This is a genomic window from Ideonella sp. P3_A4 (genome assembly GCF_056403075.1).
In genome coordinates, this window is record NZ_JBFUGE010000007.1 from 1 (window position 1) to 55,404 (window position 55,404).

The following is a 55,404-nucleotide window of genomic DNA, read 5'->3' on the forward strand; positions in this document are numbered from 1 at the left end:
CGCTCCTCGACCATCGCGTTGGCGGTCATCGCGATGATCGGGATGCGCGAGACGCCGCTGGGCAGCGAGCGGATCGCACGCGTGGCGGCCTCGCCGTCCATGCCGGGCATCTGGATGTCCATCAGCACCAGGTCGTAGGTGGCGGCCTGGACCTGGCGCACCGCTTCGAAGCCATCGGCGACGATGTCGCTGAAATGGCCCAGGTGGTCGAGCATTGCCTTGATCAGGATCTGGTTGACGCCGTTGTCTTCGGCCACCAGGATGCGCCGCGCCGGCTGGGCGGCCGATGCGGCTCCAGCGGGCGCCGCATCGGCCGGCGCTGCCGCCGGCCCGCTGCTGGCGGTGATCGTTGGTGGCACCACCTCCAACGGCAGGCCGATGCTGAAGGTGCTGCCCTGGCCCGGCGCGCTTTGCACGTCGATGCGGCCATGCATCAGCTCGACGATCTCCTGGCTGATCGCCAGCCCGAGGCCGCTGCCGCCGTGGCGCCGCGCGGTGCTCGAGTCGCCCTGGCTGAAATGGCGGAACAAGCGCGGCAGCGTCTCGGTATCGATGCCGATGCCGGTGTCGCGCACGGAGATCATCAGCTCGACACGCCGGCCCGGCAGCGGCCGGTGCGTCACGTCGACGTCGACCCGGCCCTCGGGCGTGAACTTCAGCGCGTTGCCGATCAGGTTGAACAGCACCTGGCGCAGCCGGCTCGGGTCACCGCGCAGCCGCGTCGGCAGGCCCGGCGCCGAAGTCATCGCCAGCGCCAGGCCCTTGGCCTCGGCGCGCACCGCCAGCAGCGAGACGACCTCGTTGACGGTGGCCACCGGGTCGAACTCGACGATCTCGAGCTCCATCCGGCCGGCCTCGACCTTGGACAGGTCGAGGATGTCGTTGATCAGCGCCAGCAGGGTCTGGCCCGAGCTGCGGATCAGCTCGGCATAACGCCGTTGTTCGGGTGTCAACGGCGTGTTCAGCATCAGCCCGTTCATGCCCAGCACCGCGTTCAGCGGCGTGCGGATCTCGTGGCTCATCGAGGCCAGGAAGCGTGACTTGGCCTTGTTGGCGGCCTCGGCGTCGGCCTTGGCCCGCTCCAGCGCGCGCTCGGCCGAGGTGACGTCGTGGTAGACCGTGATCACGCCACCATCTGGCGTGTGGCGCTCGACGGCGTGGATGACGCGGCCGCTGGGCAGGATCTGCTCGTGCTGGCCGTCTTCGGTGCGGTGGATCGCCAGCCGGCGCTGGACCCAGCCCTGCTGATCTTCCGGTGCGGCGTCCGGCATCATCGCGTTGACGCCGACCAGCGCCAGCCGCTCGAACGGCACACCGGGCGCGACGACATCGGCCAGCCAGGGGTAGATCTCGAGGAAGCGCGGGTTCCAGACCACCACCCGGTCGTTGCCGTCGCACAGCAGCATGCCGTCGGCCATCGACGCCAGCGCCTCGTCCAGCATGTTCTTGCTGCGATTCAGCGCGGCGCGGGCTTGCGCCAGCCGGCCCAGGTGCCAGTGGGCAAATGCGCCAGCGCCCAGCACCATCAGCAAGAACAGCAAGGTCGCCGCGAGCACGAAGCGGCGCTGCTCGTGGGCATCGGCCAAGGCGGCTTCGATCGGGATCGACGCGGCCACCAGCAACGGCCGGTACAACACCGGCCGCACGGCCACCAGTGCCGGTGCTCCGCCGATGCGCGCCGGGGCGGGCTCGGCGTGCCCGGTGGGCATGGCTTCGCCCAGCGGCTGCGGCAGGCGCTGGCCGACGAGGGTGTCGTGCGGCGGCACGCTGACCAGCAACTGGCCGTCGTCGCGCTCCAGCGTGGCGACCAGGCCGTCGATGTCGGCGGCTTGCGACAACAGGCTGGCGATCAGCGAGGCCGGCACCTCGGCCACTGCCAGCACCCGCACGCCGGCGCCCATGTCGACCGGGCGGGCGAAATAGATCATCCGCTCGGTGGTGACGAAGTTGACCAGCGGCGGGCTGATCACCAGCTGCGGCGACGGCAGGGCCATCGCGTCGGCGACGAAGCCGGGTGGCAGCGGCAGCCCCAGCCGCGCGCTGTCGGGCTGGGCGGCGGCCAGCACGGTGCCGTCGGGCTGCAGCAGCACCAGGTCGCGCACCAGCAGGTTCTGGCTGATGGTGGTGCGCAGCTGCGACTGGGTGCCGGTGACGTCGTAGGTGCCATTGGCCAGGCGGTGCGGGCGCAGCAGCGTCTCGCTGCCGGCCAGCATCACGTCGACGCCCAGCAGCGTGCGGTTCAGCGAGGCTTCGGCGCCGGCGATGAAGCGCTCGGCACGCTGGCGCGCCTCTTCCAGCGCGTCGCGCTCTTCGCTGTTGACCAGCGCCGCGGCGGCCGCCAGCACAGTGCCGATGAACACCGCCACGAAGCCGGCGATGGCCCACTGCACGCGAAGAGGCGGATTCATTGAGGACTGGAACCTGGCCTTGCCTCGACCCCGCTGATCGGCCCGATCGTCTCGTTCCAGGCTTCGGCGCAAGCGGAGCCGCAGCGCTGGATCCAGCGGGCAATCACGGTGCCGGCCAGCACCTTGCGGCGGCGCTGGTCGTCGGCGGGGGTCGGGGCCTGGGCCTGCAGGCGGCCGGGTTGGCCACCGCAGTCTTGTTCGCCGGTGAGGCAACGCACGCCTTCGCCGGTTTCACGCTCGGAATCGGCCCAGATCACCTGCTCGAGCCGCATCAGCTCCTGCTTCAGGATCGAGCGCTGGTCGGGCGGCAGCGCGGTCCAGGCGCCGCTGTTGGCGCCGAAGATCGCCATGCCCCAGCTGACCGGCATCGTGAACAGGTGCTGGGTGTGCTGCTGCAGCCCGATCGTGTAGCCCGACATGCTGCCGGTCACTGCGCATTCGACGTTGCCGCTGCGCAGGTTCTGCGTCATCTCGGCGAACGAGGTGTTGACCGGCTTGGCGCCCAGCGCCTCGACCCAGTCGGCCTGGGTGGCACTGGCGGTGCGCACGCGCCGGCCCGCCAGTTCGGCCAGGCTCTTCAGCGGCCGCTGGCAGAACAGCATCTGCGCCGGGTAGACATAGATCGCCAGCAGCTCGATGCCGTGTTTTTCGCGCAGCGTCTTTTCGAGGTACGGCCGGTAGGCCGAGACATGCCGGCRCAGGCTGGCCATGTCGGGGTTCAGCCCGGCCAGGTCGGCAGCGCCGAGCAGCGGCTCGGTGGCGCTGGACAAGGACACCAGCGCGGTGCCGAAGGGCACGACGCCCAGCTGCATCAGGCGCAGCATGTCCTGCCCGCGGATGCCGGCGCGGTCGAACGGGACGATGCTCGCGCGCAGCTTGCCGTTGGTCAGGCGCGGCAGCTCCTGGGTCCAGAACGGCTCTTCCTGGCGGGTGTACTGGTTGACGTTGGCCAGGCCGCCGACGACACGCAGCGACATGCTGGCGGACGGTGCGGAAGCTGGCCCCGCCGGCGCTTCGGCCGCCGTGCTGATGGCCAGCAGCATGAAAGTTAGCCCGACAGCCGCGCAGGCGGTGCGGACGGTGGCGGCACGCGAAGAAGGTCGGCCCCGGTCAGCGGGGCGGTCGAGTGTCTGGGCTGCTGACATGCCGATTCGTCGTGCGTCGTCCGTCCGTTTCACCTCCTCCGCCGGGAAGCGCAAACGAGTATGGCAGGAAGCCGCGGCTCTGTCACAAACTGTGCCAAACCGTTCAAACCGCGCGTGGATCGCCTTGCAGGAACAGGCCGAAGACCGCTCGGAAAGCCTCCGAGCTGCGCGGCCCGAGCTGGCCGTCTTCGCGCAGGAAGATGGCGGGGAACTGGTTCAGGAATCGCTGCAGCGCGATGCCGTCCGGCGCGACCACATCGGGGTCGTAGTGCAGCCGGGCGGCGAGGACGAGCGGTGGTGCGGCGATCGGCGCGGCCGCGATGGTGACCGGGCGGACGGGGGCTGGCGGCGCGACCACGGGGTCGACCAGCGCGCCCCTTTCAGCCAGGCGCCGCAGCAGCGCCGCGGCACCGACCTGCTTGCTGACCGCGCTGTCCGAGAAGGTGCCGTCGGCCACGTATTTGCCGCGCAGGTAGTGGTTGGTGTAGCTCCACAGGTAGGGGCTTTTGACTTCGGGGTGGGCGTTGCGGTAGCCCCAGCCGTTGTAGCTTTCCCACTTGTACAAGATGCCGGGCACGCTCCAGTCGTTCCAGCGGTCGTAGCGGGCCAGCTGCAGCGCGTCGGTGGCGCTGGTCTCCCAAGCGAATGGCGGCGGGCCGGGCGGCCGGCCCGAGGGCACGTGCACCGTGCGGGCCACGAGCGGGTCACCGTTGTGCAGGTGGGTGTCGAAGCGGGCACTGGCTTCCAGGCTGTGGATGACCGCCAGCACATACCAGGGCATGCCCAGCGGCCGGGCGACGCTGTCGTAGCGGGCTTGCTGGACGAGGGCACGCTCGGCGCAGGCGTCGACCTCGGCTTGTCGCTCGGGGCGGATCTGGCAACCGTCGAACAGCTGCTGGTACTCGGCGCGCAACGCGCTGGTCAGGCTGGGCATCGCAGTCTCCTGGCGGCCCGGGCTTTCCCCGTGGAACTGCGAAGCCTGCGTCAAACGCTGCCGCTTGTCATCCTTCAGCTGCAGGAGACAAGGGACGGAGGATCCCCCCAGCTTGCATGCCTGTGCGCCGCAGCGGCCTGCCGCCACAATGCGCGCGTTGATCGACACGGGAGCGATGTGAGATGACTGCCTTGGTGCTGGGCCTGCTGCTGTTTCTCGGCGTGCATTCGGTGCGCATCGTGGCGCCTGCCTGGCGCGAAGCGCAGATCGCGCGCATCGGCCGGACCGCCTGGCGTGGTGTGTACTCGCTGGCGTCGCTGGCTGGCTTCGCGCTGCTGGTCTGGGGTTATGGCCAGGCGCGTCAGCAGCCGGTGGTGCTGTGGACGACCCCGGCGGGCTTGCGCCACCTGGCGGCGCCGCTGGTGCTGGTCGCCTTCATCCTGATCGCCGCATCGCAGGTCGGCGGCAATCTGATCCAGGCCAAGCTGCAGCACCCGATGCTGCTGGGCACCAAGCTGTGGGCCTTCGCTCACCTGTTGGCCAACAACACGCTGGCCGACGTGCTGCTGTTCGGCGGCTTCCTCGTCTGGGCGGTGCTGGCGTTTCGCAGCGCGCGCCGGCGTGGGCCGGTGGCGGTGGACTTGAAGCCAGGGCGCACCGCGATTGCGGTGGTCGCGGGCGTAGCGCTGTGGGCCTTCTTTGCCTTCTGGGCCCACGCGGCGTGGATTGGCGTCAGGCCGTTTTGAGACCCCCACGCCCCCTTCCGGGGGCTGCCCCCCGAGGGGGCTCGCGCAGCGGACTGGCGGAGCCAGATCCGCGCACGCCACTTGAAGTGCGGCGGCTCCTGCGGAGCGCCGCCGGGGGCAACTCAGCTCGTTCCGAAGAGCTTTTCGAACAGGCGGCTGCCGATCAGCTCGCGCACCTGAAGGCCGTTGAGCGATTCCTCGAAGATGCTGCCGCGGTCAGCCTCGAACAGCGCGCCCACCTCGGTCGCGAGGTTCAGGGGCTCGGTGTCCTTCCAGCCCGGGCTTTCCGGGGCCTTGGTGATGCAAAGCGGCGGCAACGCGTCTAGCGGCGCCGGCCAGGTCAGCGGCGGCAGCTCGGGACGCAGTTCGGGGCGGTAAGTGCGCTGGTAGGCGGGTTTCATCGTGTTCCTCCGGCCCGGCGTTGGGCTCGTGACAGCATGTTCGTAAGACTACGCGGGTTTCCACCAGGGTTAGCCTCGGAACAACGGGGTGAGCGCCGGCCAGTTCTGTTACCTCGCCGTCATCAACGGGTCTTGCCCGCGTCACGCCGCGTGACTAAGGTCGCAGGCCTTTGATGTCCCGGAGGCTTCGATGAACCAGACCAAGAAATCCGCCCGGCGCCAAGGCGCGCGGCTCGCCGGCGTTGCACTGGCCGCCTTGACCGCCCTCGGCAGCGCACCGGCCCAGGCGGCACTGCCGCAGCTGTCCGGCCCGCCGATCGTGATCGGCCACCGCGGTGCCGCCGGCCACCTGCCCGACCACACGCTGGAAGGCTATGCGCTGGCGATCGAGCTGGGCGCCGACTTTGTCGAGCCCGACCTGGTGGCGACCAAGGACGGCGTGCTGATCGCGCGCCATGAGCCGAACCTGATCGCGACGACCAACGTGTCGAGCATCCCGAAGTTCGCGTCGCGCAAGCGGGTGGCGGTCATCGACGGTGCGGCCGAAGAGGGCTTCTTCGCCAGCGACTTCACCCTGGCCGAGATCAAGGAGCTGCGCGCGGTGCAGCCGATGGGTCAGCGCGACCACGGCTTCGATGGCCAGTACAAGATCCCGACGCTGCGCGAGGTGATCGCGCTRGTCAAGCGCAAGACGCTGGAAAAGGATCGCACGATCGGCATCTACCCCGAGACCAAGCACCCGACCTACCACAAGAGCCTGGGCTTGCCGTTGGAAGACCGCTTGCTCGACGAGCTGACGCTGGCCGGCTGGAACTACCGCAACGCGCCGGTGTTCATCCAGAGCTTCGAGACCGCCAACCTGCGTGAGCTGCGAGCCAAGACCAAGGTGCACCTGGTGCAGCTGGTCGACGCCGACGGCTTGAACCCCGACGGTTCACTGAGCTTCGTGCCGCCCTACGACAAGCCCTACGACTGGGTCGTCTCGGGCCGCCAGGGGCTGTTCAGCGACCTGGTGACGCCGGCCGGCCTGGCCGAGGTGGCCACCTACGCCGACGGCATCGGGCCCTGGAAGTACTACCTGCAGTCGACGGCCTGCAAGGTGGTCGTCAATGGCGCCTGCCAGGACGCCAACGGCGACGGCCTGGTCAACGAAGCCGACCGCACCGTGCTGCCGGCCACTGCGGTGGTGACGAACGCCCATGCGAACGGGCTGGTGGTGCACCCGTACACCTTCCGCAGCGAAGACTCACGGCTGCCACTGGAAGACATCGGCACGCCGACCAACGAGTACCAGCGCTTCTTCACGCTCGGTGTCGACGGTGTGTTCTCGGACTTCACCGAAAGCGCGGTCGTCGGCCGTTCGATGTTCCTGCTGAAGAACGCGCCTGGGTATCGCGACTGCTTGGTGAAGGGTACTTGCAAGCATTGATGCCGGCTCCCACGGAGCGCGCGAAGCGTCGCTCCCTCCCGGTGGCGTGCGCGGATCCGGCTTGGCCGGTCCGCTGCGCGGGCCCCCTTGGGGGGCAGCCCCCGGAAGGGGGCGTGGGGGCTCAAGGTGCGCGTTTGTGGATCAGGAAGCGATCGACCACCCGCCAGCCGGGTGGCAGTGGCTCCGTCGCCGAGCGGCGGCGGGGCACCCGGTCGATGCCGAGCAGGAAGACTTCGAGCCCGGCCGGCGTCAGCTTGAAGCGCAGGAAGCCTTTGTGGTCGGCGCAGCCGAGTGAGCCGAAGGCCTGGTTCGGCAGCTGGTTGAACAGCGCGCTGGCCAGTGCCAGGTAGGCGCCGAAAACCAAGCCGCCTGCCAGCAACCCGGCGATGCCGACGGCGTACCAGGTGACCAGTGCGAGCAGCGTGTCGCGCAAGGGTGGCGGCCAGCCGGCCAAGGTGGGAAAGTGCGGCGTCAGCGTGTGGCACGCCAGCCAGTACAGCGCAAAGATCAGCCACGCGTGTAGCAGGCCGTGTGCCAGGCCGCTGGCAATGCACAGCGGCTTCGGTGCTGGCCCTTCCCACGCGGTCTGCACGCAGCCGGCCAGCATGAACAGGTTGACGAAGGCGGCGAACGGGCTGAACACCATTGCCTTCAGCCACAACCAGTGCGCAGCGACGAAGCCCAGCTCGCCCATCGGTGCGAAGCCATCGGGCCGGTAGCTGGCGGAGAACACGCCCGAGTTGACGTAGGCATTGAAGCCGTACAGCAGGCCCAGGCACAGCGCGAAGCCAAGGTTGGATTGCCAGGCTTCGGCCAGTGTTGCCAGCAACCCCAGTTCGCGCGGTGAGCGCGAGAAGCGCACCTGCAGCAACGCCAGCAGGTTGGCCCAGGCCAGCGTGCGCGTGCGCGCCGGCGGCGGGAAGTCCATGGTCGCCGATTCGTGCCGGAACTGGGTGTGGGTCGCGCTGTCGTCGCCGCGTTCGGCGATGCCGACCCGCACGCGCACGCCGAGGTCGAGGCTGGCAGCGTTGGGCTCAGGGCTGCGGTCCAGCACCTTGAGTGCTTGCACTTCCTGGCTGTGTGTCGGGTGCAGGAAGGCACCGCCGGTGCCGCAGATCACGAGGTGGCTGGACAGCCCGGTCAGCGGATCCGCCTCCAGCGTCTGCCGGCTGTACAGGTGCAAGTCGCCGGCGATGCGGACGCGGATGCGCGCGCCGCGCGCCTCGATCAGTGCTTCGAGCCGTTGGTAGCGGCGCGGGTAGCCGGGTGCGGCGTGGTCACCCAGCGGCCGCGTCCAGTAGGGCTCGGGGTAGATCAGCAGCACATCGTCGCCGGGCGCGATGCCGCAGGTGCTCTGCGCCGACAGCAAGGCAGCGAAGGATTCGAACTGCAGCCGGTCGATGTCACCGACCAGCGCGAAATCGAGCCCGAGCAGCCAGAAGCCTTGCGGCAACTTGGTCGCGAAATAGGTCTGGCGCTGCGGCGTGCGGGCGCCGATCACCGCGCCCTGGTCGTAGTTGACGAAGTAGCGGCAGAAGGTCGACGCCGAGTCGAACCAGTCGTGGTTCTGCGGGATCGCGACGATGAACTTGCGCGGGGCGGCTTGGCCCGGGCCACCGTGGTCGGTGGTGCCGAAGCGGCTGTCGGGTGATTGCGCGGCGGCCAGCATCTCGATGAAGCGGTACTGGTACTCGAGCGCACTGGCGCCGGGGTAGGCGAGGTCACCGCCGAGCACCAGCAGCTGGCCTTCGGGCAGGCGGTGGTGTTGGCCGTCGGCGTCGTCGAGCTCCAAGACCGGCGCGAGCAGCGCCTGCGCGACGGTGAAGGTCGCGTCGCCGCCATCCCCGGTGTCGGACATGAAGTCGAACCAGAAGGGCTGCGCGTCACTCACCGGTTGCGCGCTGAAGTCGATCGGCGCGAGGCCGGGCGTGAACATTTCACGCCGATCGAGGTTTCGTTGGAAGCTGGCCGACTGCAGCCACTCGCGCCCGGCTTGCCACAGCACGCCCGGCGCGAACCAGGCCGTGGGGCGTCTCTCGCACGGGGGCACCGCTGAGCCGAGCTGGCGTTTCATGACGGCTGTCCTGTCTGCTGATGAGGCCTTCGGATCCTAACCGCGCATCTTGATGGCGTTGATCAACACCCAAGCTAGGGATGGCCCGGGCGTGGGGCTGCGCCTTGAATGCGCGCTCCGACCACTGACGCGAGGGACGCATGTTGAACCGCTCGAACGCCGAACGCCACCACCAGCCGGGTGCTGGTTTCGATGACCGGACCGAAGAGGCCTGGTGGGAGCTCAGTCCCGGCAAGGTGATCACCGGCACGCCGGACAACGACACGCTGCGCGGCAGCAACGGCGACGACTCGATCGACGGCGCGGCGGGAGCCGACCGGATGATCGGCCGCGGCGGCAATGACCTCTATTACGTCGACAACGCGGGCGACAAGGTGCACGAGCTGGCCGGCGAAGGCAACGACACCGTGATTGCCCATGTCAGCTGGACGCTGGGCGCGAATGTCGAGCCTGGACCTGGATGGCGATCTCTCCGGCCTGAGTGGCACCGGCAACGCGCTGGACAACGTCATCACCGGCGATATGGGCAGCAATGTTCTGAAGGGCCTGGAAGGCAATGACACGATCGACGGCGGCAACATCGTGTCGCCGAGCCACGCCGACACGCTGTGGGGCGGCAGTGGTGACGACACCTTGACCGCCGGCCAGCGCAACTACTCGCATGACGTGCTGCATGGCGGGACGGGCAACGACAAGCTCAGTGTCCAGGCGGGGATGAGCCGGCTCTACGGCGACGAGGGCAACGACCTGCTGGTCGCCGGCAGCGGCGACATCGACGGCAATGCGGACTTCCTGTATGGCGGCGTCGGCCGCGACACGCTGCAAGGGGGTTATGTGCAGGACGGTGGCGACGGCAACGACGTCATGAAGCTCTACAACACCAACACTGCGTATGGGGGCGAAGGCAACGACACGATGACGGGCACGGCAGGTGGCGGCTGGAGCAGCGGCTTCGTCGAGGGCGGCAACGGCAACGACAAGATCGACCTGTGGGGGATGAACTACCTGTCGATCGAGGGCGACGACGGCAACGACGTGCTGGCCGGGGAGTGCATCGGGAAGCTGGAGATGGATGGCGGCGCCGGCGATGACCAAGTGTCGGGCCACCAGCCGGGCGGCTCGCGCGACATGGCGCTGCTGGGCGGCGAGGGCAACGACACGGTCACCGGCAGCAGCGTCTATGGCGGCTACAGCCTGGGCGGCGGCGAGGGCGATGACCGGTTGATCGCCTCCTTCGGCGGCAGTGGCGACGCGGACATTCAGATGTCTGGCGACGCCGGCAATGACACGCTGTCGGCCAGCCACGGCGTGGCGACGATGACTGGCGGCGCCGGCGACGACACGTTCCTGTTGAGCGCCAAGGAAATCCTCTACCAGGACATGGTCTACACGGCCGATTTCGAAAGCGGCCACGACCACCTCGGCGTCAGCCAGTCGACGCTGAAGGTGGGCGATGGCGACCTGCAGGTCGAGGGCGCGGTGACGACCAACGGACCGGGCGGTTTCGACACGAGCGCCGAGCTGGTGATCGTCGCGGCCGACATCTTCGGCGACCTGACACTGGACAAGGCTGCCGCCGCCATCGGCAGTGGCGACCACAACTATGCCAAGGGCCAGTCGGTGGTCTTCATGGTCGACAACGGCGTCGACTCCTGGGCGCTGTACTTCACCTCGTCCGGCACCGACGCCGTCGTCAGCGCGTCGGAGCTGAGCGTCATCGGGCGCCTGACCGGCACCGCATCGACCGGTGCAGAAGACGTGGTCTGGGGCACCTGACCTTGTGCACACCGGGTCGGCGTGGCGCCTTCTCGGTGTGACAGACTGCACGCCCCGTGCGCGGGCCACCACGAATGAAGGATGGCTGCCCGCAGCGCTTGATCATGGAATGGCGCTCGGCACATAACTTGTCAGGAGGATGCACTTGAACCGTTGGAACGCAGGCCACTTGGTGAAGACCGGCCAGACTTGGGACGATGACCAGGGGAACGCCCGTGGCGATGTCGCCTGGTGGCGCGTGTCACCTGAATCCGTCATCAACGGCACGCCTGGTGACGACACGCTGATTGGCACCAGTGGCGCCGACACGATCGACGGCGGTGCCGGTGCCGACGAGATGCGGGGCCTGAAGGGCGCCGACACCTACCTCGTCGACAACGTCGGCGATCGCGTCGTCGAAGCCGCGGGCGGCGGCAAGGACACCGTCAAGGCCAGCGTCAGTTACACGCTGGCCAACAACGTCGAGAACCTGGTGCTGACCGGCACGGCAGGCCTGTCGGGCACCGGCAACGCGCTGGCCAACAAGCTGACCGGCAACGCCGGCAACAACCTGCTCGACGGCCTGGGCGGCGCCGACACGATGGTCGGCGGCAAGGGCGACGACAGCTACCGTGTCGACAACGCCGGCGACGTGGTCACCGAGAAGGCGGGCCAGGGCACCGACACGGTCGTGACGTCGGTCGACTACACGCTGGGCGCGGGGGTCGAGAACCTGGGGATGTCGTCGAACGGCACAGCCGGCATCAAGGGCTACGGCAACGAACTGGCCAACTCGATGTCCGACTGGATCGGCTCGGACCTGCTGTCGGGCCTGGACGGCAACGACACCCTCAACGGCGGCACCGTGCTGTCGCCCGGGGCGAGCGACACGCTGGATGGCGGCAACGGCGATGACGTGCTGAATGCCGGTCGCTACAGCTACTCGAGTGACGTGCTCTACGGCGGCGAAGGCAACGACAAGCTGACGGTGCAGGCCGGCGCGAATTCGCTGTACGGCGGTGGCGGCGACGACCTGCTGCTGGCCGGCAATGGCGGCATGTACCACGGCCCGAGCGACTATCTTGACGGCGGCGCGGGCAACGACACGCTGCAAGGCGGTGGCAGTCTTTCTGGCGGCGACGGCGACGACTTGATGACGACCAACGTCTTCACCGGCTACGCCCAAGGTGGCCAGGGCAACGACACCATCACCGGCAGCGGTGGTTCGGGCTACAGCAACCTGTCGGTCGAGGGGGGTGCGGGCGACGACTGGATCGACTCGTATGCCCTCAACAACCACCTGAACGCCTACGGCGGCGACGGCAATGACACCATCGACGGCGGCGCACAGATGAACGTCAGGATCGAAGGCGGCATCGGCGACGACCTGGTGACCGGCCATCGCGAGACCGGCGGCCCGGGCGTGATTTCGCTGCTCGGCGGCGACGGCAACGACGTGGTCAGCGCCGCGAACAGCAATGGCGACTGCACGGTGGAAGGCGGCAGCGGCGACGATGTGCTGAGCGGCCGGACGGCTCAGGGCATGGTCACCATCGACGGTGGTGACGGCAACGACACCTTGATGTCGCCGCACGGCATGGCCGCGCTGACCGGTGGCGAAGGCAGCGACCTGTTCGTGCTGAGCGCCAAGCAGGTGCTCCACACCGACGAGGTCTGGACGACCGATTTCACGAGCGGCACCGACCATCTCGGGATCAGCCAAGCGACGCTGGCGGTGGGCAACGGTGACCTCTTCGCCGACGGAGCGGTGACCGTCGACGGCCCGGGTGGCTTCGACAACAGCGCCGAGCTGGTCATCGTCGCGGCGGACATCTTTGGCGACGTGACGCTGGACAGCGCCGCGGCGGCGATCGGCAGCGCGAACGAGGCCTACGAGGCCGGCCAGACGGTGCTGTTCGTGGTCGACAACGGCGTCGACTCGACGGTGCTGTACTTCACCTCATCGGGCAATGACGCGCAGGTCACCGCCGACGAACTGAGCATCGTCGGCACGCTGACATCGACCGCGTCGACCAGCGCCGAAGACATTGTCTGGAGCGTCTGAACGCGAGCGCTCGGCGAAGCCGCCGTGGGGGGCCTCGCTGAGCAAACCTGGGATGGGACCCGGTCGGCGTCGGTGCCATGCAAGGCGCGGCTGGCCACCACATGAAGAGAGGGCACCATGTCGAAGCGATGGAATGCAGGGCACGAGGTCAAGCCGGGCCTGAGGCTCGAAGACGACAACGGGTGGGAGCCGGCCGCGTCGCCCTGGTGGGCGGCCGAGCCGCAGAAGGTGATCGTCGGCACACCGGCCGACGACACGCTGCGCGGCAGCCATGGCGATGACACCATCGACGGCGCCGAAGGGGCCGACCGCATGGTGGGCCGCGAGGGTAACGACACCTACCTCGTCGACAACCTGGGTGATGTCGTGCGCGAGCGGGCGCACGAAGGCATCGACACGGTCGTGGCGTCGGTCGACTGGACGCTGGGCAAGCATGTCGAGAATCTGACGCTGTCGGGCAGCGCTTCGCTGCAGGCCACCGGCAACGGGTTAAACAACCTGATCACCGACAACGCCGGCAGCAACGTGCTCAACGGCCTGGACGGCAACGATACGCTCAGCGGCGGCCACGTCATTTCGCCGAGCAATGTGGACAAGCTGATCGGCGGCGATGGCGACGACACCGTGACCGCCGGCCTGCAGGAGTACTCCCACGATTTGCTGTACGGTGGGAACGGCAACGACACGATCAGCGTGACCCGGGGCTCCAACACCTTGTACGGCAATGACGGTGACGACCTGTTGGTGGCCGGCAGCGGTGGGATTTACCACGGCGACGCGGACCATCTGTATGGCGGCACCGGGCAGGACACCCTGCAGGGCGGCGCCGTCATGGACGGCGGCGACGGCAACGACCAGCTCGAGACCTACCTGACCCGCAATGCGCAGGGCGGGGCCGGCAACGACACGATCCACGGCCTGGTCGGTGGTGGTTACGACGATGGCCGGGTCGACGGCGGCATTGGCGACGACTCGATCGACGTCTACGCGCCAATGAACAAGGTCTTCGCCTATGGCGGCGACGGCAACGACACCATCACCGGTGAAGCTGGCTCGGCGGTGCTGGTCGATGGGGGCTTGGGGGACGACCACGTCACCGGTCGGCAAGACAACAGCAGCCCCTCGATGACGGTGCTCGGCGGCGACGGCAACGACACCGTCGTCGGCTACGGCCATGGCGACTATGTCTTGAGCGGCGGCAACGGCGGCGACCGCATCAACGCTGTCGGCACCGGCTTCGGAACTGCCCATGCGAGCGGCGACGCCGGCAACGACACGCTGTCGGCCAGCCACGGCATCAACACGCTGGAAGGCGGCACCGGCGATGACGTGTTCTTGCTCGGCGCGAAGGAAGTGCGCTGGGAGGAGATGATCTACATCGCCGACTTCGAAAGCGGCATCGATCACCTCAGCCTGAGCCAGTCGACGCTGGCGGTGGGTGACGGTGACCTGCAGGTCGAAGGCGCGGTCACCGTCAACGGCCCGGGCGGCTTTGGCGCCAGCGCCGAGCTGGTGATCGTCGCGGCCGACATCTTCGGCGACCTGACGCTGGACGCGGCAGCGGCTGCGATTGGCAGCGCCGACCAAGCCTACGCCGAAGGTCAGACGGTGCTGTTCATGGTCGACAACGGCACCGATTCGCTGGCGCTGTACTTCACCTCATCGGGCAACGACGCCCAGGTCAGCGCCGCCGAACTGAGCATCGTCGGCCACTTGAGCGGCACTGCGTCGACCGGCGCCGAAGACATCGTCTGGGGTGTTTGAGCCTCTAACCGAAGAGCGACAGCAGGCGCTGCATCGAGGTCTGGTTCTGCCGGAACATCGAGATCGCGGCGTACTGCTGAACCTGGGCCTGGTGCCAGCTGCTGGCGGTTTGCGCCACGTCGGTGCTGACCAGGCGGTCGTAGGCGCGGCTGGTGCTTTCGAAGCGCAGGTCGGACGTGTCGGCAGCCGCCTCGAGCCGGTGCTCGGTGGCACCGAGGCTGGCGCGGTGCTGGCCAACTGACTTCAGCGCCTTGTCGATCGAGTCGATGGCGGTGCTGCTGCCGCCGGACGTGGCGATGCTGCCGCCGGTCACGTCCGACAGGTCGCTGTCGTTGCGCAGGTCGGGCGTGGTCAGGTCCAGCGTGTCTTTCGAGCCGGGGCCGGTGTTGATCTGGCGCGAACCGGCGTCGCTGGACAGGATCTTCTGGCCGTTGAAGCTGGTGCTGCCGATCACGCGGTTCACTTCCTGGCCCAGCTGCTGGTACTCGGCGTTCAGGCTCGCACGGTCGCTGTCGTTGAGCGTGCCGTTGCGTGATTGCAAGGCCAGCTCACGCATGCGCTGCAGGTTGCTCGACACCTGACCCAGCGCGCCGTCGGCCGTCTCGGCCAGCGACATGCCGTCCATCGCGCCCTGGTGGGCGATGTGCTCACCGTTCAGCTGCGACAGGAAGCGCTCGGAGATCGACAGGCCGGCGGCGTCATCGGCGGCGCTGTTGATGCGCCGCATGCTCGACAGACGCTCACTGGCCTGGTTCATGCGCCAGCCGGCGGCATCGATCCAACGGGACGAACTGGACACGGAATTGAAGTTCCACATGGCGACGGTGCGAGGCGGTTGTTGCCGCGCTGATCGTCCGCCGAACCGCTGCTGTGAGGGCCGCGTCTGGCAATGCGGAGTTGCCCGTGACCTATGCCACGAAAACTTGTCTATAGATCAACGGAAAAGCGGGGTCTCGACACCGGTTATCCTCACGTCCTTTGGAGGCTCCCTCGGGGCCGGTGGCTTCACGACCGGTAACAGGGCGCAATATTCACGCAACACGGCCTGCCGACCATGCGAGGCCGTACCGAAGGGACCTGGACTGACCATGCGCATCACTAAACGCCACCTGCTCGGCTTTGCGGCCGCTTTGCCCCTGGCCTGGCTCACCGCCTGCGGTGGCGGCGGCGACAACGGCAACGATGCCAACGTGCGGCTGATCAATGCCAGCCCGGGCTATGCGTCGCTCGACATGTACGTCGACGACAACAAGGAGGCCTCAGCCATCACCTTCGGCAATGGCAGCGACTACGCCGGTGTCTCCAACGGTGATGTCACCCGGGTGCTGACGGCCGCCGGCTCGACCACCGAGCTGCTGAACCAGACCGGTTCGCTCGATTCCGGCAAGAACTACACCGTCGTCGCCTATGGCTGGGAAGGCGCGCTGAGGTCGGTCACCATGACCGACGACGAAGACAGCGCCGACAGCGACAAGACCAAGGTCAGCGCCCTCAACCTCGCGATCGATGCGGGCGAGCTCGACATCTACCTGACCGCCGAGGCCGACGACTTGGCCGCCGCCACCCCGGTTGCCAGCAGCGTCGACGCCGGCGCCCAGAGCAGCTTCACCAGCATCAGCTCGGGCACCTACCGCCTGCGCGTGACCGCTGCCGGCTCGAAGACCGACATCCGCCTGGACGTTTCGGGTGTCGTGCTGAGCAGCAAGGACGTGTTGACCCTGGTGATGTCCCCGGGCTCCGGCGGCGTGCTGGTGCACGCCATCGGCGTGGTGCAGGAAGGCGATGTGACGCCGTACCTGAACACCAAGGCCCGCGCCCGCGTGGTCGCCGCCATTGCCGACGCCGGCACGGTCAGCCTGTCGGCTGGTGGTGTGGGCCTGGCCAGCAACGTCAAGTCGGCCACGATCCGTGACTACGTGCTGGTGAACGCCGGTGCGCAGACCGTGCACACCGTGGTCAACGGCACCGCGCTGACCGACAAGCCGGTGACCTTCGTCGCTGGTGCGGACGTGACGCTGTTGGTGTCGGGTACCGGGGCGGGTGACGCGACTGTCAATGCGATCGCCGACGACGACCGCCTGCCGACCGTCAGCACCGAGTACAAGCTGCGCCTGGTGCACGCCGCCCCGTCGCTGGCTGCCGAGAACCTGTCGATGRCGATCGACTTCAGCGCCGTGGCCAGCGATCTGGCCTTCGGTGCGGCCTCGGCCTTCGATGCCCAGACCGCCAGCTCGGCGGCCACGATCGACATCACGACGCCCAGCTCGGGCAGCATCTACAACGTGACCGACGTGAACCTGCTCGGCAAGGGCATCTACACGATGTTCATGTTCGACACGATCAACGGCCCGGTGGGCGTGCTGCGCAAGGAGCGCTGATCGTTCAGCGGCTCTCACAGCCAAAAAGGAACGGGGCCCTCGGGCCCCGTTTTTCATGGTGGCGGCGACATCGAATCAGTAGATCCGGCGACGCTCCGGGTCCGCGCCGCGCCAGGCCGGCGAGTTGTCGGGCAGGCGCGGGCGCACCGACGAAGCGCGGTCGTGGGTGCCGCCGGTCAGCACATGGCGGCCGGGGCCGAGCGTGATGCAACGGCCCTTGTAGACCGAGTCGGTGCAGATGTCCCACAGCCCGCTGTGCACGTCGACAGCGGATGTCACGTCACCGAAGTCGAGCCGGCCGAGGTACTCGGTCGGCGCGGTGATCAGCAGGCTGCGGCCGCTGAAGTCGCTGTTTTCGTACAGCGTCAGCCCTCCGGCTTCGGGCAGCGGCTGGCGGTTGGGGCCGTACAGCGGGCGGATCGACGAGGCTTCGTCGTGCATCGGGCCGCTCAGGTGGTGGCGGCCAGGCTCGAGCACGATGCAGCTGCCCTGGAAGTTCGAGTCTTCGCACAGCTGCCAGATGCCGCGCCGCACCTCGACCGACGAGACGCGGTCGCCCATGTCGAGCTTGCCGAGCGACGCGATCGGGCCGTTGACGGCGAGCGACTTGCCGCTGTAATCGCCGTCGTCGTAGAGCACCACCGCGGCATTCGGGTCGACGCCACCACCGTTCGGCGAGCCGCCGTCTTTGGGCCGCACCGAGCTGAGCGCACGCTGCAGTCCCGGCGGCAGGTTGGGGTGCTGGCCCGGGCCCAGCACCAGGCAGCTGCCACGGAACTGCGCATCGGTGCACAGCTCCCAGCTGCCGCTGCGCACGACGACCGACAGCGCCTTGTTGTCGAAGCCGTAGTCGGCCAGGTTGGGGTTCGCGCGGTCCAGCCCCAGCGCCATGCCCTGGAACTGGGGCTGCTCGTACAGCTCGATCGGCGCCGCCTGCGAGGCGGCGGGCCACGCCAGCGCGGCGGCGGCACTGGCGGTCATCAAAGAGAGCAAAGGCTTGCGCAAGGCCATGGTCGCGGTCTCCTCCGGTGGGAGGCGGCCGCAGCCCCTTGCCGGATCAGCCCAGGCGGCCGGCGCGGAAGTCTTCGACTGCCTCGATGATTTGGGCCTGCGAGTTCATCACGAAGGGCCCGTACTGCGCAATCGGCTCTCGCAGCGGTCGGCCGGCGATCAGCAGCGCACGCGTGGGTTCGGTGCCGGCTTGGATGACCACGCCGTCGGCCGCCGCGTCCTGCGCCAGCACCGCCATGCGCTGCGACGGCACCAGGGTCTCGCCCACGGTGGCCTCGCCTCGGAAGACATAGACGAAGCCCTGGTGGCCGGGCGGCAGCACCTGCTCGAAACGCACGCCGGCGTCGAGCTGGATGTCGAGGTAGATCGGCTCGGTGTGCTCACGCTGCACTGCGCCGGCGACGACATTGCTGCCGCTGCCGGCCAACCCGGCGATCACGGCCACGTCGACACCCGGCGCGACCCAGTGCGGGATCTCGGCCGCCGGGATGTCTCGGTAGCCGGCTGGCACCATCTTGTCTTTCGCGGGCAGGTTCAGCCACAGCTGGAAGCCTTCCATCCGGCCCTCCTGCTGCTCGGGCAACTCGCTGTGGATGATGCCGCGGCCGGCGGTCATCCATTGCACACCGCCGTTCTCGAGCAGGCCCTCGTGGCCGGCCGAGTCGCGGTGGCGCATGCGGCCGGCGATCATGTAGGTCACCGTTTCGAAGCCGCGGTGCGGGTGGTCCGGGAAACCGGCGATGTAGTCGTCGGCGTTGTCGGTGCCGAAGGCATCGAGCATCAGGAACGGGTCCAGCCGCAGCTGCAGGTCTTGCGTCAGCACGCGGGTCAGCTTGACGCCGGCGCCGTCGCTGGTCGGGCGGCCGACGACCAAGCGTTCGACCCGGCGCGGCCGGGCCAGCGTGGTGGGCGTCGATTCGAGCGTGGTCGTGGTCATGCAGAACTCTCCAATTCGGTGGGCTTCAGTGTGACGGGACAGGGCCGGGCTGCACCCGCCCGGGGTCTTCAGGCGATCGCTGCTTCTTCGGAGCGGGCCAGCAGGGCGGTGATTTCGGCGCGGGCGCTGGCCAGGGCCTGGGCTTCGGCGTCCGGGCCCATCGCCAGCCCTTCGGCGTAGACGAAGTGCACGTTGGTCATGCCGAGGAAACCCAGCACGGCGCGCAGGTAGGGCACCTGGCTGTCGGTCGGCGTGTCGCGGTGGACGCCGCCGCGCGACAGCACCGCGTAGACGGTCTTGCCGGTCAGCAGGCCGACGGGGCCCTTCTCGGTGTACTGGAAGGTGACGCGGGCGCGGGCGATCGCATCGATCCAGTTCTTCAGCTGCGCGGTGATGCCGAAGTTGTACATCGGCACGCCCAGCACGACGACGTCGGCGGCCTGGATCTCGGCGATCAGTGCGTCATCCAGCGCGACACGGGCGGCTTGCTCGGGCGAGCGCGCTTCAGCCGGCGTGAACAGCGCGCCGAGCGCCGATTCGTCGAGCACCGGGTGCGGCTGGCGGGCCAAGTCGCGCACGGTCAGCGTGGCGCCGGGCTGGTCGGCCAGCAGGCGGGCCGACAACTCGTTGGCCAGGCGGGTCGAATGCGAGCCCTGGTCGTTTTCGAACACGCGGGCGCTGGAATTGACTTGCAGGACGTTCATGGTGGGCTTTCGGTCGGGTTGGTGAGCGGGGGTGGGCTCGATGGGTTCACTGTATTGATCCGACCGTTGCAGATAAATCCACTTGAATGGGCGAGTTCGTTCTACTGATGGAACAGTGACGGCCTGCTTTCCGTGTTTTCCTTGCTTTTTTCTTCATGAGGCCACCATGACGACCGCCGTCGATCCCAATGACCTGGCCCTGTTCGCCCACGTGGCCGATGCCGGCAGCTTCACCCGCGCGGCCGACAAGCTCGGCCTGCCCAAGTCCACGCTGTCGCGCCGGCTCTCGGGCCTGGAGACGCTGCTGGGCGAGCGGTTGATCCTGCGCACGACCCGTCGCCTGACGGTGACTGAATTCGGCGCTGCGGTGCTGGAGCATGCGCGGCAGGTGGTGGCCGAGGTCGACGGCACGCTGGCGCTGGCCCAGCACCGCCAGGCCCAGCCGAGCGGCCACCTGCGGGTGTCGATGCCGGGCGACATCGCGCTGCTGGCGCTGACCGAAATGCTGCAGAACTTCGTGCGCGACCACCCGGCCGTGACGCTGGAGCTCGACCTGTCGCCGCGGCGGGTCGATCTGATTGCCGAGAACTACGACCTGGCCTTGCGCATGGGCGATCTGCCCGACGACTCGCACCTGACCGCGCGCCGGCTGGCGTGGTTCAGCGGTGGGCTGTTTGCCTCGCCCGATTGGATCCAGGCCAATGGTCGGCCCAGCCACCCGGACGAGCTGACGGCCCCCGGCCACCACCTCTGGCGCGCGCTGGCGGTGGCAGGGCAGGGCGGCGAGCCCATCCCGTGGCAATTGGAGCGGCCGCTGGAGGGCGCCGGCGCCGAGGCCCCGGTAGAGCGCTGGCAGGGCCTGCCGGCCAACCGCATGCTGGCCAATGCGCCGATGCTGCTGGTGCAAATGGCGGCCGCCGGGCTGGGGATCACCTGGGCCGGCGATTTCTTCGCTGCGCCCTATGTGCGGGCCGGCCAGTTGGTGCGGGTGCYGCCCGACTGGCGTTCAACGCCGGCGCCGGCCTGGGCAGTGTTCCCCGGGCGGCGATTGATGCCAGCCAAGACGCGCGCCTTCATCGAGGCCTTGGCGGCCACGCTGGAGCCCTGCCGGGAAAAGGGCGCTGACGTCTGCAGCGTGTGTCCAGGCCWGGAAACGCTGCAGCGGCCCTGACCGTCGGACCTGCGGGCCGCTACTCGACGCCGGCGCCGGTGTGGTCCAGGTGCTCGCGCACCGCTTCGATCACATGCTGCTGGCTCTCGGTTTGCGACAGCGTGTGGTCGGCGCCGGCCACCATCAGCATGCGGAAGTTCGGCTGGCCGTTCATGTGGCGACCGCGCGGGCCGATGTGGTATTCGAGGTAGTCCAGTCCGTCGTCTTCCTCGGCCACGATCAGCAGGATGTCGGTGCCGCGCTCGCTCAGCAGCCGCATGTTGGCCAGCACGTTCTCTTCGCCCGGCGCCTGGCCCAGCAGCCGGCGCGCGGCGCGGCTGGCGCGCGCACGCGTCAGCGTGGCCAGGCGGCCGGCGATGCCGCGCACGTCGATGTCGCCTTGCAGCAGACGCTTGTAGGTCCCCGGCTCGAACATCGCGCGCCGGTAGTAGTGGCTGGACTTGTAGCTGCGCTGCATCGCGCTTTGCAGCGTTTCGCCCTCGCTCCAGTCGAGCCGGCGCGGGTTGATCAGCACCAGCCCGGTGACGCGCGGGTCGGCCAGCGCGGTCTGGAAGGCGACATAGGCGCCCGAGCACAGGCCGACCAGGATGAAACGCTGCACGCCCAGCCCGGACAAGCGCTCGATCGCGGCGCCGACGTCGACAGTCGAGCCCTTCGAGTACAGCCGCGTGTTGGCATAACCGGCGGCGCTGCGGCTGTCGCCGATGCCGGCCAGGTCGAAGCGCAGCGATCGGTAGCCGCGGGCGGCCCAGGCGCGCGCCATCTTCACGTACAGCCGGTTCGGCCCGACGCGGTGGTTGGTGCCGACGTTGAGCATCAGGATCGCGGTTTCGGCGCGGCCGCCGGCTGCGTCCAGCACCTCCGGCTCGGCCAGGATGCCGAACAGGCCGTGCTCATGGCCGAACAGCAGCGGGATCTCGCGCACACCGCCGAAGACCGCGTCGCGTTGCAGCGGCACGTCGGTGCCCGGTGCGCGGGGCTCGGGCACGGCACCGGCCGGCTCGCCGGCGCGCAGCCAGTCGACGATGCCGTCCAGCGTCGAGGCCGATACATCGGCTTCGTGCGGCTCGGCCATCATCGCCGCGTAGCCAGGCCACTCGACGACGGTGCAGTCGATGCCGGCTTCACGGAAGGCGGCCGGCAGCGGGCCGGCACCGGGCAGGTCGTCGCGGGTGATGAACAGCGCGCGTGGCGCTGGCGGCGGGCTGGCCGGTTTGCCGTCCAATGCCTGCAGGTCCTGCAGCGTCTGGGCGGTGTAGAGCGTGCCCATCGTCTCCAAGTCGTCGCCGCCGGTGTCGCCCGGGCGCGGCGCGTGCGCACGCAGCGTGCCAGCCGCGCGCAGCTCGCGCGTGAAAGCGCGACCGCTGGCGCAGGGCGCCCACAGCACGATGCTGTCGACGCCGCCGCGGGCGGTTGCCACCTGGGTGGCCAGCGTGGCGCCGATGCGCACGCCGAACAGCGCCAGCCGCGGCGTGCCGGCCAGGCGCTGCACCTCGTCCAGCGCGGCGGCGATACAGGCCTGCCAGGCGACCACACGGTCGGGGTCGGAATCGCTGCCGATCGAGTCGCCGGTGCCGTGGTAATCGAAGCGGATCACCGCAAAGCCGTCGGCGGCCAGGCGCTCGGCCAGCTGGGTGTAGGTTTCGTAGGCGCAGGTGCCTTCGTAGCCGACCGGGCGGCACAGCACCACACCGGTGGCCCGCTGGGGCGCGCTGGGGGCGTGGTACCAGCCAAAGCAGCGTGTCTGCGTGGCACCGAAGGCGATCGGTACCGCGCCTGGAGCGCTATGGCTTGCGTCGTTGTGAGCCATAGACTCCCTCATGATTTTGTGCGGTCACGCATGCAAACAATTTTCAGTATAGGTTCGCCCGCCCGGCGCATCGCGGCACGGTTGGCCGCCGAGCGGCGGGGGCGCAGTAGCATCGATCCAACAAGCAAGGCACAGGAGCAGGCATGAAAGCGGTATTCAACGGCGTGGTGGTGGCCGAGAGCGACGACACGGTGGTCGTCGAGGGCAACCACTATTTTCCCGAGACGGCCTTGAAGCGCGAGTACACGAGCTTTTCGAACCACCGCACCAGCTGTGCATGGAAGGGCCAAGCTCGCTACCTCAGCCTGCTGGTCAACGGGGAACTGAACAGCGACGCCGTCTGGTATTACCCGGAGCCCAGCGAGGCCGCTGCGCAGATCAAGAACCGTGTGGCCTTCGGCCGCGGGGTGCAGATTGTCGAGTAAAGCCGCGCCGCGGTGGATCCCCTGTCGCTGACCTTGGTCCATCGGCGCCGGCTGCGCGAGGTCTGGCGCTCGGCCGGCTGGCCCTGTCAGGACCTGGTCGAGGTCGAATTGCTGGCCGCCGGCTGGCTCGAACGCCRCAGCGACCCGCACGGCCGCGAGACGCTGCGCGTCACCGACGCCGGCATCCAGGCGCTGGCCGCGACGCTGCAGCGCAACCGGGCCGCGCGCGACGCCCACGAGGCGCTGGTGGCACGGATCGCGGTCGAGATGCAGCGCGCCGGCCGCGTCGTCTGGCGCGGTTTGAGCTTGCGCGCCCCGGTGGCAGACCAGCTGCAGGGCCCGGACGGCCAGGTGCTGCCGGTGACCCGCTGGGCGATGGCGATGCCGGATGTCTATTCGATCCGCCACACCACGGTCGAGGACTATGTCGAGCCGATCGTGCACGAGGTCAAGGTGCGGCGTGCCGACCTGCTGGGCGACCTGAAGCGGCCGGCCAAGGGCGAGGCCTACCGCGCGCTGTGCGGCGAATGCTGGTACGTGCTGAAGGCCGGCATCGGCGAGGCCGACGAGGTGCCCGAGGTCTACGGCGTGATGCTGGCGCACCCGGTGGCCGGCGCGTCGGAAAGCGCCGGCCTGGCCTTCGGGGCGCTGGAGGTCGTGCGGCCGGCGCCGAAGCGGGCTTTCAGGCTGCCGTTCAGCGTCTGGATGGCGCTGGCACGGGCCAATGCCGAGCCGGCGGACGAGGAGTCGCCGCAAGGCCGGCTCGGGGCGCCTGAAATTGATCAACCATGATCGACAGGTGCCGGGCGGCCGCCTGCGAAGCAGTGCGGCCTGTCGCACAATCGTCGGCTGTTGACGCTGCCTGCGTGCCGTGACCCACCGGCTGACTCGCAGGTGCCTGGCCCCATCACCGGAGATCCCTGTGCCTGCCATTGCTTCTTCGTCCCTTCTTGTTCGCGCCGTTTCGGCCGCCTGCATCACCCTCGCGGCCTTGAGCGCCGCGCCGGCCTGGGCCACCGTAGCCAGCGGGCCTCAGGTCGCCTGGCAACCGGCGGCAGCCGATGCCGACATCGAGAAGGCCTTCGCCCAGGGCAAGGCCGAGGGCAAGCCGGTGCTGGTGTACTGGGGCGCCAAGTGGTGCCCGCCATGCAACCAGCTGAAGGCGACGCTGTTCAACCGGCAGGATTTCATCGAGCGCTCGAAGAGCTTCGTCGCTGTCAGCATCGACGGTGACCTGCCGGGTGCGCAGAAGCTGGGTGCGCGCTTCAAGGTGCGCGGCTACCCGACGCTGATCCTGTTCAACACCGACGGTGCCGAGATCACCCGCCTGCCCGGCGAAGCCGACGCACCGGCGGTGATGAACGTGCTGCAGATGGGCCTGGCCGGTGGTCGCCCGGTCAAGACGGTGCTGACCGAGGCCAAAGCCGGCAAGCCGGTGACGGCCAACGAATGGCGCATGCTGGCCTTCTACTCGTGGGACACCGACGAAGCCCAGCTGGTGCCTGAAGCTGAACGCGCGCCGCTGCTGGCGCAACTGGCCGGCAGCTGCCCGGCCAACGAGACCGAGACAGCGACCCGGCTGCTGCTGAAGGCGCTGGTCGGCCAGGCCGAGCTCGAGCCGAATGCCAAGCCGGCCATCAAGGTCGACGCAGCAATGCGCGATCGGATCAAGAAGCTGCTGGCCGACCCGGCGGCCACGCGCAGCCAGATGGACGCGGTGGTGAACTACGCGCCCGAGCTGGCCAAGTCGCTGGCGCCGACCGCTGGGCCTGACCGCCAGGCGATGGTGGCGGCGCTCGACGCGGCGCTGGTGCGTCTGCAAGGCGATGCCACGTTGTCGCGCGCCGACCGCATGTCGGCACTGATCGGCCGGGTCGACCTGGCGCGGCTGGAGCAGCCGAAAGAGACGCTCAAGCCGAAGCTGCCCGAGACCCTGGTCAAGCAGGTGCGTGAGGAAGCGGCGCGTGCCGACCAGGAGGTCACCGAAGGCTACGAGCGCCAGGCTGTGATCACCTCGGCTGCCCACCTGCTGGGCGAAGCCGGGCTGTGGAAGGACAGCGATGCGCTGCTGCAGGCCAGCTTGCCGAAAAGCCACTCGCCTTATTACCTGATGAGCCAGCTCTCCGGCAACGCGAAGAAGCAGGGCCGCAAGGCCGAGGCGCTGAGCTGGTCGGAGCAGGCCTTCAACAAGAGCGAAGGCCCGGCTACGCGCCTGCAATGGGGTGCGAGCTACGTCGCCACGCTGGTCGAACTGGCACCGCAGGACGAAGCCAAGATCGAGAAGACGGTGGCGCAGCTGATCCGCGAGGCCGATGGCCAGCAGGGCGCGTTCTACGAGCGCAGCGCGCGCTCGATGCAAAAAGTTGGCGACAAGCTCGCGGCCTGGAACGCCAAGGGCCAGCACAAGGCGGTGGTCGAGCGCCTGCGCGCGCAGCTGACGCCGGTTTGCGCCAAGCTGCCGGCGGCCGACGAACAACGTGGCGCCTGCGACAAGGTGCTGAAGAAGGCCTGACGCCAGCGCAGGTTTCACCGGCCATGCCGATCGGTGCGCAGCCTGTCGCGCCGATCGGTCGGTTCATCGCATGGGAACTCGGCAGTGGTGGGGGGCGGCGAAGAATCGCGGCCATCCGAATCACTAACGAGGAGACTCCATGCCTTTGCCCACCCACCGGCGCGTTGCCGTTCGTGCGCTCGCCCTGTCGGCCTGTGCCGTAGCGGGCCTGGCCGCCACCTTGCCGGCCCAGGCCGACACGGCTCCGCCGAAATTTCCACTGCGCGATTTCTTTCGCAACCCCGAGAAGGCCTATTTCCGCCTGAGCGACGACGGCAGGTGGCTGGGCTTCATGCAACCGGCCGTGGGTGACGGTGGTGACGCGAAGCGGATGAACGTGTTCGTGCAGGCGCTCGAGGCGGGCAAGCCTGTGGGCGCCGCCCGCCAGCTAACCCGCGAGAGCGCACGCGACATCTCGATCTACCGCTGGAAGGGCAACGGCACGGTGCTCTACGAGAAGGACTTCGGCGGCGACGAAAACGTGCGCGTCGTGGCCGTCGATGTCGCGACCGGCAAGCTGACGCCGCTGACGCCCGACGGTGGCGTGCGCGCCGGCATCGTCAACGAACTGGTCGACGACCCGGAACACATCCTGGTCCAGCACAACCAGCGCAACAAGTCGGTCTTCGATGTCTACCGCGTCAACGTGCGCACCGGCGCCGCCACGCTGGTGGCCGAGAACCCCGGCAACATCGTCGACTGGACGGCCGACCACAGTGGGCGCGTGCGGCTGGCGGTGGCCAGCGACGGCGTCAACAACACGCTGCTGTACCGGGCGACCGAAGCCGATCCGTTCAAGCCGCTGTTCTCGACCGATTTCCGCACCCAGGTCGGCCCGACCTTCTTCGACTTCGACAACCAGCGCTTCTACGCACTCAGCAACCGCGGCCGCGACAAGACCGCGCTGGTGCTGATCGACCCGGCCAGGCCGGAGGCCGAGCAGGTCGTCTACGCGCACCCGAAGGTCGACCTGATGGGGGCGGCCTATTCGCAGAAACGCAAGGTGCTGACGCAGGCCGATTTCCAGGCCGAGAAGCCCGATCGCCATCTGTTCGATGCATCGATGAAGACGATCTACGACCGTCTGGAACGCCAGCTGCCGGGGCAGCAGATCATTCTGCAAAGCGCCAGCCGCAACGAGGACCAGTTCGTCGTGGCTTCGATGAGCGACCAGACGCCCGGTGCGCGCTACGTCTACGACGCGGCAAGCGACAAACTCAGCAAGCTGGGCGACATCAACCCGGCGCTGCCGGCGGCGCAGATGGCGCAGATGAAGCCGATCAGCTACACCGCGCGCGACGGCCTGGTGATCCCCGGCTATCTGACGCTGCCGCCKGGCCGGCCGGCGAAGAACCTGGCCTGCATCGTCAACCCGCACGGTGGCCCGTGGGCGCGCGACGGCTGGGGCTTCAACCCGGAGGTCCAGTTCCTCGCCAACCGCGGGTACTGCGTGCTGCAGATGAACTTCCGCGGCTCGACCGGCTACGGCCGCGAGTTCTGGGAGGCCAGCTTCGGCCAGTGGGGCCTGAAGATGCAGGACGACGTCACCGACGGCGCGAAGTGGCTGGTGCAGCAAGGCATTGCCGACCCGAAGCGCATCGGCATCTACGGCGGCAGCTACGGTGGCTACGCGACGCTGGCCGGCGTGGCCTTCACACCGGACCTGTACGCCGCGGCGGTGGACTATGTTGGCGTATCCAACCTGTTCACCTTCATGAAGACGATCCCGCCGTACTGGGAGCCGATGCGCCAGCAGTTCTATGCGATGGTCGGCAACCCGGAGGACGCGAAGGACAAGGAGCGCCTGACCGCGACCTCACCGGCGCTGCAGGCGCACAAGATCAAGACGCCGCTGTTCATCGCCCAAGGCGCGAAGGATCCGCGCGTCAACAAGGCTGAAAGTGACCAGGTGGTCGAAGCGCTGAAGAAGCGCGGCATCGAGGTGCAGTACCTGGTCAAGGACAACGAGGGCCACGGCTTCCACAACGAGGAGAACCGCTTCGAGTTCTATGCCGCGATGGAGTCCTTCTTTGCGCAGCACTTGAAGCCGTAGACGTTGGCCCCCACGCCCCCTCCCAGGGGCTGCCCCCCGAGGGGGCTCGCGCAGCGGACCGGCCAAGCCGGATCCGCGCACGCCACTTGAAGGCGGCGACTCCTTTGGAGCGCCGCATTCGGGACGGCTACTTGTTCAATCCTTCGGCTTCCATCGCGGCTTTGACGGCCGGGCGGGCGGCGACGCGGTCGCGGAACGCGTTGAGGTTCTTCAAGCTGCCCATGTCGACGCCGACGACCTTGCTCCAGCCGGACACGGTGAACAGGTAGGCGTCGGCGACGCTGAACTCGTCGCCGAGCAGGTATTGCTTGCCCTCGAGCTGGCTGTCGACCCACTGCAGGCGTTCGCTGATGCGGGCGCGATAGACCGCCTTGCCCTCTTCCGGCATCGCCGGGTTGAACAGCGGCGAGTAGCTCTTGTGCAGCTCGCTGGTGATGAAGTTCAGCCACTCCATCAGGCGGTAGCGTTGCATGCTGCCGGCCGGCGGGGCCAGCTTGGACGTCGGCGCTTGGTCGGCGATGTACTGCACGATGGCCGGGCCTTCGGTCAGGCGCTCGCCGTTGTCGAGCTCCAGCACCGGCACCTGGCCCTTGGGGTTGATCTGGTAGAAGTCGCTGCCGTCGGCCAGCTTCTTGGTCTTGGTCGAGGCCAAGGCCAGGTCGAAATTCAAACCGGCTTCGCGCAGCACGATGTGCGGTGACAGCGAACAGGCGCCGGGGCTGTAGTAGAGCTTCATGGTGTCTCCCGAGGGTTGAGGGCGAGGCGGCGATCATCGGCCCAAAGCCCAAGACCGGGGGACGGTCAGGGGCTTCGAAATCCCGCTAGGCAGAAAGACAGGCAGGGGGCGGCGGTCGCCCTCTGCTAGATTGCGCCGCATCCTTGCTCTGCTGATGCCCACCATGCCGCGTGCCGTCCTTGCCGAAGCCCAGATCCACCCTGCGGCGCGCGAGCGCATCGCCCAGCACCAGTCGGCCATCGTGGCCGAGGTGCAGCAGGCGGTGGCAGCCCATCCGGTCGTGGTGGTGGGCATGGCGATGAACCCGTTCCCGCGCAAGGCCAGGCGCTTGCTCGATGCGGCCGGCGTGGCCTGCCACTACATCGGCTACGGCAGCTACCTGAGCCAATGGCGTGCACGTAACGCGTTGAAGATGTGGACCGGCTGGCCGACCTTTCCGATGGTCTTCGTCCACGGGGTGTTGATCGGCGGTGCCGACGACCTTGGCAAGCTGATCGACAGCGGCGAGCTGAAGCGCCTGCTGACCCCGGCCTTGCCGGCGTGAATGGGGTCTGGGCGGGCGGCGCCGGCGGCCCGCGCGCTGGCGGCCGCCGTTCGTGCGTGTCACCCCGCGTTTCAACCGCCGCGGCGCCGGGGCGGCGCGAGTGCCTTCACAATCGCCGGCCATGAAGCAAGAACGAGCTGATTCCTTTCGCCGGCGATGGGGCTGGGGGCTGGTGGTGGTGGCGGCTGCCGCGGCGCTCGGCGTTGGACTGCCGGCCAAAGCGGCCGAGCCGACGCTCAGCCTGAAGCCGTGCCGCCTGAAGGGCGTTGAACACGAAGCCCAATGCGGTGTGCTGAAGCGCCCGCTGGACCCGGCACGCACCGACGGGCCGCAGATCGAGGTCCACTTTGCAGTGCTGCCGGCCATTGCCCGCAACAAGAAGCCGGACCCGGTGCTGTTTTTTGCCGGCGGGCCAGGGCAGAGCGCGATCGGCCTGGCCGGGCCGGTGTCACACGTGCTGACGCGTTTTCTGAACCGGCGCGACGTGATCCTGATCGATCAGCGCGGCACCGGCCGTAGCGCGCCGCTGAACTGCGAGCCCGAGGCGCCGACGAGGCCGCTGGCCGATAGCATCAGCCAGACCCGCCAGGCCGCCGTGCTATTGGCCTGCCGCGATGCGCTGCAGAAGCTGCCTTACGGCGACCTGCGCCAGTTCACGACGACGATCGCGATGGCCGACGCGGACGCGGTGCGCCGTGCGCTCGGTGCCGACAAGGTGAACGTGATGGGCGGCTCCTACGGCACCCGGGCGGTGCTCGAGTACATGCGCCAATTTCCCGCCAGCGTGCGGCGCGCGGTGCTCGACGGCGTCGCGCCGCCGGACATGGCCTTGCCTGGCTCCTTCTCGCCCGATGCCCAGCGCGCGTTCGATGCGCTGCTGGCCGCCTGCGAAGGGCCGCAGGCCGATCCAACCTGCCGCCAGCGCTACCCCGGCCTGCGCGCCCAATGGACGGCGGTGCTGGCTGCGATGCCGCGCGAGGTGGTGGTGCCGCACCCGGTGACCGGACGCGATGAGCGCTTCACGCTGACGCGCGACATGCTGGTCGGCCTGGTCCGCCTGCCTTTGTATGCACCGTCGCTGGCTTCGGCGCTGCCGTTCGCGATCAGCGAGGCGGCGGCCGGGCGCTACGGTGCCATTGTCGGCCTGGCGACCTCGATGGGCGGCAACAGCCGCGGGCTGGACCTGGCGATGGGCATGCACTTCTCGGTCGTCTGCGCCGAGGACATGCCGCGCCTGGGCAAGACCGGCGACAAACCGGGCGGCGATTTCGGCGACGCCGCCTTGGTGCTGTACCGCGATGCCTGTGCCATCTGGCCCAAGGGCAATGTGCCGGCCGCTTTCTACACGATGCCACCGGCCCAGGCGCCGACCTTGCTGATGTCCGGCGGTGACGACCCGGTGACGCCACCGCGCCATGGCGAGCGGGTCGCGCAGGCGCTGGGGCCCAACGCGCGCCACGTCGTCGTGYCGCATTCCGGCCACGGCGTGATGGCGCTGGGCTGCATGCGTGACGTGATGTACCGCTTTGTCGACACCGAGGAAGACGCCCAGGCGCTGGCCGCCGTGCTGGACGAAGCCAAGTGCGCGACCCAGCTGCCGCGCCCGCCGGCGTTCGCAATGCCCAGCCCGCCGGCGGCCTCGGCCCCGCCGGCCCCGACGCCGCCGGCCTCGGCCCCGGCCCCGCATGTCCGCCCGGGCCCTGACGACGCGCCCTCCTCGAAAGCCGACCGATGATCGAAGTCGAACAACTGGCCAAGCGCTTCGTCCACGGGCGCGGCAAGAAGGCGCGCGAAGTGCGCGCGGTGGATGGTGTGAGCTGGCGCGCCGAAGACGGCCGCATCACCGGCCTGCTCGGCCCCAATGGCGCCGGCAAGACGACGACGTTGCGCATGATGGCCGCGCTGATCGCACCGGACACCGGGCGGGTGCGCGTCGATGGCATCGACGTGGCGGCCGAGCCGATGGCGGCGCTGGCGCGCATGGGGGTGCTGTCGGATGCGCGGGGCTTGTATCCGCGGCTGACGGCGCGCGAGAACATCGTCTACTACGGCCGACTGCATGGCATGAGCAATGCGCAGGCCAGTGCCCGCGCCGACCATCTGGCCAAGGTGCTGGAGATGACGGCTTTGCTCGACCGCCGCACCGACGGCTTCAGCCAAGGCGAGAAGATGAAGACCGCGCTGGCGCGCGCACTGGTGCACAACCCGCCCAACATCATCCTCGACGAGCCGACCAACGGCCTGGATGTGTTGGCGACCCGTGCGCTGCGCGACGCGTTGCGCCGGCTGCGCGATGACGAGGGCAAGTGCATCGTCTTCTCGACCCACATCATGCAAGAGGTCGAGCGGTTGTGCGACCACGTCGTCGTGATCTCGCACGGCCACACGGTGGCCGAGGGCACGGTGGCCGAGCTGTCGGCGCGCACCGGACACAGCGATTTTGAAGAGGCCTTCGTGGACCTGGCGTTCACGCCGACCGAACGCCACGATGCCGGTGAACTGGCCGAGGAGAAGACAGCATGATGGCCCGATCTGCCTGGGCGGTTTTCTGCAAGGAGCTGACCGACGCGCTGCGCGACCGGCGCACGCTGCTGACGGTGTTCCTCAGCTCGGTCGCGATGGGCCCGCTGGTGTTGGTGCTGATCTCGACGCTGGTGTCGGACATCGAAAAGCGGGCCGATGCCCGCGAGCTGACCGCGGTCGGTTTGGACCAGGCGCCGACGCTGCGCAACTACCTGCTGCGCCAGACCTACACGCTGCAGGTCGCGCCGCCGGACTATGAGAAGCAGCTGAAGGACAGCAAGCTGGGCGACCCGGTGCTGGTGGTGCCGGCGAGCTTCGAGAACGACCTCGCGCGGGGCGAGACGCCGGTGGTCGAGATCATCAGCTCGAGTGCCAACCAGCGGGCCCAGAGCGGCGTCGGTCGCCTGAGCCGTCTGATCGAAGGGTTCAACCGCGAACAGGGCACGCTGCGGCTGGCAGTGCGTGGCGTCGCGCCGAGTGCGATGGAGGTGGTCGAGATCGACGAGCGTGACCTCGCCAACCCGGCGACGCGGGCCGCCCAGCTGACCAGCATGCTGCCGTTCTTCGTGCTGATGGCGGTGCTCTACGGCGCCTTGAACGCGGCACTGGACACGACGGCCGGCGAGCGCGAGCGCGGGTCGCTCGAGCCACTGCTGATGAACCCGGCGCCGAGGCTGGCGCTGGTGATCGGCAAGTGGGGCGCGGTGTCGGTGGTTGGCATGCTGATCGCAGTGCTGTCCTCGTTCAGTTTCCTGCCCGGCCAGTGGCTGCTGAAGAGCGAGACCTTGGCGGCGATGTTCCAGTACGGCCTGACCGAGGCGACCGCCTTCCTGGCGCTGCTGCTGCCGCTGGCGGGCGCGTTGTCGGCATTGCTGATGGCGATCGCGATCCGCTGCAAGAGCTTCAAGGAAGCGCAGGCCAATGCGACGGTGGTCGTGCTCGGCGTTTCGCTGCTACCGATGATGACGCTGTTCAACCAGGACGGCGAGAAGCCCTGGCACCTGTGGGTGCCGGCGCTGGCGCAGTCGACGCTGATGGCGCGGGTGCTCAAGGGCGAGCCGATCAACGCCTGGGACATGGCGGTGCCGGCGATTGGCAGTGCGCTGCTGGCGGTCGTGTGCCTGGCCTTCCTGGCACGGCAGTTCACGAAGGCGGCGGTGCGGTGACCGTGGCCGCGGCGGGTGGGCAGGTGGCCAGCGTGTCACCGCACCCGTTGCGCTTCGCGTTGCTGATCCTGCCGTTCGGCGTCAGCAACGGCTTCCTGACGGTGACGATGGCCTGGCTGCTGAACGCGGCCGGTGTGCCGCCGACCGAGGTGGCGGGGCTGATCGCGCTGAGTTATTTGCCGCACACCTGGAAATTCTTCTGGGCGCCGGTGATCGACCTGAGCTGGCAGCGCCGTTATTGGTATGTGCTGGGCGGTGTGGTCTGCGCGGCCGGCACCTGGGCCACCGGGGCCTTGCCGCTCACGGCGGCCGGCCTGCCATGGATGAGCGTCGCCGTGCTGGTCACCAATCTGGCGGCGACCGTGCTGGGCATGTCGGTCGAGAGCCTGATGGCCCATGCGACGCCCGAGCAGGCCAAGGGCCGGGCGGCGGGATGGTTCCAGGCCGGCAACCTGGGCGGCCTGGGGGTCGGCGGCGGTGCCGGGTTGTGGATGGTGCAGTCGCTGGGGCTGTCACCGGCCGGGGCGGCCATGGCGCTGGGGGCGGCATGCGCTCTTTGTGCTTTTGCGCTCTGGGGGCTGCCCGAGCCGCCGATCGATGCAGCGAGGGGCTCTGCGCGTGTGGGTTGGTCCAAGGCTTGGGCCGTGGCGTGGGTCAGGCTGCGCGAGACCGCGCGCGACCTGTGGGTGGTGGCCCGCTCGCGGCGCGGCGCCTTGGCAATCCTGATCTGTTTCTTGCCCATCGGCAGCGGCGCGGCCGGCAACCTCTGGTCCGTCGCGGCCGGCAGCTGGCAGGCCTCAGCCAACACGGTGGCGCTGGTTAGCGGCACCTTGGGTGGCGTGGTGTCGGCCTTCGGCTGCCTGTTCGGCGGCTTCATCTGCGATCGCCTGAACCGACAGCGGGCCTACTGCCTGTTTGGCGTCGTGATGGTGACGGTCGCCTTGTCGATGGCCTTTACGCCGCGCAACGAAGCGAGCTTCGTGCTGCACGCGCTGCTCTACGCCTTCACCCAGGGCCTGACCTACGCTGGCTTCTCGGCCGTGGTGCTGGAGGCGATTGGCAAGGGCGCGGCAGCGACCAAGTACAACCTGCTCGCATCTTTGTCGAACATGCCGATCGCCTGGGTCACGCTGGTCGATGGCTGGGCCTTTGAACACCACGGGCCGCCGGCGTTGCTGCTCGCCGATGCGGCCACCGGCGTGGCCGGGTTGCTGGTGTTCGGGCTGGTGGCGGTCTGGGTGGGCCGGCGACGGGGTTAGGGTGGGTCGGTGTTCAAGCGCCCGTCACGCCGCTTGAACCGCCCGCCAAACTTCGTCTTGCCACGGCAGCTGGCAGACCAGCCGGCTCAAATGCAGTGCCGATTCGCGGGCCGCCAGCAACTCGCCGTGTTCGCCGACCAGGCGCAAGTTGGTCACCACGCACAGTGGATTGGCCATCGCGACGACGCCGTCGGCGATCTGGACCCAGTCCCAGGCGAGACCGGCCTGGCCCTCGTCGAAGTACTCGCTCCACACGGTTTGGCCCGCGCAGGGCGAGCTTCGGCTGCCCGAGGTGGTCACCCGAGTGCCCAAGTGGACAAATCTTGCCTTACGCTTGGCGCTGGCCTGACAGAAAATGGCGGGCCAGGCGTAAAGCGCCCAGGGGGGTGGCATGGAGACGCAAGAGGTCGTGTGCATGTTGGCCTTCTTCTTCGTCCGAACAGCCCGAAGTCTGGAGATGTCGTGTTGCACCGGCTAGCTGTCAATCCTGTCAGGGTGTTGTGATGAGTGGCACCATGCTGAGCCACAGTTTTCTGTCGATCATGGAGGCGAGGTCGATAGACGACTTTCGCTCTCAAGTGATACGTTTCGCGACCGACTTGGGCTTCAAGTACGTGTCGGCGCTGACGGTGGTCGACCATTCGTTGACGCGCTCGGACTTTGTCGGCGTCGACAACATGCCTGCGGACTATCGCCAGGCGGGCGCGTCGGCGGTCGACACTCACCGGCGCGATCCGGTCATGCAGCATTGCAAGCGGGGCGCGGTGCCCATTGTTTGGGACCAGGAAACCTATCTCCGCAATGGCGCCATCGATCTATGGGAAGAGCAGGCCGCCTTCGGCTATCGGGCTGGCATTGCGCTGGCGCTCCACTTGCCGGAAGGGCGTCATTTCATGCTGGGTGTGGACCGTGACCAGCACTTGCCGAAGCAACCCGGGGAGCTGACCCGCATGGTGGCGGATTTGCAGCTGTTCGCCGTGCATGCGCAGGACACGGCGCTGCGTCTGTTCGTGCCGGCTGAGCAGTTGGTCGAGACACCGTCACTGACCCCTCGAGAACTCGAAGCGCTGCGCTGGACGATGGAAGGCAAGACCGCCTGGGAGGTCGRCAGCATCCTTGGCATCAGTGAGCGCACGGCGGTGTTGCACATCCAGAACGCGATGCGCAAGCTGGGTTCGGTCAACAAGCACCAGGCGGTGCTGAAGGCGCTCAGGCTCGGGCTCATCCACTGACGAGCCCGGCGCTGGTGACAGGCGGTTACCGGCACCTGTAAGAGTTGACAGTGTTCGAAAAAGGGGCCGATTGCTTCAATGGCGGCACGCGCTGAGTTCAGCGTATTACCCGCCCGGAGTCCCCATGAAGCAAGCCCTGTTGTCCCTGATTCGCCCCGTGTTGCGTCGTCCGGTGGCCGAGCCTGTGCCGGCTGTTGGGGTGCGAGAACTCGACCGCGCTGAATTGCGCTTGGTCGGTGGTGGCCCCGATACGGACTTGCCCAGGACGGGCTGGTAAGCACGCCGCCGCCCATGCCATTTGTGACGCGTCCACGCATGACGGGGCGCGCCAACTGACCTAACCCAATCCCTCCACAACCAGCGTCAGGCTTGTTGGTAGCACCTTAGGGTGTCGCTCTCAGGTTTGGCTTGGTTGACTTTCTAGGTGCTGGCGGCGTTCCGCCGTCAGCACCTCTTTTTTTGGCTGCGAGGGTTGCAGGTTGTGGTCAGCGGCCAGATGTCGGAGCGACACGAAGGCGTCGTGCCGGCGTGCTCGGCGCCAGTGGCCTAACGTGAATGTGTGATGGCTTCGGTTGAATGTGAGAAGCGATTAGCCAGGCGTGCCGGACCCGGGATGGGTCTGCACCTCCAACTGCGTCAGCCAATGCATCGCGTGGACGCGATCAGGCCCGCACATCGCCGTTGACGGTTGCAGCGATCCGCACACCGCCGGYCGTCGGGGGTCGCCGAACAAGCGGCAGCGCAAATCCTCATCCAATTGAACGCAGGGCACACCGGCCGGCTTGCCGTCGGGCATGCCGGGGATCGGGCTGGAGATCGACGGGGCGATGCAGCAGGCGCCGCAGCCAGGGCGGCAGGCCGGGGGAGCGGCGGTGGTCATCTCGGGCATTTTCTTTGTGCGGGCGATGGGTTGGTGTGGTTGATGTGTGCATTTACTTGCATCATTCGACGGTTGGCGGGATTCTTCCGGGGTGGGTTGATCGCCGCGTTCCGTGACGCCAAGGTGGACCCTCTTTAAAATCAACACCTTGCGCGCGAGTCCGCGCTCGTCCCCGTGATTGGAAGCGCCCGTGCTTTATCCCCAGGAATTTGACGTCATCGTGGTCGGTGGTGGCCACGCCGGCACCGAAGCGGCTTTGGCCGCCGCCCGCATGGGAAGCGCCACGCTGCTGCTGACCCACAACATCGAAACGCTGGGCCAGATGAGCTGCAACCCGTCGATCGGCGGGATCGGCAAGGGCCACCTGGTCAAAGAGGTCGATGCGCTGGGTGGGGCGATGGCGCTGGCCACCGACGAGGCGGGCATCCAGTTCCGCATCCTCAATTCGAGCAAGGGGCCTGCCGTGCGGGCCACGAGGGCCCAGGCCGACCGCGTGCTCTACAAGGCGGCGATCCGCCGCCGGCTGGAGAACCAACCGAATCTTTGGATCTTTCAGCAGGCGGTCGACGACCTGATGGTCGAGGGCGACCGGGTGGTCGGCGCGGTGACACAGGTCGGCATCCGGTTTCGTGCGCGTACCGTGGTGCTGACCGCGGGCACTTTCCTCGACGGGCGTATCCACGTCGGCCTGCAGAACCACAGCGGCGGTCGGGCAGGCGACCCGCCGGCGGTCAGTTTGTCGGCCCGGTTGAAGGAGCTGAAGCTGCCGCAGGGTCGGTTGAAGACCGGCACGCCGCCGCGCATCGACGGCCGCTCGATCGACTTTTCGTTGTTGGCCGAGCAGCCCGGCGATCTCGACCCGGTGCCGGTGTTCAGCTTCATGGGCACCGCCGCGATGCACCCGCACCAGGTGCCGTGCTGGATCACCCACACCAGTGCCCAGACCCACGAGATCATCCGCTCGGGTTTCGACCGCAGCCCGATGTTCACCGGCGTCATCGAAGGGGTGGGGCCGCGCTACTGCCCGAGCATCGAGGACAAGGTCAACCGCTTCGCCGACAAGGACAGCCACCAGATCTTCCTCGAGCCTGAAGGCCTGACGACGAACGAGTTCTACCCGAACGGCATCTCGACCTCGCTGCCGTTCGACGTGCAGCTGGCCGCTGTGCGCTCGATGCCGGGGCTGGCCAACGCCCACATCCTGCGGCCGGGCTACGCGATCGAGTACGACTACTTCGACCCGCGCGAGCTGAAGAGCAGCTTCGAGACCCGGGCCATCGCCGGGCTGTACTTCGCCGGCCAGATCAACGGCACGACCGGCTATGAAGAGGCGGCGGCGCAAGGTTTGTATGCCGGCGTCAATGCCGCCCGTGCTGCCCGCAACGAAGAGCCGCTGTCGCTACGGCGCGATCAGGCTTACCTCGGGGTGCTGGTCGACGACCTGGTGACCAAGGGTGTGACCGAGCCGTACCGCATGTTCACCAGCCGGGCCGAGTTCCGGCTGCAGCTGCGTGAAGACAACGCCGACGCCCGCCTGACCGAGACCGGCCGCGCGCTGGGCTTGGTCGACGATGAGCGCTGGGCGGCCTTCAACCGCAAGCGCGACGCGCTGGCCCGCGAAGCCGAGCGCCTGCGCTCGACCTGGGTCCATCCGAGCATCCTGCCGGCGGCTGCGGCCGAAGCGGTGCTGGGCAAGGCGATTGAGCGCGAGTACAGCCTGGCTGACCTGCTACGCCGACCGGGCATCGGGTTCGACCAAGTGGCAGCGCTGGCGGCCGTGGCGAAACCGGAGGCTGGTGTTTCACGTGAAACCTTGCGCGCCGAGTTTGGCAACGAACTGGCAGACGTCTTGATCGAGCAGCTGGAAATCTCGGTCAAGTACGCCGGCTACATCGACAAGCAAGTCGGCGAGGTCGAACGCTCGCTGGCCTACGAAAGCCTGGCGCTGCCGGCCGAGCTGGACTATGGCCAGGTCAYGGCGCTGAGCTTCGAGGTGCGCCAGAAGCTGAACCGCCACCGCCCGGAAACGCTGGGCCAGGCCGCCCGCATTTCGGGCGTGACGCCGGCGGCGATCTCGCTGCTGCTGGTCCACCTGAAGAAGAAACGCTTCGCCGGCTTCCATTCAGTGGCCGAGCCGGCGGCTGCGAACGACGGGTCCAGCGAAGCGGGGCAGGGCGGCGCGTCGGACGCAGGCTTGCCGGGAAAGGTCGACGCCGCGTGACCGCGGTCTCTGCGCCAGTCCGAGCCGCCTGCCTGTTTGTCGTTCCATTCACTTCCGGTCTGCGCGTCGTTCGTCGGGCGCGATGGCCTGCCTACCCCTGAGTCGCATCTGTCGTGACCTCTGCTCCCCACCATCCCCTTGCCGATGATCTCCTGCGCGGTCTCGACGCGCTTGGGCTCGAACTCTCGGCGCCCACCCAGGCCCAGCTGCTGCGCTACCTGGACCTGATCGCGCACTGGAGCCGGGTCTACAACCTGACCGCCGTTCGTGAGCCGGCGGCGATGCTGACCCAGCACCTGCTGGACTGCCTGGCCATCGTGCCGCCATTGCGGCGTCAACTGGGCGAAGCAGGGCAGGGCGGTGCGGGGTTGCGGGTGCTGGATGTCGGCAGCGGTGCCGGCCTGCCCGGGGTGGTGCTGGCGATCTGCGAGCCGGGTTGGCAGGTGACTTGCGTCGATGCCGTGGCGAAGAAGGCCAGTTTCATCCGGCAGGTGGCGGCTGAACTGGGCTTGCCGAACCTGCGCGCTAGTCATCAGCGGGTCGAGTCGATGGCCGGCGAAACCTTTGGCCTGATCACTTCACGGGCCTTCGCAACGCTCGCCGACTTCGTGAACCTGACCCGCGAGCGCCTGGCCCCGGGCGGCCGCTGGGCCGCAATGAAGGCGCATCTGGCGCCCGACGAACGCGAAGGCGTTCCGGCCGATGTCGAACTGTTTCACGTGGAACCTTTGGTTGTTCCGGGCTTGGACGCGGCCCGATGTTTGGTGTGGATGCGGCCGGTCACCAAAGCCTGATCGGGCGAATTTCACTATCCACCGGCCGTCCCCAGCGAATCCACCGACCTGCCCACAGCCTTGTCCACAGGCCCAGCGATTGGCGTATGCCATCCGTAGGGGTCTTCAAGCGACAATCTGCCATGCCCCGAATCTTCTGCATTGCCAACCAAAAGGGCGGCGTCGGCAAGACGACGACCTGTGTCAATCTGGCCGCCGGCCTGGCGCGGGTCGGCCAGCGGGTGCTGCTGGTCGACCTCGATCCGCAGGGCAATGCGACCATGGGTTCGGGCGTCGACAAGCGCACGCTCGAATCGAGCGTCTACGACGTGCTGCTGGAAAGCGCCAGCGTCGCCGAAGCGCGGATCCGGTCGGAGCAGGGCGGCTACGACGTGCTCGGTGCGAACCGTGAACTGGCCGGCGCCGAGATCGAGCTGGTCGCGCTGGAGCACCGCAACGAGCGACTACGCCGGGCCTTGAAAGCGGCCGAGGTCGACTACGACTTCGTGCTGATCGACTGCCCGCCCAGCTTGAGCCTGCTGACGTTGAATGGCCTGTGCAGCGCGCATGGGGTGATCGTGCCGATGCAGTGCGAGTACTTCGCGCTCGAGGGCCTGACCGACCTGGTCAACACCATCAAGCAGGTGCATGCCAACCTGAACCGCGACCTGCAGCTGATCGGGCTGCTGCGCGTGATGTTTGACCCCCGCATCACCTTGCAGACCCAGGTCAGCGACCAGCTGAAGGCGCACTTCGGCGACAAGGTGTTCAACACCGTGATCCCGCGCAATGTGCGCCTGGCCGAAGCGCCCAGCTACGGCCTGCCCGGCGTCGTTTTCGACCCGGCAGCCAAGGGGGCGCAGGCCTTCATCGACTTCGCGCGCGAGATGGTCGCGCGGGTCGGCAGCAGCGCTGCGACCGCCACGCCGGTCTGACTTCAGCGGGCAGGGCCCAGACCGCCTGGGCCTCCCTAAGTTTGCTGAAATTTGCCTGTGGGCACTTCGGCAACAATTTGCCCGGTCCATCCGGGCCAGAACCCTAAAACTCACAGGGATCACTTCTTTGAAATCGACCTCGACCGAGCCCCTTTCCGAAACATCGAACCAGGGTGCCACCACCGGCACCCGCTCGACCCACCGCCTGGCCACGCTGTTCGCAATCGCCGCGTTGACGGCGACGCTGGGCGGCTGCGGCGGTGGTGGCGGCGATGGTGGCACCACGCCGTTTCCACCCCCGCCGCCTCCGCCCCCGCCCGCTGCCGATGATTCGGCGCAGGTCTGCGCACCGACCAACCCGTACCGCGGCGATGCGCTGGATCCGACGAAGGTGGGCACGCTGGCCAATGAAAAGGCCTGGCTGCACAGCTACATGAGCGACGCCTACCTCTGGACCAGCGAGATGCCCAGCGTCGACGCCGGCAATGCGTTGTTCAGCAACACTTCGGACGTCTACGGCTCGCTCGACCACTACTTCAAGGCTCTGAAGACGCCGAACCACACGGCCTCGGGCAAGCTGCGCGACGAGTTCAGCTTCACCTACCCGACCAAGGCCTGGAACGACCTGATCAACTCGGGTTCGACCTCCGGCTACGGGATCGAGTGGCACGCCGACTCCTGGAACAGCACGCCGCGTGGCATCCGGATCGCCTACGTCGAGCCCGGTTCACCCGCCAGCACGGCTGGCCTGCTGCGCGGCGACCTGCTGGTCAGCGCCGATGGGGCCAGCGCGGACAGCATGACCCAGTCGGGCATCGACACGCTGAACGCCGCGCTCTTCCCGAGCGACAACGGCCAAACCCACAGCTTCACCGTCAGCCGCACCGGCAGTGGCACGCTCAGCAAGAGCGTGACCAGTGCGACGATCACCAAGCAGCCAGTGCCGACCACGATGGTGATCGACAACGCCGGCAGCAAGGTCGGCTACGTCGTCTTCAACGACCACATCGCCAGCTCCGAGCAGAAACTGATCGACGCGGTCAACACGCTGAAGGCGGCGGCCGTCACCGACCTGGTGCTGGACCTGCGCTACAACGGCGGCGGTTACCTCTACCTGGCCAGCGAATTGGCCTACATGATCGCTGGCAGCAGCCGCACCAACGGCAAAGTGTTCGAGCAGCTGCAGTACAACAGCAAGCGTAGCGACGAGACCAACAGCGACGACGCCAAGACGCCGTTCTTCAGCTCGTCATGCATCCTCGATGCGAACTTCAACTGCTCGAACCAGCAGCCGCTGCCGACGCTGAACCTGTCGCGCGTCACGGTCATCACGACCAACGGGACCTGCTCGGCCAGCGAAGCCATCATCAACGGGCTGCGCGGTGTCGACGTCGACGTCCGTGTGATCGGCGGCACGACCTGCGGCAAGCCCTATGGCTTCACCGCCAAGGACAACTGCGGCATCTCGTACTTCCCGATCGAGTTCAAGGGCATCAACGCCAAGGGCTATGGCGACTACGCCGACGGCTTCACCGCGACCTGCCCGGCCAGCGACGACTACGACCACGCCATGGGTGACACCGACGAAGGCATGCTGAACGCGGCGCTGTACAACCTGCAGCACAACGCTTGCAGCTTGGCTGCTGCGCAAACCGCGCGCCGCTCGGCCCTGGGGCTGAGCCCGCACGCCCAGCCGCGCCTGTTGCGTGGCCCGGAGCGTGAAAGCCGGATCGTGATCCCGCGCCGCTGAAGGCGCAACGACTTGGCGGGGGCAGGCAGCTGCCGCCGCCGTCACCCCCGGGGGCTCGGTCTTACAAACCGAGCCCTTCGTCTTTGCCGAGGTGCACGTTCATCGCCTGCACCGCCGCTCCGCTGGCACCCTTGCCGAGGTTGTCCAGCCGGGCGATCAGGATGGCCTGGCGCTCATGGGCGAAAACGAAGATGTCGACCAGGTTGGTGCCGTTGCAAGCTTGGACGTCGAAGAAGCCGTTCTCCAGCGTCGTCGGGTCCGACAGCGGCCTCACCCGAATGAAGCGCTCGTGCGAATAGTGGGCCGACAGCGCGTCGTGCAGTTGGGCGCCCGTCGCCATGCCTGGTAACTGCGATAGATGCAAGGGCACACTCACCGCCAGACCCTTGTAGAAAGGGCCAACGATCGGCATGAATACCGGCGTGGTGTGCAGCCCGGTGTGGGCCTTCATCTCGGGCAAATGCTTGTGTTGCAGGCCCAGGCCATAGGGCCGCGGCGCTTCGAGCGTGCGGTCGCCACCGGCTTCGTACTGCTCGATCATCTTCTTGCCGCCGCCGGAGTAACCGGTGATGGAGGTCGCGCTGACCAGGGTGTCGGCCGGTACCAGCCCGGCGTCGACCAGCGGCCGCAGCAACAGGATGAACGCGGTCGAATGGCAGCCTGGGTTCGAGATGCGCTTGGACTGACGGATCAGGTCGCGCTGATCAGGAGCCAGTTCCGGCAGCCCGAAAGTCCAGCCCGGGGCCGTGCGGTGCGCGGTGCTGGCGTCGATCAGACAGGTGCGCGGGTTGCTGACCATCGCCGCTGCTTCGCGCGACGCAGCATCGGGCAGGCACAGGAAGGCGACGTCGGCCGCGTTCAACAGGCGCTCCCGCTCGGCCGCATCCTTGCGCTTGTCTGGATCAATCTTCAGCACCTCGATGTCACCACGCATCGCGAGGTACTCGTGGATGCGCAAACCGGTGGTGCCTTCCTGGCCGTCGACGAACACGCGGGTGGTCATGGCAGTCCTTGTTGTGTTGAGTACGGTCGGCCGCCGACGCCGGCGGCCCCAAAATCAGGGGAATCCCTGAAGCATACGGCAAGCCCCCGGGCTGCGACGCATGAACCCGAACCTCCACGATGTACGAGTGCTGCTGCTGCCCGGCTGGCTCGATTCCGGCCCCGGCCACTGGCAGACGCTGTGGGAAGAACAGTACGGCGACACCCGCGTGCAGCAAGCCGACTGGCAATGGCCACGCCGCGGCGACTGGATGGCGCGGTTGGAAGAGGTGCTGCTGGAAGACGACCGGCCCACGCTGCTGGCGGCGCACAGTCTGGGCTGCCACTTGGTGGCGGCGTGGGCGGCGCATTCGAAGCACACGGCCTGTGTGCGCGGCGCTTTACTGGTGGCACCGCCCGATCTCGACCAAGCCGATATGCCCGTTCAATTACATAACTGGCGGCCCGTGGTACGCCAGCGGTTGCCGTTTCCGGCGCGGGTGATCTACAGCAAGGACGATCCGTTCAGCGAGGCGGATGCGGCTGCGGCGATTGCGCTGGAGTGGGGCGGCCTATCTCTGTCCGTTGGCAACCGCGGGCATGTCAACGGCGATTCGGGGCTTGGTGCGTGGAACGAGGGCCGCCGACTGTTGACCGAACTGCTCGCGCCGAGCACCCGCCCCGCCCGCTAGCAATCCAACAGGCAGGGGGCGCCGAGCGTCAGTTCGCCGGGACCGATGCTGTGGTTTCGGCCGCCGACGCAGAAGGTGCCGGTTGGTCAGCCGGGCCCTGCTTTTCTGGCGCGGCGCCGCCGGCCGGTGAGATGACGGCAGAAAGGCGGCTGGACTTTTCCAGCCAATTGCCGATGTCGCTACCGATCGTTGTCGCGATCTTTTCCATCATCGGGCACGTGCCCGAGACCATGCCCATCAAGCTCTTGGTGGCCCGGCGGAAGTCACGTCGCGCTACCACACCGGCCGGCGAAACCACCTCGGCCCGGATCGTCATCGATTTGGCGCCACTCCAGCCGCCGCCGCCCAGTCCGAACATGTCCATCACCGACAGACGCAGGGCGCGTTGCTCTCCCGTCAACGGCGGCAATGTGGCGGCGGAACTGACCTTGGGGTAGTTGCGCTTGAGCTCTTCGATGACACGTTCACCGGTCATCTGACCGATCGCGCATTCCTTGGCGAGGTTCGAGGAAGCGATGAAAGACGCCAGTTCAACAGGCACCGTGACCGCGACCAGATCGACTGGGGATTCTGCAGCGTGCGTCGCGGACACGCAGGAAGCGAGGAGTGCAGGCGCCATGGCCCGGGCGAGGACGGCAGTCCAGTTCGTCGTCATGGTGTTGGTTCCCTCCGGAGATTCGACGATTGTCGGTCAGGTGCGGGCGCCACCGTCGGCGGCCAAATCGTCCACCGCCCACCAGCTCTCGCCGGCGGCTCGGGGATCGGGTGGAACAAACGACTTCAGTGCGACGGCTGACGCGTGACATGCCAGTACGTCTTCAGCCGAAGTCCTGCACCACGCGACCCACTCATCGGCAGGTTGGGCCGAGCGGATGCAAAGCTGCTGAAGTCGGCCCGGCGTCACGCCTTCGCCGCGGGCTTTCAGCCAAGCTTCCTTGATGACCCAAAGACGATGAAACCAGGTGACGCGTTCGCCTTGGGCCGTGCTGTTCCATTCGACGAGTTCAGCGGGCGAACCTATGCCTTGCATCAGCCCCTCGAGGTCCCGAGCCCGCCGTGGCGGCAGGGCCTCGATGTCGACGCCCACGGCATGGTCGCCTACTACACAAGCCACGCGATCGCCGCTGTGGCTGATCGACAGGTGAGGTGGGCCGCCGGGCAAGGATCCTGCGTTCGCCAGGCGGACCATGGGCGGTTCATCGGCCGAGCCGGAGATCGACCAGTCCCCGGGTCCAGTGCCAGGAAGCCAGCGGCACAACAAGGCCCGTGCCATCCACCGGCCGGCTACGAACTGGTTGCGCCGAGACTCCGCGTTCACCGCCGTGAGTCGAGCCTGTTCGGTCTCGCTCATCCAGTGGGCCGGAGGCGCTTGCTGCCGGCTCTGCCAATCAGAGACTGAACCAGTGCCCAGCAGGATGCGCGCACCGGGCCGGTTCATCGACGACCGCTCGCAGATTGCGTTACTTGCCTTGCGCCGGCGCGACGAGTTGCTCGGTCGCTCCCGTCGGGCCGCCTTCGGCCTTCGCGTAGTTTCGGATGATGTAGGCGCTGGCCATGTCGGCGGTGCGGGTGATCATCATGTTGTCGGCCACACCAAAGGCGAAGCCAGACCCGGCGCTGGCCCGTTGATAGAACTCGGCGTTGTCGATTTGTTTGCCCGTGGTCGCATCGGTTGCCTTGACCGTCATCCGGATGGTCGAGCTGCCCGCGAACGGACCGACCATGACGCGCGCCCCCACGCCGATGAAGCGAACCTCTTCGATGACCGGCTCGATGACCAGCTTGCGCCCGTTGTCTGGCCGCTTGTTCCACTCGGACAGCGAAGGTGCAAGACCCTTGTCCAGGTTCTCCTGCAGCTTGACGAGCACCTTCTGGTTCTCGCTGTTGCCGGCATAGGTGGGCGCCAGTACCGCGGGCTTGATCTCGATGCGGCCGAAGTTTGAATACGCTTCGCTGGGCGGGGCGTTGTCGGTACGCGTGGCCTTGATCTTGGACGCACATCCAGCCATGGCAATCGCCGTCATGGCCAAGCAAGCGGCAATGCCGCGGCGGGTGATAGGCATATCAGTTCTTGATCTTTGAGTGGGTGCCGCGCAGCTCAGGGAGCGACTTTGACGAACGTGCCCTTCAACGCGACGCCGATCACGAATGCGCCGGCATGACACTCGTATTCGGTCTGACTGCTGAACGGGTCTCTCTTGTAGTTGCTGGCGATGTTGATCACGGCGTTGGCGCCCAGGTGCTTGGCTCGCTCCTGCAAAGCGACGAGCGCCGAATACGCTGCCCACTTGCAGCCGAACTCGTCGTCCTTGCCAAAGCCATTCGTCTTCTTGTTGGAACTGTCTTCGCCGAGCTTCGACAGCACCTTGGGCGTGGCTTGGTCACCAAAATACAGCTTGATGGAATCATCCAGCTTGGTCTTGATGTTCGGGTCACTCAGCGTCAACACGTCGGCGAACTTCAGTTTGTATTCGGTATCGCGCGCAGCGGCGTTGCCGACGACGAGTACACAGGCCAGCAGGGCCAGGGCGGGTTTCATGTTCATCGAGACCTCCGCGAGAGTGTTGTGGGTGGGTGAGGAATTCAAGCTGGGATCAGCCCGGCCAGCGCATGAAGCTCAGCGAGCTGTAGATCCCGCCGAACGCGAAATTATTGCTTATCACCATGCCCCGACGCATGCGAATCGTGTCAATCCCCCTAGGGTGTGAGAAGAGAGGGCACTTCGGCCAGCAGCGTGTGCCCAAGTTTGTTTTCCCAAGAAAAGCCGTTCATGAGAACAACCACGGCCACTTGCTTCTGCATGTTGATCCCGATGTATGACGTATAACCGCCCATCAGGCCAACTTGGTAAGCAATATCGCCCGTGGGGAAATGCTCGATTGTCCAAGCCAAACCCGCACAACTCGCCGAACTGCATKCATGAGGTGAGAGGGTATGCTTGAGCATTTCCCCCATTTTTTGCCCCGGCCCCTGAGTGTGGGCGCTTGCATAATTGAGGAGATCCTGCGCATTCGAAAACGCCCCCGCAGAACTTCGCAGCGCGTGATCAAACTCCCAGTCCTGGATGGGAGTTCCCCGTCGAACGAACTTTGGCTGGTCTCCAGCATGCCCCTGAGCCCGTTGAATACCTGCCGGTAGGCGATAGGCTTCAAACTTCGTTGCGGTCAACCCCAAAGGAGCAAAGAGACGACGTTCAATGAGCGCATCGACGTTTTGACCCGTTCGAGACTCGATGGCCAATCCAATCAAGGCATAGCCGATATTTGAGTATTGAACCTGACCCCGTTGGTGGATACTCGGATCTTGCAGATAGGAAAATATCGCCGCCTGGTCAAGATCTCTGTAAATATTCTTGCCCGTGAACAAGAAGCTTGCAAATCGCGACAACTGCGGGATATCAAATATTTGCCGCGGCAGACCGGACGTGTGCGTCGCCAGTTCGAGAAGCGTGATGTTCTTGGCCTGGAAGCTGATATCCGGGTGGGATGGGAAAAGGTCTGCCAGCGTGTCGTCCCACGAGAACACACCCTCTTCAACAAGCATCTCCAACAGTGCCGACAAGAAGCCCTTGCTCAGAGAGCCAACTTGAAAGATCGAGTCTTTGGTCAGTGGCTCGGATGAGCCCGACACGGCTATGCCATAGGAATAGAACTGCTGCTCGCCGGTTGGCAAGGAGACGCCGACGACCACACCCGGGACCGAGCCACGGTCAACCATCGCGGCTGCCAGCCCATCAACTCGTTGTTGAACGTCATGCCAAGTCTGCGGGGCCTGCCAATTGTCGGACTGCGCAGCCAGCGGCATGGACGTCAGCGAAGAACACGCACTGAGCAGAACACCGCATGCGACTAGCGCCATGCGGCGAATACAACACTGCCAGCTCATTACACGCAATTCCTCGAATCTTGTCCCGGCCAGCGCCTGAAAATCAGCGAGGTGTTGATGCCACCGAACGCGAAGTTGTTGCTCATCACGATGTCGGTCTCGAGCCGGCGCCCTTCGCCGATGATGTAGTCCAGCGGGGCGCAGCGTTCGTCGACACGGGTCAGGTTGACGGTCGGCGCGAACCAGTTCTCGCGCATCATCTCGACGGTCATCCACGCTTCCAGCGCGCCGCAGGCGCCCAGCGTGTGGCCCATGTAGCTCTTGAGCGAACTGATCGGCACGCGCTCGCCGAAGACGGCCCGCGTCGCAGCGGATTCGGCGATGTCGCCTTGGTCGGTGGCGGTGCCATGGGCGTTGACGTAGCCGATCGCTTCGGGCGGCAAGCCGGCATCTTCGAGTGCCAGGCGCATGGCCTGTGCCATCGTCTCGGGATGCGGGTGGGTGACGTGCTGGCCGTCACTGTTTGTGCCGAAGCCGACGATCTCGGCGTGGATATGCGCACCGCGGGCYTTCGCATGCTCAAGCTCTTCCAGCACCAGCGTGCCGGCGCCTTCGCCGAGGACCAAGCCGTCGCGCGAGGCGTCGAAGGGGCGCGGCGTGGTGTCGGGCTGGTCGTTGCGCACGCTGGTCGCGAACAAGGTGTCGAAGACAGCGGCTTCGGTCGCATCGAGCTCTTCCGAACCCCCAGCCAGCATGGCCAGTTGCTTGCCGGCGCGGATGGCCTCGTAGGCATACCCGATGCCTTGTGAACCCGAGGTGCAGGCACTGCTGGTCGTGACGATGCGGCCAGTGATGCCGAAGAACACACCCATGTTGACTGGCGCGGTGTGGGCCATCATCTTGATGTAGGTGCTGGCGGTGATGCCCTCGGTGGTCTTCTCCATGATCATGCGGCCGAAGTCCCCGATCGACTTCGGCGTACCGGCCGACGACCCATACGAGATGCCCATGCGCCCGCTGGTCAGCAGCGGGTCACCCAGCAGCCCCGCGTCGGCCAGGGCCAGTTCGCTGGCTCGGGTGGCCATCACCGCCACGCGGCCCATGCTGCGGGTGGACTTGCGGTTGTAGTTCGCAGGCAGCACGAACGGCGCCGCGGGCGCGCCCAGGCGGGTGTTCAGGCCCTCGTAGTCGTCCCATTCGACGATATGCTGGATCGCATTGCGCTTGGAGCGCAGGCGGTCGTACACAGTGGCCCAGTCATGGCCGATCGGGCTGAGCGCTCCGAAGCCGGTGATGACGACGCGGTTCATCAAACCATCCCTCCATTGACCGAGATCACCTGGCGCGTGATGTAGCCGGCGTCGGGCGACATCAGGAACGCGACCAGGGCGGCCACTTCTTCTGGCCGGCCCATTCGGCGGGCCGGGATCATTTTCATGGCTTCGTCCACCACCTCCGGCGGCACCATCTCGGTTTCGATCAAACCGGGAGCGACACAGTTGACGGTGATCTCGCGCTTGGCCAGTTCAATGGCCAATGCCTTGGTGGCGCCGATGATGCCGGCTTTGGCGGCACTGTAGTTGGCTTGGCCGCGGTTGCCCACCAGGCCCGACACCGAAGCCAGCGTGACGATGCGGCCGGGACGGCGGCGCCTGACCATGGGCATCACCACCGGTTGCAACACGTTGTAGAAAGCGTCGAGATTGGTGTGGATCACGCTGTCCCACTCCTCACCGGTCATGGCCGGGAAGGCATTGTCGCGCGCGATGCCGGCGTTGCAGACGACACCGTGGTAGGCGCCGTGGGCTTCCATGTCCGCTTCCAACGCGGCGGCCGCTGCGGGGCGGTCGGCCACATCGAACATCAGCACGCGAGCCTGACGGCCTTGTGCGCGGATCTCGGCGGCTGCCGCTTCGGCTTCTGCAGTGCCGCGCCGGCCGTGCACGACGATGTCGAAGCCGTCACGCGCCAGGCGCAGCGCGATCGCGCGGCCGATGCCGCGGGTAGAACCCGTCACGAGAACGGTCTGATGGTCGATGTTGGCCATTTTCTTGTCCCCTCCGGTGCGCCGCTTCAGCTGCTGCGCTTGAGGTTCAGACGAACCGAATCCAGCAGGTCGTACACCCAGTCCTCGTAGAAGGGATGAATGAACGCCTGCGGTTGCACTTTGGAGAAGGGCAGATCGGGACGGCGCGCAAACAGGGCGCGTTGATGGACGACCGCCTGCTCGGCCAGCGAGACGCCGTTTCGATGCGAATTCATCATGTAGTTCAACGGCAACTCGGTGGCGTATTCCATGCCCTCGCTGCGCTTGTAGCTCACGGAGTATTTCTGCGCGTCGTAGCGAATGGTGATCACCACCACATGCTTGTTCAACTTGTTGAACACGGCCTCCAGCTCGCCGTCGGCCACCGGCGTCACCACCCAATGCGTGGCTTGCGCACCTTTGATGAAAGCCTGCTTGACTTGCTCGGCGCTCACCATGGCCGTTGTGCTGGAGCTGACAGGAATGTTTTCCCAATTCATCAGCGGCACCTGCACGCGCTCTGCATTCGCATGCAGCGCCAGCGCGGACAGGACGAGGAAACAAAGGACGCGAAAGGCTTTCATCAGGTCAGGCTTCGTGGGAAGGTGATGTCACAGAAAACGGAGGCACGGGCGGCTCGAAGACAGAAACCATGGCCTGGGCCAACAACTGGTCGGCGGCGCCGCGGATGTGGCAGGCGAATTGTCCCAGCCCGCTTTCGCCGATCAGCTCGCAGCGGGCGTGGATGCGCAGCGTTTGACCGACCGCAAACACCGGTACCTCGGCTTGGTAGCGTCGGCTACCGAGCAGAAAGCCGATCGCCGGTTCGCCACCCGCGCGGCGAGCGCGCGCACCGGCCCAGGCAGCGATGGTCTGGGCCATGTATTCGATGCCGACCCAGGCCGGCACACCCTGGTCTTGGGCGAATTGGCTGCCGGGCGTGATGTCGACCTCGGCCAGTGCCTGTTCGGCGTCGACGGCGACCAGGCGGCTCAACAGGCTCATCGCGCCGCGATGCGGCACGAAGTGCTCGATCGGCAGGAGGGGGTCAATGGAGTGTGCGGCGGCGTCCATGGAACGTTCAATCTCGGGCAAACAGCAGTGTCGCGTTGCTGCCGCCAAATGCGAAGGAATTGCTCAACACGAACCGGGGCAAGCGCGCGGCACGTTCGCCGGGCGCCACAAGGCGCACAGTGGCCAGCGATTCGTCGCGCTCGCCGTCCCACCAGTGCGGCGGCAAGGCGTGCGTCGGGTTGTCGACCAGTGTCAGCCAGGCGAAGGCGGCTTCCAGCGCGCCAGCCGCGGCCAGCGTGTGGCCGGTCAGCGGCTTGGTCGAGCTGACGGGCACATCGAGCCCGAACAGATCGGCGACCGCGCGGCTTTCCATCGCGTCGTTGTGTGGTGTCGCGGTGCCGTGCAGGTTGATGTAGTCGACCACCGCTGGTGCCACGCCGGCGCGCGCCAGCGTCAGTCGCATCGCGTCGGCGGCGCCGCGGCCGGTTGGGTCGGGTGCCGACATGTGGTGCGCATCCGAGGTCTCGCCCCAGCCGGCCAGGCGCACCGGACCGGGCTCACGCGTCAGCAGGAACAGCGCGGCGCCTTCGCCCAGGTTGATGCCTTCGCGGTTCTTCGACAGCGGGTTGCAAGGCTTGGCCGAAACCGACTCGAGCGCCGAGAAGCCATTGACGGTCAGGCCGCACAGCGCATCAGCGCCGCCGCAGACCACGGCGTCGGCCAGCCCGGCGCGCAGCAGCCGCGCACCCGAAGCGAGGGCCTTGGCGCCGGATGAGCAGGCGGTCGAAATGGCGTAGGCCGGTCCGGTCAAACCGAGCGCATGGGCGGCGAACCGCGCCGGGCTGACCATCTCTTGCTGGCCGTAGTCGTAGCCGTCGGGCCAGCCGCCATCGGCCTGATGGCGGCGCGCAGCGGCTTCGCCTTCGAGCACGCCGGCAGTGCTGCTGCCCAGCACGACGGCGATATGGTTCGGGCCGAAGCGTGCGCATGCAGCTTCAACCGCAGCGCGCAGTGCAGGCAGCGTCTGGGCGACCAGCGCGTTGGTGCGGCTGACCAGTGCGCTTGGCAGATCGGCGGCCAACGGTGGCGGCTCGACCGCGACGCGGCCGAGTGGCAGCGCACGGCCAGGCGTGTAGCAGTCGCTGACCGGCAACGCCGCCACTGCGGGAGCGAACAGCCGCGCGCGCACCGCGGTGTCGTCGGCACCGAGCGAACAGCTCAAGCCCATTGCTTGCAGATAGACCGCGGCCGTCATCGCGTCGTCCCGTCCATCGGTGTTGAATCGATGCGCAGCGTGTAGCCCAGCGCCTGGTTCGCCAGTTCGATGTGCAGAGTGCCGGGGTCACGCACGGTCGTGACGACCACGCCATGCTGGCGCAGCACGCGCAGCGGGCCTTCGTCGGCCAGCGTCGTGTCGGCGGGCAGAGCGGCCTGCAGCGCGGCCAGGGGCCACAAGGCGAGCTGCATATCGCTCAGGACACGCTCGGCCGGGATCTCCTTCGGCCAGCCGGCGGCTTGTTCGGCGTGCAACGATTGGCCGTCCCATTCGAGCCGGGCCAGGGTCTGGCCGGTGCCGAGCAGGGCCAACCGAAGGCCTTGCGCATCGGCTTCGAGCAACGCGTCMAGCGGCGGTTGGGCGCGGCCCTGGCTCGTGACCTGCAGCCGCTGTTGCCACGCCAGCGTGCGGCCCAGCGAGGCCGGCGGCAAGCGAAAGCTCACCGCGGCCGGCGGCGGTGGCGCCGACGGCCTGCTCGCGCAGGCGATCAGCATCACGCTGAACAGCGCAGAAGCGACGAGGCGAAAGGGGCGGCGCAACATCTGTCGGTCAAGCTTTCGCGAAGCGCAGCAACGAGTGGCCGTAACCGATGCCGTCGCGCCGGGTCAGCAGGCGCAGACCGGCGGCTTCGGCCAGACGGATGTAGTCGTTGCTTTCGTAGACCTTGCTGTTGCCACTGGCCATCGCAGTGAAGTACGGCGAGGTGTTGATCAGGCAGAAGGTTGCGATGTCGTAGCGCTGGCTGTCCCACAGCGTGTCGAGGATCAGCACCTGGCCTTGCGGCGCCAGCGCCTCGGCCGCGCGCTGCAGGATGCGGCCGATCACCGGTTCGCTGAAGCACGACAGGAACTGGCTCATCCAGACCAGGTCCATGCCGCCAGGCAGCGTCATCGCGGGGTCGAGCATGTCGCGTGCATGGGGCGTGGCGCGCTCGCGAAGGCCGGCTTCGATCAGTGTGGTTTCGGCGACCGCCAGCTGCTGCGGCAGGTCGACCATGTGCAGTTCGATGTCGGCCGATGCCTGCAGCGCCAGCCGGGCGAACTTGCCGGTGTTGGCGCCGATGTCCATCACCCGCTTCGGCGCACTGGCCAGCACGTCCGGCATTACCGCCGGGAACGACGTGTCGGAATACAGGTGGTCGAATTCGAACCAGCTGGTTTTTGCCGGCTCGGGCAGCTCGGCCATGCCCTGGTACAAGGTCGGCCACACGCCCAGCTCCCGCAGACCGATCGGCGCCTGCTGGTCGAGCGAAACGTCCAGGTCGGCCAGGCCGCGGTAGCAGACGTCGTGAATGAAATCGAGGTTGACCTGCGTCAGCCGGTCCGACAGCAGGCAGTAGCCGGTCTTGTCGAGCAGGTAGTGGCCATCGCGTCGCTGCACGACACCAGCCGATAGGCAGGACTCGAGTACGACCTTCAGCGCATAAGCGCTCCAGCGGCCGCCGGCGGCCAATGCATCGACCGAGATGCCTTCGTTGCCGGCCTCGGCCAGCGCCTGCAGCATGCCGCGCTTCCACGCGTAACGCACACACTGGAAAACGACCGGCCCGAAGGCGATGCGCTGCGCGGCGAAGCGTGCTTCGAAAGCTGTCTGGCCGGTCGGCGAAAAGTTCAAGTGGGTCATGCGGAGGGAATCAAAGGGGTCGGTTCGGGGCGACGGGCCATGGGTGCCAACAGGGTGACGACGATCAGGCCGATGCCGAGTGTCAGGCCGAAAGCGCGCAGCGCCGGCGTGGTCGACAGCGCCAGCAAGCCAAAGGACAAAGCCGTGCTGGTGGCGCCCAGCACCACGGCCAGCCAGGCGGCGCCATCGCCGCGATGCTCAAGCAGGAAGACGCCATAGTCGACGCCGACGCCCAGCAGCAGCAGCAGCGCCAGGATATTGAACAGTTGCAGCGGCAGGCCGAGTGCGCCCAACGCAGCCAGCGCCACCAGCGATGCCAGAGCCGCCGGCACCCAGGCGCGCCAAGCCGCGCCACGGTAGCGCCAAGCCAGCGCCGCGAAGACCAGCACATGGCCGGCCAGCAGCAGCCATGACATCGTATGCCGGTAGCGGCCCAGCAGGCCCGAAATGTCAGCCGCCTTGTCGACCCAGCGCACGCCGGGCAAGCCCTCGGCCGCGGCGGCCAGTGTGGGCAGCGCGGAAGCGTCGTTCAAGCCCCGCAACATCACCACGCTGGCCCACTCAGGGTGGCCCGGGGCGCCGATGTCGCCCAGCCACAGGTCGCGCGCGCCGGCAGAGGCGGCGTTGGCGAGCCAGGCGTCCAGTCGCAGCGGTGCTTCGCTGAATGGTGGCCGCACGATCGATTCGCCCAGTTGCGCATTGACACCGGCCAACACGGCGGCTTCGGTGCGCGCGCTGAGTGCTGCATCGGCCTGCTGCCGTGCGACCGAAGGTACCCAGTCCGACAGCGCGCGCCAGCCGGTCAGCATCCCCTTGCCTTGCAGGGCGCGCAGGCGGTCCGTCAAGGCTTCTTCACGTGCCAGCACGGCTTCGGCGTCTGCTGCGGTGACGAGGAAGAACTGGCTCGGGCTCGGGGCGCCCAGCAGCCGGCCGACCTCGCGTTGATCAGCCACCAATGCGGCCGGTGAGGACTGCAGCTGGCGCAGGCTGTCATTGGTTTGCAGCCGCATCAGACCCGCGCCGACCGGCAGCGCGGCCAGCGCGAGCACGATCCAGGCTGCGCGTCGGTTCGTCCAACGCGGCCAGCCCGCGAGGCTATCCGCCACCCGCTGCGCGAACGCGGTGGCTGGCACCGGCCCGCTGCCCAGCCGCGGGAACCAGCACCACACCGTGAGGAAGGCCGCAGTCAGCCCGACGCCCGAGAACAAGGCCATCTGGCGCAACCCCGGAAAGGGCGCCAACGCCAGCACCGCATAACCCAGCACGCTGGTGGCCAGTGCCAAGGCCAGCCCCGGAAGCAACTCGGCCATCAGGGCCGGTGCCGAGGTGCCAGGCTGAGCCTGGCGGCTGGCGAACCAGTGGATGCCGAAGTCCTCGGCCACGCCGACCAGGCTGGCGCCGAAGACCAGCGTGATCAGGTGCACCGAGCCGAAGACCAGCGCGGTGGCCGACAACGCGGCCGCGACCCCGATCACCAGCGAGAGCGCGACCAGCCCCAGCGTGCGCAGGCGCCGGAACGCGGCCCAGACCAGCAGCAGCACGGCCGCCAGCGAGCCCCAGCCGATGGTGTTGACTTCCTGGCTCGCCCGCACCGCCGCTGCTTCGGCATGCAGCGGCACGCCGGCTTTGAGCAGGCGCAGCGTCGGCACGGCCTGGCGAGCGCGCGCTTCGGCGCTGCTCAACGCATCACCGATCGCGGCATTGCCGTCGAGCGCAAAAGCCGGGCGGCCGGTGTCATAGGCAAGCACCACCCAGTCCAGCCCATCGGCGTGCAGCATCAGCTCGCCGGCTTGCGGGCGGGCCAGTGTTTCGCCGCCGCGCTCGGACCACCAGGCGGGCCACAGGCCCAGCGGGTCGGCGGCCCAGTCGGTCAGCCGCACCGCGAGGCCGGGCTGATGCAATGAAGACAGCGCACGGCCGACCAGCGCCTCGGGCGGCGTGGCGGCCAGCTGCTGGCGCTGCGCGGCGGTCAGCAGTCGGTCGCGCCAGGGCCGGTAGAAGTCGATCACCTGCGTGGCGGCGCGCTCGTCGCCAGCCATCGCCTGCCAGCCCAAGGTGGCCGGCAGGCCCTCGCGCCAGGCGGCGGCGGCGCGGCGCGCGTCGGCATCATTCGACGCGCCGAGCATCACGACGACACGCCGGCTGGCTGCATCGGCCAGCTTCTGCGTCGCGCGGGTCACCTCGGGC

At 67.6% G+C, this 55,404-nt stretch carries 50 protein-coding genes; 23 read left to right on the top strand and 27 right to left on the bottom strand.

Features of this window, described 5'->3' with window-relative positions; translation table 11 throughout:
• The 3 genes from AC1DYI_RS02010 to AC1DYI_RS02020 all read right to left on the bottom strand — a co-directional run.
• Positions 1 to 2,408: ATP-binding protein (locus AC1DYI_RS02010; RefSeq protein WP_477202410.1), on the bottom strand; the 2,408-nt coding region annotated here is incomplete at its 3' end.
• Positions 2,405 to 3,451: a TRAP transporter substrate-binding protein gene (locus AC1DYI_RS02015; RefSeq protein ID WP_477202411.1), complete on the bottom strand. Its 1,047-nt coding sequence runs from the start codon at positions 3,449 to 3,451 to the stop codon at positions 2,405 to 2,407. The genes AC1DYI_RS02010 and AC1DYI_RS02015, both read right to left, overlap by 4 nt.
• Before the next feature lie 205 nt (positions 3,452 to 3,656).
• Positions 3,657 to 4,487, bottom strand: coding sequence for a hypothetical protein (locus AC1DYI_RS02020; protein ID WP_477202412.1), 831 nt, complete (start codon positions 4,485 to 4,487; stop codon positions 3,657 to 3,659).
• A gap of 182 nt (positions 4,488 to 4,669) precedes the next feature.
• On the opposite strand from AC1DYI_RS02020, the gene AC1DYI_RS02025 reads away from it, so the two are divergent.
• Positions 4,670 to 5,233: an NnrU family protein gene (locus tag AC1DYI_RS02025; protein ID WP_477202413.1), complete on the top strand. Its 564-nt coding sequence runs from the start codon at positions 4,670 to 4,672 to the stop codon at positions 5,231 to 5,233.
• 122 nt (positions 5,234 to 5,355) lie between these two features.
• Here the strand turns inward: AC1DYI_RS02025 and AC1DYI_RS02030 are convergent, their stop codons facing one another.
• Positions 5,356 to 5,634 carry a hypothetical protein gene (locus AC1DYI_RS02030; RefSeq protein WP_477202414.1) on the bottom strand — a complete coding sequence of 93 codons (279 nt, stop codon included), beginning with the start codon at positions 5,632 to 5,634 and terminating at the stop codon, positions 5,356 to 5,358.
• Positions 5,635 to 5,824: 190 nt separating this feature from the next.
• On the opposite strand from AC1DYI_RS02030, the gene AC1DYI_RS02035 reads away from it, so the two are divergent.
• The gene (locus AC1DYI_RS02035) at positions 5,825 to 7,063 is read left to right on the top strand and encodes a glycerophosphodiester phosphodiesterase (RefSeq protein WP_477202415.1); all 1,239 of its coding nucleotides are present in this window, start codon (positions 5,825 to 5,827) and stop codon (positions 7,061 to 7,063) included.
• Positions 7,064 to 7,184: 121 nt separating this feature from the next.
• Here AC1DYI_RS02035 and AC1DYI_RS02040 read toward each other — a convergent pair whose 3' ends face one another.
• Positions 7,185 to 9,137 carry a hypothetical protein gene (locus AC1DYI_RS02040; RefSeq protein ID WP_477202416.1) on the bottom strand — a complete coding sequence of 651 codons (1,953 nt, stop codon included), beginning with the start codon at positions 9,135 to 9,137 and terminating at the stop codon, positions 7,185 to 7,187.
• Positions 9,138 to 9,277: 140 nt separating this feature from the next.
• Here AC1DYI_RS02040 and AC1DYI_RS02045 point away from each other — a divergent pair, with 140 nt between their 5' ends.
• The 4 genes from AC1DYI_RS02045 (at position 9,278) to AC1DYI_RS02060 (ending at position 14,721) form a co-directional block, all read left to right on the top strand.
• Complete coding sequence (locus tag AC1DYI_RS02045; RefSeq protein ID WP_477202417.1) at positions 9,278 to 9,697, top strand: hypothetical protein; 420 nt, start codon at positions 9,278 to 9,280, stop codon at positions 9,695 to 9,697.
• Positions 9,579 to 10,913, top strand: a complete 1,335-nt coding sequence (locus tag AC1DYI_RS02050) for a calcium-binding protein (RefSeq protein ID WP_477202418.1) — start codon at positions 9,579 to 9,581, stop codon at positions 10,911 to 10,913. The genes AC1DYI_RS02045 and AC1DYI_RS02050 overlap by 119 nt, the downstream gene beginning before the upstream one ends.
• A 145-nt stretch (positions 10,914 to 11,058) precedes the next feature.
• Positions 11,059 to 12,957, top strand: a complete 1,899-nt coding sequence (locus AC1DYI_RS02055; protein WP_477202419.1) for a beta strand repeat-containing protein — start codon at positions 11,059 to 11,061, stop codon at positions 12,955 to 12,957.
• Between the two features lie 117 nt (positions 12,958 to 13,074).
• A complete protein-coding gene (locus tag AC1DYI_RS02060) occupies positions 13,075 to 14,721 on the top strand; it encodes a hypothetical protein (RefSeq protein WP_477202420.1) in 1,647 nt (548 codons plus the stop codon).
• Positions 14,722 to 14,725: 4 nt separating this feature from the next.
• Here AC1DYI_RS02060 and AC1DYI_RS02065 read toward each other — a convergent pair whose 3' ends face one another.
• A complete protein-coding gene (locus tag AC1DYI_RS02065; RefSeq protein WP_477202421.1) occupies positions 14,726 to 15,520 on the bottom strand; it encodes a flagellin N-terminal helical domain-containing protein in 795 nt (264 codons plus the stop codon).
• A 289-nt stretch (positions 15,521 to 15,809) separates the two neighbouring features.
• On the opposite strand from AC1DYI_RS02065, the gene AC1DYI_RS02070 reads away from it, so the two are divergent.
• Entirely contained in the window at positions 15,810 to 17,099 is a 1,290-nt protein-coding gene (locus AC1DYI_RS02070) for a DUF4397 domain-containing protein (protein ID WP_477202422.1), read from the top strand.
• A gap of 75 nt (positions 17,100 to 17,174) precedes the next feature.
• On the opposite strand, the gene AC1DYI_RS02075 is transcribed toward AC1DYI_RS02070, so the two are convergent.
• The 3 genes from AC1DYI_RS02075 to AC1DYI_RS02085 all read right to left on the bottom strand — a co-directional run bounded on the left by AC1DYI_RS02075 (position 17,175) and on the right by AC1DYI_RS02085 (position 19,751).
• Positions 17,175 to 18,110 carry a beta/gamma crystallin-related protein gene (locus AC1DYI_RS02075; protein WP_477202423.1) on the bottom strand — a complete coding sequence of 312 codons (936 nt, stop codon included), beginning with the start codon at positions 18,108 to 18,110 and terminating at the stop codon, positions 17,175 to 17,177.
• 46 nt (positions 18,111 to 18,156) lie between these two features.
• On the bottom strand, positions 18,157 to 19,047 hold the full coding sequence (locus AC1DYI_RS02080; RefSeq protein ID WP_477202424.1) for a pirin family protein: 891 nt from the start codon (positions 19,045 to 19,047) through the stop codon (positions 18,157 to 18,159).
• A gap of 68 nt (positions 19,048 to 19,115) precedes the next feature.
• The gene (locus AC1DYI_RS02085; RefSeq protein ID WP_477202425.1) at positions 19,116 to 19,751 is read right to left on the bottom strand and encodes an FMN-dependent NADH-azoreductase; all 636 of its coding nucleotides are present in this window, start codon (positions 19,749 to 19,751) and stop codon (positions 19,116 to 19,118) included.
• A gap of 166 nt (positions 19,752 to 19,917) precedes the next feature.
• Between AC1DYI_RS02085 and AC1DYI_RS02090 the strand changes: the two genes are divergently transcribed.
• A complete protein-coding gene (locus AC1DYI_RS02090) occupies positions 19,918 to 20,922 on the top strand; it encodes a LysR family transcriptional regulator (RefSeq protein ID WP_477202426.1) in 1,005 nt (334 codons plus the stop codon).
• Positions 20,923 to 20,941: 19 nt separating this feature from the next.
• On the opposite strand, the gene AC1DYI_RS02095 is transcribed toward AC1DYI_RS02090, so the two are convergent.
• Positions 20,942 to 22,732: an alpha/beta fold hydrolase gene (locus AC1DYI_RS02095; RefSeq protein WP_477202427.1), complete on the bottom strand. Its 1,791-nt coding sequence runs from the start codon at positions 22,730 to 22,732 to the stop codon at positions 20,942 to 20,944.
• Positions 22,733 to 22,875: 143 nt separating this feature from the next.
• Between AC1DYI_RS02095 and AC1DYI_RS02100 the strand changes: the two genes are divergently transcribed.
• The 4 genes from AC1DYI_RS02100 to AC1DYI_RS02115 all read left to right on the top strand — a co-directional run bounded on the left by AC1DYI_RS02100 (position 22,876) and on the right by AC1DYI_RS02115 (position 27,761).
• Positions 22,876 to 23,157: a DUF427 domain-containing protein gene (locus tag AC1DYI_RS02100; RefSeq protein ID WP_477202428.1), complete on the top strand. Its 282-nt coding sequence runs from the start codon at positions 22,876 to 22,878 to the stop codon at positions 23,155 to 23,157.
• Between the two features lie 12 nt (positions 23,158 to 23,169).
• Complete coding sequence (locus AC1DYI_RS02105; protein WP_477202429.1) at positions 23,170 to 23,949, top strand: hypothetical protein; 780 nt, start codon at positions 23,170 to 23,172, stop codon at positions 23,947 to 23,949.
• A 130-nt stretch (positions 23,950 to 24,079) separates the two neighbouring features.
• Complete coding sequence (locus AC1DYI_RS02110) at positions 24,080 to 25,669, top strand: thioredoxin family protein (protein ID WP_477202430.1); 1,590 nt, start codon at positions 24,080 to 24,082, stop codon at positions 25,667 to 25,669.
• 139 nt (positions 25,670 to 25,808) lie between these two features.
• Complete coding sequence (locus AC1DYI_RS02115; protein ID WP_477202431.1) at positions 25,809 to 27,761, top strand: S9 family peptidase; 1,953 nt, start codon at positions 25,809 to 25,811, stop codon at positions 27,759 to 27,761.
• 127 nt (positions 27,762 to 27,888) lie between these two features.
• Here the strand turns inward: AC1DYI_RS02115 and gstA are convergent, their stop codons facing one another.
• A complete protein-coding gene (gene gstA / locus AC1DYI_RS02120; protein ID WP_477202432.1) occupies positions 27,889 to 28,497 on the bottom strand; it encodes a glutathione transferase GstA in 609 nt (202 codons plus the stop codon).
• A gap of 163 nt (positions 28,498 to 28,660) precedes the next feature.
• Here gstA and AC1DYI_RS02125 point away from each other — a divergent pair, with 163 nt between their 5' ends.
• The 5 genes from AC1DYI_RS02125 to AC1DYI_RS02145 all read left to right on the top strand — a co-directional run bounded on the left by AC1DYI_RS02125 (position 28,661) and on the right by AC1DYI_RS02145 (position 33,989).
• The gene (locus tag AC1DYI_RS02125; RefSeq protein WP_477202433.1) at positions 28,661 to 29,041 is read left to right on the top strand and encodes a glutaredoxin domain-containing protein; all 381 of its coding nucleotides are present in this window, start codon (positions 28,661 to 28,663) and stop codon (positions 29,039 to 29,041) included.
• Positions 29,042 to 29,162: 121 nt separating this feature from the next.
• A complete protein-coding gene (locus AC1DYI_RS02130; protein ID WP_477202434.1) occupies positions 29,163 to 30,776 on the top strand; it encodes an alpha/beta hydrolase in 1,614 nt (537 codons plus the stop codon).
• On the top strand, positions 30,773 to 31,564 hold the full coding sequence (locus tag AC1DYI_RS02135) for an ABC transporter ATP-binding protein (RefSeq protein WP_477202435.1): 792 nt from the start codon (positions 30,773 to 30,775) through the stop codon (positions 31,562 to 31,564). Before AC1DYI_RS02130 ends, AC1DYI_RS02135 begins: the two co-directional genes overlap by 4 nt.
• The gene (locus tag AC1DYI_RS02140) at positions 31,561 to 32,730 is read left to right on the top strand and encodes an ABC transporter permease (protein WP_477202436.1); all 1,170 of its coding nucleotides are present in this window, start codon (positions 31,561 to 31,563) and stop codon (positions 32,728 to 32,730) included. The genes AC1DYI_RS02135 and AC1DYI_RS02140 overlap by 4 nt, the downstream gene beginning before the upstream one ends.
• Complete coding sequence (locus AC1DYI_RS02145) at positions 32,682 to 33,989, top strand: MFS transporter (protein ID WP_477202437.1); 1,308 nt, start codon at positions 32,682 to 32,684, stop codon at positions 33,987 to 33,989. Before AC1DYI_RS02140 ends, AC1DYI_RS02145 begins: the two co-directional genes overlap by 49 nt.
• Before the next feature lie 24 nt (positions 33,990 to 34,013).
• Here AC1DYI_RS02145 and AC1DYI_RS02150 read toward each other — a convergent pair whose 3' ends face one another.
• Entirely contained in the window at positions 34,014 to 34,301 is a 288-nt protein-coding gene (locus tag AC1DYI_RS02150) for a hypothetical protein (RefSeq protein WP_477202438.1), read from the bottom strand.
• Between the two features lie 230 nt (positions 34,302 to 34,531).
• Here AC1DYI_RS02150 and AC1DYI_RS02155 point away from each other — a divergent pair, with 230 nt between their 5' ends.
• Positions 34,532 to 35,221, top strand: coding sequence for an autoinducer binding domain-containing protein (locus AC1DYI_RS02155; RefSeq protein ID WP_477202458.1), 690 nt, complete (start codon positions 34,532 to 34,534; stop codon positions 35,219 to 35,221).
• A gap of 589 nt (positions 35,222 to 35,810) precedes the next feature.
• Here the strand turns inward: AC1DYI_RS02155 and AC1DYI_RS02160 are convergent.
• The gene (locus tag AC1DYI_RS02160) at positions 35,811 to 36,110 is read right to left on the bottom strand and encodes a YkgJ family cysteine cluster protein (protein ID WP_477202439.1); all 300 of its coding nucleotides are present in this window, start codon (positions 36,108 to 36,110) and stop codon (positions 35,811 to 35,813) included.
• Between the two features lie 181 nt (positions 36,111 to 36,291).
• Between AC1DYI_RS02160 and mnmG the strand changes: the two genes are divergently transcribed.
• From mnmG to AC1DYI_RS02180, 4 genes are all read left to right on the top strand, one after another.
• Positions 36,292 to 38,322, top strand: a complete 2,031-nt coding sequence (mnmG, locus tag AC1DYI_RS02165; RefSeq protein ID WP_477202440.1) for a tRNA uridine-5-carboxymethylaminomethyl(34) synthesis enzyme MnmG — start codon at positions 36,292 to 36,294, stop codon at positions 38,320 to 38,322.
• A gap of 113 nt (positions 38,323 to 38,435) precedes the next feature.
• Positions 38,436 to 39,116, top strand: a complete 681-nt coding sequence (gene rsmG, locus AC1DYI_RS02170; protein WP_477202441.1) for a 16S rRNA (guanine(527)-N(7))-methyltransferase RsmG — start codon at positions 38,436 to 38,438, stop codon at positions 39,114 to 39,116.
• Positions 39,117 to 39,238: 122 nt separating this feature from the next.
• Positions 39,239 to 40,030: a ParA family protein gene (locus AC1DYI_RS02175; RefSeq protein ID WP_477202442.1), complete on the top strand. Its 792-nt coding sequence runs from the start codon at positions 39,239 to 39,241 to the stop codon at positions 40,028 to 40,030.
• Between the two features lie 127 nt (positions 40,031 to 40,157).
• A complete protein-coding gene (locus AC1DYI_RS02180; RefSeq protein ID WP_477202443.1) occupies positions 40,158 to 41,780 on the top strand; it encodes a S41 family peptidase in 1,623 nt (540 codons plus the stop codon).
• Positions 41,781 to 41,841: 61 nt separating this feature from the next.
• Here AC1DYI_RS02180 and argC read toward each other — a convergent pair whose 3' ends face one another.
• Positions 41,842 to 42,783, bottom strand: coding sequence for an N-acetyl-gamma-glutamyl-phosphate reductase (gene argC, locus AC1DYI_RS02185; RefSeq protein WP_477202444.1), 942 nt, complete (start codon positions 42,781 to 42,783; stop codon positions 41,842 to 41,844).
• 100 nt (positions 42,784 to 42,883) lie between these two features.
• Here argC and AC1DYI_RS02190 point away from each other — a divergent pair, with 100 nt between their 5' ends.
• Positions 42,884 to 43,453 carry an RBBP9/YdeN family alpha/beta hydrolase gene (locus tag AC1DYI_RS02190; RefSeq protein ID WP_477202445.1) on the top strand — a complete coding sequence of 190 codons (570 nt, stop codon included), beginning with the start codon at positions 42,884 to 42,886 and terminating at the stop codon, positions 43,451 to 43,453.
• A 28-nt stretch (positions 43,454 to 43,481) separates the two neighbouring features.
• On the opposite strand, the gene AC1DYI_RS02195 is transcribed toward AC1DYI_RS02190, so the two are convergent.
• The 13 genes from AC1DYI_RS02195 to AC1DYI_RS02255 all read right to left on the bottom strand — a co-directional run.
• Positions 43,482 to 44,108 carry a hypothetical protein gene (locus tag AC1DYI_RS02195; protein ID WP_477202446.1) on the bottom strand — a complete coding sequence of 209 codons (627 nt, stop codon included), beginning with the start codon at positions 44,106 to 44,108 and terminating at the stop codon, positions 43,482 to 43,484.
• 36 nt (positions 44,109 to 44,144) lie between these two features.
• The gene (locus AC1DYI_RS02200; RefSeq protein WP_477202447.1) at positions 44,145 to 44,642 is read right to left on the bottom strand and encodes a 4'-phosphopantetheinyl transferase family protein; all 498 of its coding nucleotides are present in this window, start codon (positions 44,640 to 44,642) and stop codon (positions 44,145 to 44,147) included.
• A gap of 271 nt (positions 44,643 to 44,913) precedes the next feature.
• Positions 44,914 to 45,516 (bottom strand): hypothetical protein, encoded by a 603-nt coding sequence (locus tag AC1DYI_RS02205; RefSeq protein ID WP_477202448.1) that lies wholly within the window; start codon positions 45,514 to 45,516, stop codon positions 44,914 to 44,916.
• Between the two features lie 35 nt (positions 45,517 to 45,551).
• Complete coding sequence (locus AC1DYI_RS02210; RefSeq protein ID WP_477202449.1) at positions 45,552 to 45,998, bottom strand: excinuclease ATPase subunit; 447 nt, start codon at positions 45,996 to 45,998, stop codon at positions 45,552 to 45,554.
• A 152-nt stretch (positions 45,999 to 46,150) separates the two neighbouring features.
• The gene (locus AC1DYI_RS02215; RefSeq protein WP_477202450.1) at positions 46,151 to 47,257 is read right to left on the bottom strand and encodes a serine hydrolase domain-containing protein; all 1,107 of its coding nucleotides are present in this window, start codon (positions 47,255 to 47,257) and stop codon (positions 46,151 to 46,153) included.
• 80 nt (positions 47,258 to 47,337) lie between these two features.
• On the bottom strand, positions 47,338 to 48,588 hold the full coding sequence (locus AC1DYI_RS02220) for a beta-ketoacyl-ACP synthase (protein ID WP_477202451.1): 1,251 nt from the start codon (positions 48,586 to 48,588) through the stop codon (positions 47,338 to 47,340).
• Complete coding sequence (locus AC1DYI_RS02225) at positions 48,588 to 49,316, bottom strand: 3-ketoacyl-ACP reductase FabG2 (RefSeq protein WP_477202459.1); 729 nt, start codon at positions 49,314 to 49,316, stop codon at positions 48,588 to 48,590. Before AC1DYI_RS02225 ends, AC1DYI_RS02220 begins: the two co-directional genes overlap by 1 nt.
• Positions 49,317 to 49,351: 35 nt before the next feature.
• Positions 49,352 to 49,888 carry a hypothetical protein gene (locus tag AC1DYI_RS02230; protein ID WP_477202452.1) on the bottom strand — a complete coding sequence of 179 codons (537 nt, stop codon included), beginning with the start codon at positions 49,886 to 49,888 and terminating at the stop codon, positions 49,352 to 49,354.
• Positions 49,889 to 49,892: 4 nt separating this feature from the next.
• Positions 49,893 to 50,378 carry a hotdog family protein gene (locus AC1DYI_RS02235; protein WP_477202453.1) on the bottom strand — a complete coding sequence of 162 codons (486 nt, stop codon included), beginning with the start codon at positions 50,376 to 50,378 and terminating at the stop codon, positions 49,893 to 49,895.
• 7 nt (positions 50,379 to 50,385) lie between these two features.
• Positions 50,386 to 51,573, bottom strand: coding sequence for a beta-ketoacyl-ACP synthase (locus AC1DYI_RS02240; RefSeq protein WP_477202454.1), 1,188 nt, complete (start codon positions 51,571 to 51,573; stop codon positions 50,386 to 50,388).
• Positions 51,570 to 52,136 (bottom strand): DUF3261 domain-containing protein, encoded by a 567-nt coding sequence (locus AC1DYI_RS02245; RefSeq protein ID WP_477202455.1) that lies wholly within the window; start codon positions 52,134 to 52,136, stop codon positions 51,570 to 51,572. Before AC1DYI_RS02245 ends, AC1DYI_RS02240 begins: the two co-directional genes overlap by 4 nt.
• A gap of 7 nt (positions 52,137 to 52,143) precedes the next feature.
• Positions 52,144 to 53,217: a class I SAM-dependent methyltransferase gene (locus AC1DYI_RS02250; protein ID WP_477202456.1), complete on the bottom strand. Its 1,074-nt coding sequence runs from the start codon at positions 53,215 to 53,217 to the stop codon at positions 52,144 to 52,146.
• Positions 53,214 to 55,404, bottom strand: a 2,191-nt coding sequence (locus AC1DYI_RS02255) for an MMPL family transporter (protein ID WP_477202457.1), incomplete at its 5' end; no start/stop codon positions are given. The genes AC1DYI_RS02255 and AC1DYI_RS02250, both read right to left, overlap by 4 nt.

What these genes read in the sequence shown, in the direction of transcription:
- AC1DYI_RS02020 (WP_477202412.1), bottom strand. Translation starts at nt 4,487, where the DNA reads ATGCCCAGCCTGACCAGCGCGTTGCGCGCCGAGTACCAGCAGCTGTTC.
- AC1DYI_RS02025 (WP_477202413.1), top strand. Translation starts at nt 4,670, where the DNA reads ATGACTGCCTTGGTGCTGGGCCTGCTGCTGTTTCTCGGCGTGCATTCG.
- AC1DYI_RS02030 (WP_477202414.1), bottom strand. Translation starts at nt 5,634, where the DNA reads ATGAAACCCGCCTACCAGCGCACTTACCGCCCCGAACTGCGTCCCGAG.
- AC1DYI_RS02040 (WP_477202416.1), bottom strand. Translation starts at nt 9,137, where the DNA reads ATGAAACGCCAGCTCGGCTCAGCGGTGCCCCCGTGCGAGAGACGCCCC.
- AC1DYI_RS02045 (WP_477202417.1), top strand. Translation starts at nt 9,278, where the DNA reads ATGTTGAACCGCTCGAACGCCGAACGCCACCACCAGCCGGGTGCTGGT.
- AC1DYI_RS02050 (WP_477202418.1), top strand. Translation starts at nt 9,579, where the DNA reads ATGTCGAGCCTGGACCTGGATGGCGATCTCTCCGGCCTGAGTGGCACC.
- AC1DYI_RS02060 (WP_477202420.1), top strand. Translation starts at nt 13,075, where the DNA reads ATGTCGAAGCGATGGAATGCAGGGCACGAGGTCAAGCCGGGCCTGAGG.
- AC1DYI_RS02075 (WP_477202423.1), bottom strand. Translation starts at nt 18,110, where the DNA reads ATGGCCTTGCGCAAGCCTTTGCTCTCTTTGATGACCGCCAGTGCCGCC.
- AC1DYI_RS02080 (WP_477202424.1), bottom strand. Translation starts at nt 19,047, where the DNA reads ATGACCACGACCACGCTCGAATCGACGCCCACCACGCTGGCCCGGCCG.
- AC1DYI_RS02085 (WP_477202425.1), bottom strand. Translation starts at nt 19,751, where the DNA reads ATGAACGTCCTGCAAGTCAATTCCAGCGCCCGCGTGTTCGAAAACGAC.
- AC1DYI_RS02095 (WP_477202427.1), bottom strand. Translation starts at nt 22,732, where the DNA reads ATGGCTCACAACGACGCAAGCCATAGCGCTCCAGGCGCGGTACCGATC.
- AC1DYI_RS02100 (WP_477202428.1), top strand. Translation starts at nt 22,876, where the DNA reads ATGAAAGCGGTATTCAACGGCGTGGTGGTGGCCGAGAGCGACGACACG.
- gstA (WP_477202432.1), bottom strand. Translation starts at nt 28,497, where the DNA reads ATGAAGCTCTACTACAGCCCCGGCGCCTGTTCGCTGTCACCGCACATC.
- AC1DYI_RS02125 (WP_477202433.1), top strand. Translation starts at nt 28,661, where the DNA reads ATGCCGCGTGCCGTCCTTGCCGAAGCCCAGATCCACCCTGCGGCGCGC.
- AC1DYI_RS02135 (WP_477202435.1), top strand. Translation starts at nt 30,773, where the DNA reads ATGATCGAAGTCGAACAACTGGCCAAGCGCTTCGTCCACGGGCGCGGC.
- AC1DYI_RS02140 (WP_477202436.1), top strand. Translation starts at nt 31,561, where the DNA reads ATGATGGCCCGATCTGCCTGGGCGGTTTTCTGCAAGGAGCTGACCGAC.
- AC1DYI_RS02175 (WP_477202442.1), top strand. Translation starts at nt 39,239, where the DNA reads ATGCCCCGAATCTTCTGCATTGCCAACCAAAAGGGCGGCGTCGGCAAG.
- argC (WP_477202444.1), bottom strand. Translation starts at nt 42,783, where the DNA reads ATGACCACCCGCGTGTTCGTCGACGGCCAGGAAGGCACCACCGGTTTG.
- AC1DYI_RS02190 (WP_477202445.1), top strand. Translation starts at nt 42,884, where the DNA reads ATGAACCCGAACCTCCACGATGTACGAGTGCTGCTGCTGCCCGGCTGG.
- AC1DYI_RS02195 (WP_477202446.1), bottom strand. Translation starts at nt 44,108, where the DNA reads ATGACGACGAACTGGACTGCCGTCCTCGCCCGGGCCATGGCGCCTGCA.
- AC1DYI_RS02200 (WP_477202447.1), bottom strand. Translation starts at nt 44,642, where the DNA reads ATGGTCCGCCTGGCGAACGCAGGATCCTTGCCCGGCGGCCCACCTCAC.
- AC1DYI_RS02205 (WP_477202448.1), bottom strand. Translation starts at nt 45,516, where the DNA reads ATGCCTATCACCCGCCGCGGCATTGCCGCTTGCTTGGCCATGACGGCG.
- AC1DYI_RS02210 (WP_477202449.1), bottom strand. Translation starts at nt 45,998, where the DNA reads ATGAACATGAAACCCGCCCTGGCCCTGCTGGCCTGTGTACTCGTCGTC.
- AC1DYI_RS02230 (WP_477202452.1), bottom strand. Translation starts at nt 49,888, where the DNA reads ATGAAAGCCTTTCGCGTCCTTTGTTTCCTCGTCCTGTCCGCGCTGGCG.
- AC1DYI_RS02235 (WP_477202453.1), bottom strand. Translation starts at nt 50,378, where the DNA reads ATGGACGCCGCCGCACACTCCATTGACCCCCTCCTGCCGATCGAGCAC.
- AC1DYI_RS02240 (WP_477202454.1), bottom strand. Translation starts at nt 51,573, where the DNA reads ATGACGGCCGCGGTCTATCTGCAAGCAATGGGCTTGAGCTGTTCGCTC.
- AC1DYI_RS02250 (WP_477202456.1), bottom strand. Translation starts at nt 53,217, where the DNA reads ATGACCCACTTGAACTTTTCGCCGACCGGCCAGACAGCTTTCGAAGCA.